Origin of the sequence: Burkholderia sp. Tr-862 (genome assembly GCF_011753085.1) — a bacterium.
Classification (GTDB): Bacteria; Pseudomonadota; Gammaproteobacteria; order Burkholderiales; family Burkholderiaceae; genus Burkholderia; species Burkholderia ambifaria.
The window spans coordinates 1-55,904 of sequence record NZ_VWWG01000022.1 but is presented as its reverse complement, the minus strand read 5'-3'; the positions used below and the strand labels follow the sequence as shown (position 1 = coordinate 55,904).

Annotated in this window: 54 protein-coding genes and 1 other RNA gene (1 of these 55 running past the window's edge); 18 read left to right on the top strand and 37 right to left on the bottom strand. The window is 66.2% G+C overall.

Annotated features, from left to right (window positions below; all coding sequences use genetic code 11):
* Both rsgA and F3J14_RS09910 read left to right on the top strand, forming a co-directional pair.
* On the top strand, window positions 1–466 hold the end of the coding sequence (gene rsgA, locus F3J14_RS09915; RefSeq protein ID WP_012363367.1) for a ribosome small subunit-dependent GTPase A. 476 nt of this gene lie to the left of the window's left edge; the window shows 466 of its 942 coding nt (coding positions 477–942); its start codon lies beyond the left edge, outside the window; its stop codon occupies window positions 464–466.
* A 52-nt stretch (window positions 467–518) separates the two neighbouring features.
* Window positions 519–836, top strand: coding sequence for a hypothetical protein (locus F3J14_RS09910; protein WP_006761291.1), 318 nt, complete (start codon window positions 519–521; stop codon window positions 834–836).
* A 77-nt stretch (window positions 837–913) separates the two neighbouring features.
* Here the strand turns inward: F3J14_RS09910 and F3J14_RS09905 are convergent, their stop codons facing one another.
* From F3J14_RS09905 to rpsP, 6 genes are all read right to left on the bottom strand, one after another.
* Window positions 914–1,852: a CobD/CbiB family protein gene (locus F3J14_RS09905; RefSeq protein ID WP_166722820.1), complete on the bottom strand. Its 939-nt coding sequence runs from the start codon at window positions 1,850–1,852 to the stop codon at window positions 914–916.
* Window positions 1,853–1,972: 120 nt separating this feature from the next.
* The gene (locus F3J14_RS09900) at window positions 1,973–2,659 is read right to left on the bottom strand and encodes a CoA pyrophosphatase (protein ID WP_105787444.1); all 687 of its coding nucleotides are present in this window, start codon (window positions 2,657–2,659) and stop codon (window positions 1,973–1,975) included.
* Between the two features lie 86 nt (window positions 2,660–2,745).
* Complete coding sequence (gene rplS / locus F3J14_RS09895) at window positions 2,746–3,138, bottom strand: 50S ribosomal protein L19 (RefSeq protein ID WP_011883860.1); 393 nt, start codon at window positions 3,136–3,138, stop codon at window positions 2,746–2,748.
* A 133-nt stretch (window positions 3,139–3,271) separates the two neighbouring features.
* Window positions 3,272–4,066: a tRNA (guanosine(37)-N1)-methyltransferase TrmD gene (gene trmD / locus F3J14_RS09890; protein ID WP_006761287.1), complete on the bottom strand. Its 795-nt coding sequence runs from the start codon at window positions 4,064–4,066 to the stop codon at window positions 3,272–3,274.
* Entirely contained in the window at window positions 4,066–4,743 is a 678-nt protein-coding gene (rimM, locus tag F3J14_RS09885) for a ribosome maturation factor RimM (RefSeq protein WP_166722819.1), read from the bottom strand. Before rimM ends, trmD begins: the two co-directional genes overlap by 1 nt.
* Window positions 4,744–4,785: 42 nt before the next feature.
* Window positions 4,786–5,040: a 30S ribosomal protein S16 gene (gene rpsP / locus F3J14_RS09880; RefSeq protein ID WP_006476550.1), complete on the bottom strand. Its 255-nt coding sequence runs from the start codon at window positions 5,038–5,040 to the stop codon at window positions 4,786–4,788.
* A 153-nt stretch (window positions 5,041–5,193) separates the two neighbouring features.
* On the opposite strand from rpsP, the gene F3J14_RS09875 reads away from it, so the two are divergent.
* Complete coding sequence (locus F3J14_RS09875; RefSeq protein ID WP_166722818.1) at window positions 5,194–6,333, top strand: PQQ-dependent sugar dehydrogenase; 1,140 nt, start codon at window positions 5,194–5,196, stop codon at window positions 6,331–6,333.
* Window positions 6,334–6,442: 109 nt separating this feature from the next.
* Window positions 6,443–6,910: an NINE protein gene (locus F3J14_RS09870; protein WP_166722817.1), complete on the top strand. Its 468-nt coding sequence runs from the start codon at window positions 6,443–6,445 to the stop codon at window positions 6,908–6,910.
* Window positions 6,911–6,927: 17 nt separating this feature from the next.
* On the opposite strand, the gene F3J14_RS09865 is transcribed toward F3J14_RS09870, so the two are convergent.
* Together F3J14_RS09865 and F3J14_RS09860 are read right to left on the bottom strand one after the other, a co-directional pair.
* Entirely contained in the window at window positions 6,928–8,106 is a 1,179-nt protein-coding gene (locus F3J14_RS09865; RefSeq protein WP_166722816.1) for a PA0069 family radical SAM protein, read from the bottom strand.
* A 103-nt stretch (window positions 8,107–8,209) separates the two neighbouring features.
* A complete protein-coding gene (locus F3J14_RS09860) occupies window positions 8,210–8,698 on the bottom strand; it encodes an Lrp/AsnC ligand binding domain-containing protein (RefSeq protein WP_006753168.1) in 489 nt (162 codons plus the stop codon).
* A gap of 145 nt (window positions 8,699–8,843) precedes the next feature.
* On the opposite strand from F3J14_RS09860, the gene F3J14_RS09855 reads away from it, so the two are divergent.
* Window positions 8,844–10,130 (top strand): D-amino acid dehydrogenase, encoded by a 1,287-nt coding sequence (locus tag F3J14_RS09855; RefSeq protein WP_166722815.1) that lies wholly within the window; start codon window positions 8,844–8,846, stop codon window positions 10,128–10,130.
* Between the two features lie 316 nt (window positions 10,131–10,446).
* Here the strand turns inward: F3J14_RS09855 and F3J14_RS09850 are convergent, their stop codons facing one another.
* From F3J14_RS09850 to F3J14_RS09830, 5 genes are all read right to left on the bottom strand, one after another.
* A complete protein-coding gene (locus F3J14_RS09850) occupies window positions 10,447–11,382 on the bottom strand; it encodes an electron transfer flavoprotein subunit alpha/FixB family protein (protein WP_166722814.1) in 936 nt (311 codons plus the stop codon).
* Between the two features lie 16 nt (window positions 11,383–11,398).
* Window positions 11,399–12,148 (bottom strand): electron transfer flavoprotein subunit beta/FixA family protein, encoded by a 750-nt coding sequence (locus F3J14_RS09845; RefSeq protein ID WP_014897713.1) that lies wholly within the window; start codon window positions 12,146–12,148, stop codon window positions 11,399–11,401.
* A 229-nt stretch (window positions 12,149–12,377) separates the two neighbouring features.
* Window positions 12,378–13,172, bottom strand: a complete 795-nt coding sequence (locus F3J14_RS09840) for a MetQ/NlpA family ABC transporter substrate-binding protein (RefSeq protein ID WP_166722813.1) — start codon at window positions 13,170–13,172, stop codon at window positions 12,378–12,380.
* A 28-nt stretch (window positions 13,173–13,200) separates the two neighbouring features.
* On the bottom strand, window positions 13,201–13,854 hold the full coding sequence (locus tag F3J14_RS09835; RefSeq protein ID WP_011656289.1) for a methionine ABC transporter permease: 654 nt from the start codon (window positions 13,852–13,854) through the stop codon (window positions 13,201–13,203).
* Window positions 13,844–14,878, bottom strand: a complete 1,035-nt coding sequence (locus F3J14_RS09830; protein ID WP_006750741.1) for a methionine ABC transporter ATP-binding protein — start codon at window positions 14,876–14,878, stop codon at window positions 13,844–13,846. Before F3J14_RS09830 ends, F3J14_RS09835 begins: the two co-directional genes overlap by 11 nt.
* A 215-nt stretch (window positions 14,879–15,093) precedes the next feature.
* Between F3J14_RS09830 and F3J14_RS09825 the strand changes: the two genes are divergently transcribed.
* The gene (locus F3J14_RS09825) at window positions 15,094–16,014 is read left to right on the top strand and encodes an alpha/beta hydrolase (RefSeq protein ID WP_166722812.1); all 921 of its coding nucleotides are present in this window, start codon (window positions 15,094–15,096) and stop codon (window positions 16,012–16,014) included.
* A 22-nt stretch (window positions 16,015–16,036) separates the two neighbouring features.
* Here F3J14_RS09825 and F3J14_RS09820 read toward each other — a convergent pair whose 3' ends face one another.
* Window positions 16,037–16,960 (bottom strand): histone deacetylase family protein, encoded by a 924-nt coding sequence (locus tag F3J14_RS09820; RefSeq protein ID WP_166722811.1) that lies wholly within the window; start codon window positions 16,958–16,960, stop codon window positions 16,037–16,039.
* A gap of 43 nt (window positions 16,961–17,003) precedes the next feature.
* Here F3J14_RS09820 and mltB point away from each other — a divergent pair, with 43 nt between their 5' ends.
* Window positions 17,004–18,353: a lytic murein transglycosylase B gene (mltB, locus tag F3J14_RS09815; RefSeq protein WP_166722810.1), complete on the top strand. Its 1,350-nt coding sequence runs from the start codon at window positions 17,004–17,006 to the stop codon at window positions 18,351–18,353.
* Between the two features lie 75 nt (window positions 18,354–18,428).
* On the opposite strand, the gene cysM is transcribed toward mltB, so the two are convergent.
* From cysM to gyrA, 16 genes are all read right to left on the bottom strand, one after another.
* Window positions 18,429–19,331 carry a cysteine synthase CysM gene (cysM, locus tag F3J14_RS09810; RefSeq protein WP_166722809.1) on the bottom strand — a complete coding sequence of 301 codons (903 nt, stop codon included), beginning with the start codon at window positions 19,329–19,331 and terminating at the stop codon, window positions 18,429–18,431.
* A 185-nt stretch (window positions 19,332–19,516) separates the two neighbouring features.
* Window positions 19,517–19,861: a helix-hairpin-helix domain-containing protein gene (locus tag F3J14_RS09805; RefSeq protein ID WP_166722808.1), complete on the bottom strand. Its 345-nt coding sequence runs from the start codon at window positions 19,859–19,861 to the stop codon at window positions 19,517–19,519.
* A gap of 73 nt (window positions 19,862–19,934) precedes the next feature.
* Window positions 19,935–20,927: an ADP-glyceromanno-heptose 6-epimerase gene (gene rfaD, locus F3J14_RS09800; protein WP_166722807.1), complete on the bottom strand. Its 993-nt coding sequence runs from the start codon at window positions 20,925–20,927 to the stop codon at window positions 19,935–19,937.
* Between the two features lie 55 nt (window positions 20,928–20,982).
* Window positions 20,983–21,933, bottom strand: a complete 951-nt coding sequence (gene rfaE1 / locus F3J14_RS09795; RefSeq protein ID WP_166722806.1) for a D-glycero-beta-D-manno-heptose-7-phosphate kinase — start codon at window positions 21,931–21,933, stop codon at window positions 20,983–20,985.
* 7 nt (window positions 21,934–21,940) lie between these two features.
* A complete protein-coding gene (locus F3J14_RS09790) occupies window positions 21,941–23,341 on the bottom strand; it encodes a UDP-glucose/GDP-mannose dehydrogenase family protein (RefSeq protein WP_166722805.1) in 1,401 nt (466 codons plus the stop codon).
* A gap of 90 nt (window positions 23,342–23,431) precedes the next feature.
* Window positions 23,432–24,604: a lipopolysaccharide assembly protein LapB gene (gene lapB / locus F3J14_RS09785; protein WP_166722804.1), complete on the bottom strand. Its 1,173-nt coding sequence runs from the start codon at window positions 24,602–24,604 to the stop codon at window positions 23,432–23,434.
* Window positions 24,605–24,657: 53 nt separating this feature from the next.
* The gene (locus F3J14_RS09780) at window positions 24,658–24,951 is read right to left on the bottom strand and encodes a LapA family protein (RefSeq protein WP_006756794.1); all 294 of its coding nucleotides are present in this window, start codon (window positions 24,949–24,951) and stop codon (window positions 24,658–24,660) included.
* Window positions 24,952–25,161: 210 nt separating this feature from the next.
* Window positions 25,162–25,485 carry an integration host factor subunit beta gene (locus F3J14_RS09775; protein ID WP_006750752.1) on the bottom strand — a complete coding sequence of 108 codons (324 nt, stop codon included), beginning with the start codon at window positions 25,483–25,485 and terminating at the stop codon, window positions 25,162–25,164.
* A gap of 22 nt (window positions 25,486–25,507) precedes the next feature.
* A complete protein-coding gene (rpsA, locus tag F3J14_RS09770; RefSeq protein ID WP_324251283.1) occupies window positions 25,508–27,238 on the bottom strand; it encodes a 30S ribosomal protein S1 in 1,731 nt (576 codons plus the stop codon).
* A gap of 123 nt (window positions 27,239–27,361) precedes the next feature.
* Entirely contained in the window at window positions 27,362–28,048 is a 687-nt protein-coding gene (cmk, locus tag F3J14_RS09765) for a (d)CMP kinase (protein ID WP_006756792.1), read from the bottom strand.
* A gap of 13 nt (window positions 28,049–28,061) precedes the next feature.
* The gene (gene aroA, locus F3J14_RS09760) at window positions 28,062–29,366 is read right to left on the bottom strand and encodes a 3-phosphoshikimate 1-carboxyvinyltransferase (protein ID WP_166722802.1); all 1,305 of its coding nucleotides are present in this window, start codon (window positions 29,364–29,366) and stop codon (window positions 28,062–28,064) included.
* Between the two features lie 13 nt (window positions 29,367–29,379).
* The gene (locus tag F3J14_RS09755) at window positions 29,380–30,306 is read right to left on the bottom strand and encodes a prephenate dehydrogenase/arogenate dehydrogenase family protein (RefSeq protein ID WP_166722801.1); all 927 of its coding nucleotides are present in this window, start codon (window positions 30,304–30,306) and stop codon (window positions 29,380–29,382) included.
* A 187-nt stretch (window positions 30,307–30,493) separates the two neighbouring features.
* Window positions 30,494–31,576 carry a prephenate dehydratase gene (gene pheA / locus F3J14_RS09750; RefSeq protein ID WP_166722800.1) on the bottom strand — a complete coding sequence of 361 codons (1,083 nt, stop codon included), beginning with the start codon at window positions 31,574–31,576 and terminating at the stop codon, window positions 30,494–30,496.
* A gap of 34 nt (window positions 31,577–31,610) precedes the next feature.
* Entirely contained in the window at window positions 31,611–32,693 is a 1,083-nt protein-coding gene (gene serC, locus F3J14_RS09745) for a 3-phosphoserine/phosphohydroxythreonine transaminase (protein ID WP_166722799.1), read from the bottom strand.
* A gap of 161 nt (window positions 32,694–32,854) precedes the next feature.
* Window positions 32,855–33,454, bottom strand: coding sequence for a DUF2059 domain-containing protein (locus F3J14_RS09740; protein WP_006750759.1), 600 nt, complete (start codon window positions 33,452–33,454; stop codon window positions 32,855–32,857).
* A gap of 83 nt (window positions 33,455–33,537) precedes the next feature.
* The gene (gyrA, locus tag F3J14_RS09735; protein ID WP_166722798.1) at window positions 33,538–36,141 is read right to left on the bottom strand and encodes a DNA gyrase subunit A; all 2,604 of its coding nucleotides are present in this window, start codon (window positions 36,139–36,141) and stop codon (window positions 33,538–33,540) included.
* A 537-nt stretch (window positions 36,142–36,678) separates the two neighbouring features.
* Between gyrA and ompA the strand changes: the two genes are divergently transcribed.
* From ompA to ssrA, 4 genes are all read left to right on the top strand, one after another.
* Entirely contained in the window at window positions 36,679–37,347 is a 669-nt protein-coding gene (ompA, locus tag F3J14_RS09730) for an outer membrane protein OmpA (RefSeq protein ID WP_006400736.1), read from the top strand.
* 154 nt (window positions 37,348–37,501) lie between these two features.
* Entirely contained in the window at window positions 37,502–38,200 is a 699-nt protein-coding gene (ubiG, locus tag F3J14_RS09725; protein ID WP_166722797.1) for a bifunctional 2-polyprenyl-6-hydroxyphenol methylase/3-demethylubiquinol 3-O-methyltransferase UbiG, read from the top strand.
* 13 nt (window positions 38,201–38,213) lie between these two features.
* Complete coding sequence (gene gph, locus F3J14_RS09720; protein ID WP_166722796.1) at window positions 38,214–38,930, top strand: phosphoglycolate phosphatase; 717 nt, start codon at window positions 38,214–38,216, stop codon at window positions 38,928–38,930.
* A gap of 17 nt (window positions 38,931–38,947) precedes the next feature.
* Window positions 38,948–39,317, top strand: a transfer-messenger RNA (tmRNA) gene (ssrA, locus tag F3J14_RS09715).
* A gap of 237 nt (window positions 39,318–39,554) precedes the next feature.
* Here the strand turns inward: ssrA and F3J14_RS09710 are convergent.
* The 3 genes from F3J14_RS09710 to F3J14_RS09700 all read right to left on the bottom strand — a co-directional run bounded on the left by F3J14_RS09710 (window position 39,555) and on the right by F3J14_RS09700 (window position 41,706).
* Window positions 39,555–39,908 (bottom strand): DUF4148 domain-containing protein, encoded by a 354-nt coding sequence (locus F3J14_RS09710; RefSeq protein ID WP_166722795.1) that lies wholly within the window; start codon window positions 39,906–39,908, stop codon window positions 39,555–39,557.
* 321 nt (window positions 39,909–40,229) lie between these two features.
* A complete protein-coding gene (locus tag F3J14_RS09705; RefSeq protein ID WP_166722794.1) occupies window positions 40,230–40,499 on the bottom strand; it encodes a hypothetical protein in 270 nt (89 codons plus the stop codon).
* A 100-nt stretch (window positions 40,500–40,599) separates the two neighbouring features.
* On the bottom strand, window positions 40,600–41,706 hold the full coding sequence (locus tag F3J14_RS09700) for a substrate-binding domain-containing protein (RefSeq protein WP_166722793.1): 1,107 nt from the start codon (window positions 41,704–41,706) through the stop codon (window positions 40,600–40,602).
* Window positions 41,707–41,837: 131 nt separating this feature from the next.
* On the opposite strand from F3J14_RS09700, the gene F3J14_RS09695 reads away from it, so the two are divergent.
* Genes F3J14_RS09695 through F3J14_RS09680 form a run of 4 tightly spaced genes read left to right on the top strand, consistent with a single transcriptional unit; the run spans window position 41,838 to window position 47,140 of the window.
* On the top strand, window positions 41,838–42,338 hold the full coding sequence (locus F3J14_RS09695) for an NAD(P)H-dependent oxidoreductase subunit E (protein ID WP_166722792.1): 501 nt from the start codon (window positions 41,838–41,840) through the stop codon (window positions 42,336–42,338).
* Window positions 42,335–43,912 (top strand): formate dehydrogenase beta subunit, encoded by a 1,578-nt coding sequence (locus F3J14_RS09690; RefSeq protein ID WP_166722791.1) that lies wholly within the window; start codon window positions 42,335–42,337, stop codon window positions 43,910–43,912. Before F3J14_RS09695 ends, F3J14_RS09690 begins: the two co-directional genes overlap by 4 nt.
* A 17-nt stretch (window positions 43,913–43,929) precedes the next feature.
* On the top strand, window positions 43,930–46,881 hold the full coding sequence (gene fdhF, locus F3J14_RS09685) for a formate dehydrogenase subunit alpha (RefSeq protein WP_166722790.1): 2,952 nt from the start codon (window positions 43,930–43,932) through the stop codon (window positions 46,879–46,881).
* Between the two features lie 7 nt (window positions 46,882–46,888).
* The gene (locus tag F3J14_RS09680; RefSeq protein WP_166722789.1) at window positions 46,889–47,140 is read left to right on the top strand and encodes a formate dehydrogenase subunit delta; all 252 of its coding nucleotides are present in this window, start codon (window positions 46,889–46,891) and stop codon (window positions 47,138–47,140) included.
* Window positions 47,141–47,148: 8 nt separating this feature from the next.
* Here the strand turns inward: F3J14_RS09680 and F3J14_RS09675 are convergent, their stop codons facing one another.
* Window positions 47,149–48,801: an FAD-dependent monooxygenase gene (locus F3J14_RS09675; protein ID WP_166722788.1), complete on the bottom strand. Its 1,653-nt coding sequence runs from the start codon at window positions 48,799–48,801 to the stop codon at window positions 47,149–47,151.
* A gap of 58 nt (window positions 48,802–48,859) precedes the next feature.
* Here F3J14_RS09675 and F3J14_RS09670 point away from each other — a divergent pair, with 58 nt between their 5' ends.
* Window positions 48,860–50,770 carry a tetratricopeptide repeat protein gene (locus F3J14_RS09670; protein WP_166722787.1) on the top strand — a complete coding sequence of 637 codons (1,911 nt, stop codon included), beginning with the start codon at window positions 48,860–48,862 and terminating at the stop codon, window positions 50,768–50,770.
* Window positions 50,771–50,846: 76 nt separating this feature from the next.
* Here the strand turns inward: F3J14_RS09670 and F3J14_RS09665 are convergent, their stop codons facing one another.
* The 3 genes from F3J14_RS09665 to F3J14_RS09655 form a co-directional block, all read right to left on the bottom strand.
* A complete protein-coding gene (locus F3J14_RS09665; RefSeq protein ID WP_166722786.1) occupies window positions 50,847–52,142 on the bottom strand; it encodes an MFS transporter in 1,296 nt (431 codons plus the stop codon).
* Between the two features lie 456 nt (window positions 52,143–52,598).
* Complete coding sequence (locus F3J14_RS09660) at window positions 52,599–53,303, bottom strand: DUF2968 domain-containing protein (protein WP_166722785.1); 705 nt, start codon at window positions 53,301–53,303, stop codon at window positions 52,599–52,601.
* Window positions 53,304–53,416: 113 nt separating this feature from the next.
* A complete protein-coding gene (locus F3J14_RS09655) occupies window positions 53,417–54,616 on the bottom strand; it encodes a type 1 glutamine amidotransferase (protein ID WP_166722784.1) in 1,200 nt (399 codons plus the stop codon).
* 280 nt (window positions 54,617–54,896) lie between these two features.
* On the opposite strand from F3J14_RS09655, the gene F3J14_RS09650 reads away from it, so the two are divergent.
* Window positions 54,897–55,577, top strand: a complete 681-nt coding sequence (locus tag F3J14_RS09650; protein WP_166722783.1) for a GntR family transcriptional regulator — start codon at window positions 54,897–54,899, stop codon at window positions 55,575–55,577.
* Window positions 55,578–55,584: 7 nt separating this feature from the next.
* The coding region (locus F3J14_RS09645; RefSeq protein WP_247682180.1) for an amidase family protein at window positions 55,585–55,904 on the top strand (320 nt) is incomplete at its 3' end.

The following is a 55,904-nucleotide window of genomic DNA, read 5'->3' as shown; positions in this document are numbered from 1 at the left end:
CGAACTGTCGGTGAAGGGCTCGCCCGACGATGCGCGCGCGCAGCTGATGCCCCATCTGGCCGGGCACTCGACGATCCTGCTCGGTCAGTCCGGGATGGGCAAGTCGACGCTCGTGAACCTGCTCGTGCCCGATGCCGAGGCCGCGACCCGCGAAATCTCGGCCGCGCTCAACAGCGGCCGCCACACGACGACGTTCACGCGCCTCTACCCGCTCGAAGGCGGCGGCGCGCTGATCGATTCGCCGGGTTTCCAGGAATTCGGCCTGTATCACCTGACGGAAGGGCGCCTCGAGCGCGCGTTTCCGGAATTCCGCCCGCTGCTCGCGGACTGCCGTTTCTATAATTGTCATCATCTGCACGAGCCCGGCTGCGCGATTCTCGAAGCCGTGGCCGACGGCCGCATTGCGCCGTCGCGGCATGCGCTTTACGCGCAGCTCGTGCACGAGGCCAGCCAGATCGTCCGCTGACCGCACGGCGGGCAGAAGGCGGCCGGGCCGGCCTTCACCGACAGGAGCCGCGATGCGTTTCAAGGCCCCCGATCTCGCCACTGCGCAGCATTGGGCGAACGTGCTGCAGGTGGCCGGCATCGGTTGCGAGCTGCACAACTGCTACGCGCCCGGTGCGCTCGGCGGCCTGCCCGCTGACGCATGCGCGCCCGAGCTGTGGCTCGACGACGAGCGCGACGATGCGCTCGCGCGGCGGCTTCTCGATGCGGCGTCACACGGCCCATCGGCCGGCGCCGCGCCGTGGCGCTGCCGGCAGTGCGGCGAGGCGCTCGAGGCCCAGTTCACCGCCTGTTGGCAATGCGGCGCCGTGCGCGATCCGCTCGACGACTGACCGGATTGACCTGACGCACAGCAAAAAGGCCGGCATCGAGCCGGCCTTTTCATTTCATCGGGCGCCGGGCGAGCGCGTCACGATACCCAGACCGCCAGCGTCAGCATCAACAGCAGGATCATCCACAGGATCACGGCGCGCCACACCAGGCCGACCGCCGACTGTAGCGTGCGCGGCGTGCAATCGTCACCCACCGTCAACGGCCCACTGTCGCCGACCGCCAGCGCGTCGAGGCTCGATGGCTCCGCGAGCGGCCCTGCGAGGCGCGCGCCGAGCGCGCCGCTACCGGCCGCGAGCAGCACGCCGTCGTTCGGGTCGGGCCACTGGCGCGTGTGATTGCGCCACGCGTAGATTGCATCCTCGAAGTTGCCGACGATCGCGAAGCCGAGCGCGGTCAACCGCGACGGAATCCAGTCGATCACGAAGAACGCCCGCTGCGCGAACGTCGAGAACGCGGCCGTGCGATCGTCGCCCGGCGTCGACCAGCTGCGCGCGAGATATTCGGAGATGCGATACAGCACGGCGCCTGCCGGACCGATCGGCAGCACATACCAGAAGAACACGCCGAACACGTGGCGATGCGACGCAACGACCGCATGAATCAGCGTATGGCGGACGATTTCACCGACCGGCATGTCGACCGTGTCGAGGCCCGTCCATTCGCGCAGGATTTCGCGGGCGCGCGGCACGTCGTCGTTGTTGAGCGCGAGATGGATATCGGTGAAGTAGTGGCTGAACTGGCGGAAGCCGAGCGTGAAATACACGACGACGACGTTCCAGATGAACGCGAGCACGAAGCTCACCTTGTACAGCAGGAAGTAGATCAGCGCGACGATCAGCACCCACGGCAGCACGACTGCGAGCCATGCGAGCACGCCATGCTTTTGCTTGCCGGCGTCGAGGCCATGCGCAACGGTTTCCGCATGAAACTGGAACAGCGCGAACACCGGATTGCTTGGCGACAACGCGCGGACCTGTTCGATGATGAGAGCGAGGAGAACCGAAAAGAAAGTCATGCGTGGCGCCGTCTTCCGAGTTATGTCATTTTTTGCATAACGATAGCACAGCGTAAGCAACGCATGGCTGCTGGCGCGACGGGCCGCGAGCCGGTCGCGTGGGCACGATCGGGCGGGATGCTATCCGGCTGCCAAGAAGCGGTACAGATTGCGCAACATGCCGGCAGTTGCGCCCCAGATGAAGTAATGCCCGGCCGATTCTCCATTCGGATAGGGCATCGCAAAAAAACGACGCTCGCCGCCTTCCCAGCGGAACACGCGCACCTGGTGGTTCGCGGGACTCATCAGGAACGCGAGCGGCACCTCGAAAATCTCGGCGACTTCGAACGCGTCGGCCTGCACGGTGAACGGCGGATGCACGAGCCCCACGACGGGTGTCACACAGAAGCCGGTACCCGTCAGGTAGTCGGGCAGCGCACCGAGAATCTCCACCCGTTCGGCCGTCAGTCCGATTTCTTCCTTCGCCTCGCGCAACGCGGTCGCCGTCGCATCGCGATCGTACGACTCGCGACGGCCGCCGGGGAAGCTGATCTGTCCGGCATGGTCGTTCAGGTGATCGGCGCGCTGGGTCAGCAGCACTGTGAGGCCGCTCTCGCGAACCACGAGCGGTATGAGGACGGCGGCGCTGCGCGGATCGACGCCCTCCACCAGGCGAGCCTCGCCGGGCTCGACGTTCCATTCGAGCGTGCGCGCGAAACGTTCGCGCAGCCCGGGCGGCGTCATCAGGCGTGCATCGATGGACGGCAGGCCGGCGCCGGTGCCTTCGACCGGCAGCACTTCGGGATCAACGATGGGGCGGCGATTCAATGGGACTCTCGGTTCGTGACGTATCGAGCATATTGTCGCGCCAGAATGAAAAAAGCACCCGGGAGGGTGCTTTTTCCTTACAGCTCTTACTCTTGGGAAGCTGCTGCGGTGCGATCCTTCGACACCAGCTTTTCCTTGATTCGAGCCGACTTGCCCGAACGCTCGCGCAGGTAGTACAGCTTCGCACGACGCACATCACCGCGACGCTTGACGACGATGCTCGCCAGCAGCGGCGAGTAGGTCTGGAACGTACGCTCGACGCCTTCGCCCGACGAAATCTTGCGGACGATGAAGTTCGAGTTCAGGCCACGGTTGCGAATCGCGATCACGACGCCTTCGTAAGCCTGAACGCGCTTGCGGTTACCTTCAACCACGTTCACGTTCACGATCACCGTGTCGCCCGGGGCGAATTCGGGGATCGTCTTGCCGGCGAGCGCGCGCTCGATCTCTTCCTGCTCAAGTTTTGCAATCAGATTCATCACTGACTCCTAAAGCCATCTTGTCGGCGTTTGCGCCCGCCTGCTTCCAGGCCTGGCCCCGACAGAGGATGGATTCACATCAGGCGCCGCGCACGCATGCACGGCACCGCCATTTCCCGCCCGCGACGCCGCCTCAGGAGGCGTTCTTCGCTTCGCGTGCGAGGTTCGCAAGCCACGCCTCGTCGGCCCGGCTCAACAACTTCTCGCGGCGCGCCCGGACGATCAGATCCGGCCGCTTCCGCAACGTATTCTTCAATGCTTCCTGGCGACGCCACCGCTCGATCTCGGCATGATGCCCGCCGAGCAGCACGTCCGGCACGCGCATTCCCTCGTATTCCTCGGGGCGCGTGTAATGCGGACAATCGAGCAGCCCGTCGACGAAGCTGTCCTGCACGGCTGACTGCGCATCGTTCAACACGCCAGGCAGCAGGCGCACGACGGCATCCATCATCGCCATCGCCGGCAGTTCGCCACCGGACAGAACGAAATCGCCGAGGCTGATTTCCTCGTCTACACAACGGTCGAGCAGACGTTGATCGATCGCCTCGTAGCGGCCGCACAGCACGATGACACCAGGCTCCTGCGCCATCCGCACCGCACGTTCGTGCGTGAACGGCGCACCTTGCGGCGACATCATCACCACACGCGTGCTCGCGACGCCCTGCTCCGCCTGCGCTGCCTTCGCAGCGCCGATCGCGGCCTCGAGCGGCTTGGCCAGCATCACCATGCCCGGACCGCCACCGTACGGACGATCGTCGACCGTGCGGTAGTTGTCCGTCGTGAAATCACGCGGGTTCCAGGTGCGCAACCCGAAGCGCTCCTGCTTCACGGCCCGGCTGGTAATCCCCCAGTCGGTCAGCGCGCGGAACATTTCGGGAAAGAGCGTGACGACGTCGAACTGCACCGCGCTCTCCGTAACCTGGTTCATTAGTAATCGGCTTCCCAGTCGACGACGATGCGACGTGCCGCCTGATCCACCGTCTTGACGAATACGCCGACGAACGGAATCAGCCGTTCGTCGGTGGTCGGCTGACCATCCTTGCCGACTGCCGGATACTCGACGCGCATGATCGAATGCACGCCGTTATCGATCATCCCGCTCACTGTCCCAAGCGCCACCGATTGCTCGTTGACGACCTCGAGACCGATCAGGTCGACCCAATAGAATTCGTCCGCGGCCAATGCCGGGAAATCTTCCCGGCGCACGAACACGCGAAAGCCGCGCAAAGCCAATGCGGCATCGCGGTCGCTGACACCCGCGGCATGCGCGACGACTGTGTCGCCGTGCGTTTTCGACTGCAGGATGCGGGCGGACAACCGCTCCCCACCCCGTTCCAGCCACCAGCGGCGCGCGTCGAGCAGCGCATCGCCGCCGCGACCGGCGTCGGCATGCGTCGCCACCTTGATCCAGCCTTTCAGGCCATAGGCGTCGACCACTGCCCCGACCTCGACAGCATCGTCGGGCCAGGTTTGCACCGCTTCGAGACTGCCCTGCTCGGCAGCCGCACCGGCGCTCGCGACAACGTCGCGCTCGACCGGCTTGCGGACGAATGCGCCAAACGACGCTCGCCCGCGCTTTGCGTTACCGGAATCGTGACCGGACATCAATGCTCCTTGCAGCCGGCACGACCGGCACACCGCGCCATGTTAGGCGGCCGGTTGCGCCTTTTGCGCTTCCTTCACGAGACGCTGGACGGTCGGCGACAGTTGCGCGCCAACACCTTGCCAGTACGTCAGGCGATCCTGAGCGATACGCAGCGATTCGCCCTTCGTGGCGACCGGGTTGTAGAAGCCGACGCGTTCGATGAAGCGGCCGTCACGACGGTTGCGCGAATCGGTAGCAACGATGTTGTAGAACGGGCGCTTCTTCGAGCCGCCGCGAGCCAGACGGATGATAACCATATGAAATCCTTCGGGGAAACCGGGTTCGAAACTACTGAAACGTGCGATTATAGCCGGAAACCAAAGCCACAACAAACACTTACGCGCAAAAATTCCGCGGACGCCGTATTCGCCGGGCATACAATCGACGTGTTCACGACGCTCCCCGCCGCCATGTCGCTATTTCGCGTCGCCCCGGTGTGCCGCGCGCAGCATCGCCTCACGGGCCTGCTGACCGGTTTCGTCCTCTGCCTCGCAGCCACTGCGGCTTGCGCCGCACCGCCGGTGGGCGAACTCGTCGTGCCGCCCGGCTTCCACGTCGACATACTGACCGACGCCGTGCCGACCGCCCGCGAAATGGCGTGGTCGCCGCGCGGGATCCTGTATGTCGGCTCGCGGGAAGGCCGCGTGCATGCCTTCGTGATGCAGGAGGGCCGGATCACTGCCCGCTACGTGATCGCATCGGGGCTCGACATGCCCGTCGGTGTCGCGTATCGCGACGGCGCGCTCTATATCTCCGCCGTGTCGCGCATCCTGCGCCTCGACCACATCGACGACCGGCTCGCCAGGCCGCCCGCGCCGGCGGTCGTAACGGACGCGCTGCCGACCGATCATCATCACGGCTGGAAATTCATCGCGTTCGGCCCCGACGGCAAGCTCTACGTGCCGACCGGCGCGCCGTGCAACGTGTGCCTCGCCGATCGCAGCCGCTACGCGATCATCGCACGCATGAACGCCGACGGCAGCGGCCGCGAGGTATTTGCCCGCGGCGTGCGCAATACCGTCGGCTTCGCATGGCACCCCGACTCGGGCGAGCTGTGGTTCACCGACAACGGGCGCGACCTGATGGGCGACGACGTACCCGACGACAAGCTCAACCGCGCGCCGCGCGCAGGCCTCGACTTCGGCTTTCCTTACTGTCATGGCGGCGACACGCCCGACCCCGAATTCGGGAGCGTCGACGTGTGCCGCCGCCATGTGCCGCCCGTGCTGAAACTCGGCGCGCACGTGGCGGCACTCGGCATGCGCTTCTATACGGGACCGATGTTCCCGGCGTCGTATCGCAACAACGTCTTCATTGCCGAGCACGGTTCGTGGAATCGCAGCACGAAGGTCGGCTATCGCGTGATGCGCGCGGTCGTGTCGGCCGACGGCAGCCACGCGCGCCAGACACCGTTCATCACGGGCTGGCTGCGCGCGGACGGCACCGTGTGGGGACGCCCGGCCGACGTGCTGCCGCTGCCGGACGGCTCGCTGCTCGTCAGCGACGACTATGCAGGCGCCATCTACCGCGTCACCTATGCGGCACCTTGACGCAGGCGAGGGGTGACCGGGCCCGACGGGGCATCGTAGAATGCGTGCCGGGCCGAGCGCCCCGCGCCGGCCTGCCGGCCGCCACGCCAACGATAATCCGCCGCCAGCCATGTCCAGCAGCACCGCACCGTCCCGCCGCTTCCGCTCCAAGACGCTCACCGCCGCCCTCGCGTTCCTGCTCGGTTCGCTCGGCGCGCACCGCTTCTACCTGTACGGCCTGCGCGACGTGTACGGCTGGGCGCACCTGCTCGCGACGCTCGTCGGGATTCCGGGTTTCATGCTGCTCGCCGCGACCCAGCGCAGCGCCAGCCTCGGCTGGTGGCTCGCCGTGCCGGGTGCGATCTCGCTGCTTGCCGCGTTCCTCGCCGCGCTCGTCTACGGCCTGCGCCCCGACGAGAAATGGGACGCGCAATTCAATGCCGATACGGGCAAGCACAGCCGGTCGGGCTGGACGGTGATCTTCATCGTGATCTTCTCGCTGCTGATCGGCGCGTTCCTGCTGATGACCGCGCTCGCGCTGTCGTTCCAGACGTATTTCGAATCGCAAGTCGAAGCGGCGAAGCAGATTTCGCAGTAAGCGCCGACGCGCACCGGTCAGAACAGGCTCAACTGCATGTCGTCACGCGACTTCGCGCTGGTTGCGCCCACCACGGTGCGCCGAGTGGCCACCGCGGCCGCCGGCGCGCCGCGAAACTGCGACAGATCCAGAATGCCGTTCGTGCGCTCGTTCAACCCGAGCCGCTTGACGGCCTGACGGAAACGCTGCCGCAACAGGTCGGCCCAGATCCCCTCGCCCTTCATCCGTTTCGAGAAATCCGAGTCGTAGTCCTTCCCGCCGCGCATGTCGCGCACACGGTTCATCACGCGCTCCGCGCGATCGGGGAAATGCGCGGTGAGCCAGTTCCTGAACAGCGGCGCGACCTCCCACGGCAGCCGCAGGACGATATAGCTCGCATGCGTCGCGCCTGCTTCCGCGCAGGCTTCCAGCACGCGCTCCATGTCCGGCTCGGTGACGAACGGGATCATCGGTGCAATGCTGACACCCACCGGCACACCCGCGTCGCGTAATGCGCGGATCGTACGCAGCCGGCGCGCCGGCGTCGCCGCACGCGGCTCGAGCGTGCGTGCGAGATCGGCATCGAGCGTCGTGATCGTGACCGCCGCCATCACCTGCCCGCGCTCGGCCATCGGGACAAGCAGGTCGAGATCGCGCTCGATCAGCGACGATTTCGTGATCGCGGCGAACGGCAACCCGCGATCGTGCATCACCTGGATCACGCTGCGCGTGATGCGCAGGTCGCGCTCGACCGGCTGGTATGCGTCGGTGTTGACGCCGAGCGCGATCGGCTCCGGCACGTAACGCTTGCGCGAAATCTCGCGCTCGAGCAGTTCGGCCGCATTGACCTTCGCATAGATGCGACTCTCGAAATCGAGCCCCGGCGACAGGCCGAGATAGCTGTGGGTCGGCCGTGCAAAGCAGTAGATGCACCCGTGCTCGCAGCCGCGATACGGATTGAGCGACACGCTGAACGGAATGTCCGGCGACTGGTTGTGCGTCAGGATGCTCTTCGCACGTTCCTCGAACACCTGGGTGCGCAGCGGCGCGGGCAGATCGGCGTCGTCCGATTCGTGCGCCCAGCCGTCGTCGACCGCTTCGCGCAGCGCCGTTTCGTACCGCCCCTGGAGGTTGTCGACCGCACCGCGCCCCTTGCGGGGCGCCGGCGGCGCTATCGGAAATTCGTTGTCGGACCGGCCGTCCATGCGCTCACCCATTCGCCTGCACCCAATACTGTATATTTATACAGTATTGGGTGCAGCATGCCAAGGGCGAGATAAGGGGTCTGACAGCGGGGCCGGCAAGCTGCCGCCGCTGCGGTCATTGGCCGACCGAAATCGTCAGCGTTTCCTTGATTTCCTCCATCACGACATAGCTCTTCGACTGCACCGCGCCGGGCAGTTGCAGCAGGATGTCGCCGAGCAGCTTGCGATAGTCGGCCATTTCACCGATCCGCGCCTTGATCAGGTAGTCGAAGTCGCCGGACACGAGATGGCATTCGAGCACCTCGTCGATCTTCATCACTTCGCGACGGAACTGCTCGAACATGTTGCCGCCCTTGTGGCCGAGCGTGATCTCGACGAATACCAGCAACGCGGCGCCGAGCTGGCCCGGATCGACGCGTGCGTGATAGCCGGTGATGACGCCGTCGCGCTCCATGCGCCGCACGCGTTCGATGCACGGCGTCACGGTCAGCCCGACCTGTTCCGCGAGGTCCTTCATCGCCATCCGGCCGTCGTCCTGCAGCAGTTTGAGGATGCGGCGGTCGAGCTTGTCGAGCGAGCGTACTGGCTGGCGTTGCGTTCTCATTTATTTATTCTGAAAACCTGAAAAATACGATAACAAAACCTACACATTCGACAATACCATAGCTCAAAAAACTAGATCAGCTAGAGGTTACACGGAGACGCAGGTGCGCCCGGCCTCGACCTGATCCCTTCCATCTGGAGCAGCTATGCGAGTCGTCATTCTGGGCAGCGGTGTGGTGGGCGTGGCAAGCGCGTATTACCTCGCGCGCGCCGGTCATGAAGTCACGGTGATCGACCGCGAGGCCGGCCCGGCGCTGGAGACGAGCTTCGCGAACGCCGGCCAGATCTCGCCCGGCTATGCGGCTCCGTGGGCCGCGCCCGGCGTGCCGCTGAAGGCCGTCAAGTGGATGTTCGAGAAGCACGCGCCGCTCGCGATCCGCCTCGACGGCACGCGCTTCCAGCTCCAGTGGATGTGGCAGATGCTGCGCAACTGCACGGCCGACCGCTATGCAGTCAACAAGGGCCGCATGGTCCGCCTCGCCGAATACAGTCGCGATTGCCTGCAGGCGCTGCGCGCCGATACCGGCATCCAGTACGAAGGGCGCACGGGCGGCACGCTGCAACTGTTCCGCACGCAACAGCAACTCGACGGCGCGGCGAAGGACATCGCGGTGCTGCAGGAAGCAAACGTGCCGTTCGAACTGCTGTCGCCGACCGAGTTGAAGAACGCCGAACCGGCCCTCGCCGCCGTGTCGCACAAGCTGACGGGCGGCCTGCGCCTGCCGGGCGACGAAACGGGTGACTGCCAGTTGTTCACGACGCGCCTCGCGGCGCTCGCGGAATCGCTCGGCGTGAAGTTCCGCTACAACACGCCGATCGACGCGCTCGCGATCGCGGGCGGCAGGATCGCCGGCGTGCAGTGCGGCAGCGAGACGGTGCGCGCGGATGCGTATGTCGTGGCACTTGGCTCGTACTCGACCAGCTTCATCTCGAACCTGATGAAGATCCCCGTCTATCCGCTGAAGGGCTATTCGATCACCGCGCCGATCGTCAACGAGACGGCCGCCCCCGTATCGACGGTGCTCGACGAGACCTACAAGATCGCCATCACGCGTTTCGATCAGCGCATCCGCGTCGGCGGCATGGCCGAGATCGTCGGCTTCGACAAGAACCTGCGCGCCGCGCGCCGCGAAACGCTCGAAATGTGCGTGAACGACCTGTTCCCTGGCGGCGGCGATACGTCGAAGGCAACGTTCTGGACGGGCCTGCGCCCGATGACGCCGGACGGCACGCCGATCGTCGGCCGCACGCCGGTCTCGAACCTGTTCCTGAACACCGGCCACGGCACGCTCGGCTGGACGATGTCGTGCGGGTCGGGCCAGTTGCTCGCCGACCTGATCTCGGGCAAGAAGCCGGCGATTCAGGCCGACGACCTGTCGGTGCATCGCTACCTGAAGGACGTGGCCGGCCAGACGCGCCCGGCATACGCATAAGTCGGAACGGCCCGCGGCGACGCAGGACGGTCGGCATCGATGGAAAGGCGCCCCTTGGGGCGCCTTTTTCGTTGCAGCGAACGCGTTGCCGGCGCGCAACGGGGCTGGCGTCAGCGCGCGCAAATTCGTTGCCCTTCTCGCCGACGATCGACGCTGCGGGCCCACTTGCCTGCACGAGGGCATGCTCCGCGCAGCGTTGCGCAATCGCGACTCTGTGTATTGCAGCCCCCCGCCCTCGTCTGCATGCCACAAAAAAAGGGGCGCTCATCGCGCCCCTTGTCTTGCTGCGTGCTTGCCGCCGAAGCGGCCTGCCGCGTCAGCCGAGCTCGCTCACGAGCTCCGGCACGAGCGCGAACAGATCGCCGACGAGGCCGTAGTCGGCCACGCTGAAGATCGGCGCTTCGGGATCCTTGTTGATCGCGACGATCACCTTCGAATCCTTCATGCCGGCCAGGTGCTGGATCGCACCCGAGATGCCGACCGCGATATACAGCTGCGGTGCGACGATCTTGCCGGTCTGGCCGACCTGGTAGTCGTTCGGCACGAAACCCGCATCGACTGCCGCGCGCGAAGCGCCGAGTGCCGCCGACAGCTTGTCGGCCAGCGGCTCCAGCACCTTCGTGTAGTTCTCGCCGCTGCCCAGACCGCGGCCGCCCGACACGATGATCTTCGCGCTGGTGAGCTCCGGACGGTCCAGCTTCGTCACTTCACGGCTCACGAACTGCGACTTGCCTGCGTCGGCTGCCGCTTCGATCTTCTCGACCGATGCGCTGCCGCCTTCGGCTGCAACCGGATCGAAACCCGTCGCACGCACCGTGATCACCTTGATCGGGTCGCTCGACTGCACCGTCGCGATCGCGTTACCTGCGTAGATCGGGCGCTCGAACGTGTCGGCCGAATCGACCGCCGTGATGTCCGAGATCTGCGCGACATCAAGCTTCGCGGCGATGCGCGGCGCGATGTTCTTGCCGTAGGCCGTCGCCGGCGCGAGGATGTGCGAATAGTCCTTCGCGATGTTCAGCGCGGTCGCTTCGACGTTTTCCGCGAGGCCCGCTTCGAGCTGCGGCGCGTCGGCCAGCAGCACCTTGCTGACGCCTGCAATCTTCGCCGCTGCGTCTGCAGCCGCCTGCGCGTTGTGGCCCGCGACCAGCACGTGGATGTCGCCGCCAATCTTCGCTGCCGCCGCCACCGTATTCAGCGTCGCGGCCTTGATCGACGCGTTGTCGTGTTCTGCAATCACCAGAATCGTCATTTCTTTCCGCTCCCTCTTACAGCACCTTGGCTTCGGTCTTCAGCTTCTCGACCAGCGTCTTCACGTCCGGCACCTTCACGCCGGCTGCGCGCTTCGGCGGCTCGACCACCTTCAGCGTCTTCAGACGCGGCGCGACGTCCACGCCCAGGTCTTCCGGCTTCACGGTTTCCAGCGGCTTCTTCTTCGCCTTCATGATGTTCGGCAGCGTCACGTAGCGCGGCTCGTTCAGGCGCAGGTCGGTCGTGACCACCGCCGGCAGCGTCAGCGACAGCGTTTCCGCGCCGCCGTCGACTTCACGCGCAACCGTGGCCTTGCCGTCGGCGATCGTCACCTTTGACGCGAACGTCGCTTGCGGCAGACCGGCCAGCGCGGCCAGCATCTGGCCCGTCTGGTTCGAATCGTCGTCGATTGCCTGCTTGCCGAGGATCACCAGCTGCGGCTGCTCCTTGTCGACCAGCGCCTTCAGAATCTTCGCGACGGCCAGCGGCTCGACGCTGTCGTTCGATTCGACCAGGATTGCTCGATCCGCGCCAATCGCCAGCGCCGTGCGCAGCGTTTCCTGCGCTTGCGTGACACCGACCGACACCGCAATCACTTCGGTCGCGACGCCCGCTTCCTTCAGGCGCACGGCTTCTTCCACCGCGATTTCGTCGAACGGGTTCATCGACATCTTCACGTTCGCGATGTCGACGCCCGTGTTGTCCGACTTCACGCGGACCTTCACGTTGTAATCGACCACTCTTTTCACTGGCACCAGGATTTTCATGCACACGCTCCAAAGTTACGAATACGACCAGAGGCCATTCTATAGCGAGGCCTCATGACTGCGCGGCCCAGCGGACCCATCCATCGCGGCTATCGAGGATAGCGCTCCTCTTCGGCGCGCCGGCAATAGCGAACGGTCGTTCTATTTTAAAAGAGAAAAAACCCGGACGCAAAGCCCGGGTTTTCGATCATCGCCTCTAATCGTCGCCGGGCGCGCCCTATACATCGTGTTACCAGGCGGCGATGACCGCCCCGCCGAACTTCTGTTCGATGAACTGCTTCACTTCCGCGGAATGGTAGGCCGCGACCAGTTTCGCGACCCACGGCTTGCTCCGGTCGGCCTCGCGAATCGCGAGAACGTTCGCGTACGGGCCGTTCGGGCCCTCGATCGCGATCGCGTCCTGCTTCGGTTTCAACCCCGCTTCCATCGCGTAGTTGGTGTTGATCGCGGCCGCGTCGACGTCGCCGAGCGAGCGCGGAATCTGCGCCGCATCGAGCTCGACGATCTTCAGCTTGCGCGGATTGTCGACGATGTCGAGCGGCGTCGCCTTGAGGCCAGCGTCCGCGCGCAGCTTCAGCAGCCCCTGCTTCTGCAGCAACAGCAGCGCGCGGCCGCCGTTGGTCGGGTCGTTCGGCACCGCGACGCGCGCGCCGGGCTTGAGCTCGGCCAGCGACTTCACGCGCTTCGAATAGATACCCATCGGGAACGTGACAGTCTCGGCAACCTTGATCAGCTTGTAGCCGCGATCCTTCACCTGCGCCTGCAGATACGGATCGTGCTGGTAGCTGTTCGCGTCCAGATCGCCCGACGCGAGCGCCGCGTTCGGCTGCACGTAATCGGAGAATTCGACGACGCGGATGTCGAGGCCGCTCTTGGCCGCGACCTTCTTCACCACGTCCATGATCTGCGCGTGCGGGCCGCCCGTCACGCCCACCTTGATGGTTTCGGCCTGGGCATGTGCACTCGCGAACAGCGCGGCCGCGCCGAGTGCGGCCGCGAACTTCAGCATGAAACGTCGTTGCATCGTCTCCCCCAATGGTTGGATGTCGTTTTTACTTGTGGCTCAGCCGGCGCACGAGCCAGTCGCCGAACGATTGCACGATCTGCACGAACACGATCAGGATCGCGACGACCGTCCACATCACTTCCGGCAGATAGCGCTGGTAACCGTAGCGGATCCCCAGATCGCCGAGCCCGCCGCCGCCGATCGCACCGGCCATCGCCGAATAGCCGACGAGCGACACGAACGTGATCGTCAGGCCCGCGACGATGCCCGGCAGCGATTCGGGCAGCAGCACCTTGAACACGATCTGCGACGTCGTCGCGCCCATCGACTGCGCGGCCTCGATCAACCCGCGGTCGACCTCGCGCAGCGCGGTCTCGACCAGCCGCGCGACGAACGGCGCGGCCGCGAGCGTCAACGGTACGACCGCCGCGGCCGTGCCGATCGACGACCCCGTGACGAGCCGCGTAAGCGGAATGACCGCGACCAGCAGGATGATGAACGGCGTCGAGCGCACCGCGTTCACGATGCCGCCGAGCACGCGATTCAAGCCGAGGTTCTGCAGCACGCCCTGGCGGTCGGTCAGGTACAGCAGCACGCCGAGCGGCAGCCCGACGAGCGCGCCGACCGCTCCCGAGATGCCGACCATGATCAGCGTCTCCCAGAACGACTGCACGAACATATCGAACATCTCACTCAACATACGAAAGCTCCTCTACCACCACACCTTGCTCGCGCAGGAACGCGAGCGCCTGCCCGACCTTGCCCGGTTCGCCGCCAGCGAGCACCGCGAGCGACCCGAACGCCTGACCCTGGATCTCGTCGATCTGGCCGTGCAGGATGTTGAAATCGAGTTCGTACCGGCGGATCGTCTCCGACAGGATCGGCTGGTCGACACCCGAGCCGGTGAACGCAAGCCGCAGCAAATGCCCGCTGCCCGTCTTCAGCCGCTCGGCCACCCGTGCCTTCAGCGCCGGCGGCAGCTCCTGCGCGATCACGTCGCCGATCAGCGCGCGCGTCACTTCGTGATGCGGCTGCAGGAACACGTCGATCACGCGGCCTTCTTCGACCACGCGGCCCGCGTCGAGCACCGCCACGCGATCGCACACCTGCTTGATCACTTCCATCTGGTGGGTGATCAGCACGATCGTCAGGCCGAGTTCGCGGTTGATGCGCTTCAGCAGATCGAGGATCGAGCGCGTGGTCTCGGGGTCGAGCGCCGACGTCGCTTCGTCCGACAGCAGCACCTTCGGCTTGCTCGCGAGCGCGCGGGCGATGCCGACGCGCTGCTTCTGGCCGCCGCTGATCTGGGCCGGATAGCGGTCCTTCTGCGCGGACAGCCCGACGAGGTCGAGCAGCGGCAGCACGGCCGCCTCGATGTCGGCTCGGCTTGCACCGGCCAGCTCGAGCGGCAGCGCGACGTTGTCGAACACCGTGCGTGACGACAGCAGGTTGAAGTGCTGGAAGATCATGCCGATTTCGCGGCGCGCTTCGCGCAGCGCGCCCGCCGGCAGCAGCGTGAGATCGCGTCCGCCGACGACGACGTTGCCTTCGGTCGGCCGCGTAAGCAGGTTGATGGTGCGCACGAGCGTGCTCTTGCCGGCGCCGCTTCGGCCGATGATGCCGAATACCTCGCCCTGCGGGATCGTCAGATTGACGTTGTGCAACGCGTCGACCCAGCCGGTCGGCCCGGGGAAACGCTGAGACAGATTGCGTAATTCGATCATGTAAACAAAACGGCGGCCGGCTGGCGAAGCCCGCCAGTCGGCCGCCGATGCATCTGGAATAGCCGGCGATTTTACCGCAAACGCCTCATTCCCCTTAATAATCGATTTCGATCTTTTCATAACCAGACGAAATTAGAGGGGCACTGCTGGCCCGCCTCGGGAATGCGGCGACTATGATCCGGAACACCGATGCCAACGAACAGGGGACCCGCCAGATGAACGCCACCACCACGCCGGCCGCCGCACCCGTCACCGCAGCACCGGAGCCGGCGTCGCCGCCCGCTCCGCGCATGGGCCGGCTGCGCACCATGGACGGACTCGAACTGGCGTCGTACCGCTGGCCGGCCGGCGACGGCACGGTGCCGCCGCGCGCGAGGATCGCGCTGGTGCACGGCCTCGCCGAGCATGCGGGCCGTTATGCGGCGCTGGCGGCCAGACTCAACGCGGCCGGCATCGACGTGCTGGCGATCGATCTGCGCGGGCACGGCCAGTCGCCCGGCAAACGCGCATGGGTCGAGCGTTTCGACGGTTACCTGAACGATGCGGATGCGCTCGTTGCCGAAGCCGCCTGCGGCGATACGCCGCTCTTCCTGATGGGGCACAGCATGGGCGGCGCCGTCGCGGCGCTGTATGCGATCGAACGCGTGCCCGCCCGCGGCCACGCGCTGGCCGGTCTCGTGCTGTCGAGCCCGGCGCTCGCGCCGGGGCGCGACGTGCCGCGCTGGATGCTTGCGATGAGCCGCTTCATCAGCCGCGCATGGCCGACCTTCCCCGCAATCCGGATTGATGCGGCGCTGCTGTCGCGCGATCCGGCCGTCGTCGCGGCCAATCGTGCCGATCCGCTTGTTCACCACGGCGCGGTGCCAGCGCGCACGGGTGCCGAAATCCTCGACGCGATGGCGCGCATCGAGCGCGGCCGCGGTGCGCTGCGCGTGCCGGTGCTCGTCTATCACGGCACCGAGGACAAGCTGACCGAGCCCGACGGGAGCCGCGCATTCGGCGCCCACGTCGGCTCGCCCGATCGCACGCTGACGCTATACGAAGGCGGGTTCCACGAGACGATGAACGATCTCGAGCGCGATCGCGTGATCGATGCGCTGATCGCGTGGATTCACGCGCGCGTGCCGGCGCGCTGAACGCGCGCGGCCGCGCTGCTGGTCAAATGCCGGCCAGCACGCGCAGGTGCGCGACGACGCTGCGGCCGAGCGCGGACAGGTTGTAGCCGCCCTCGAGACAGCTCACGATGCGGCCCTGCGCATGCCGGCGCGCGACGTCGACGACCTGCGCGGTCAGCCATTCGAAATCAGCCTCGACGAGACCGAGGTTGCCGATGTCGTCCTCGCGATGCGCATCGAAACCGGCCGACACGAACAGCATCTGCGGCTTGAACGCGTCGAGACGCGGCAGCCAGAACATGTCGACCGCTTCGCGGATCGCCATCCCCTTACTGCGTGCTGGCATCGGCAGGTTGACCATGTTCGGCGCTTGATGATCGGCGCCCGAGAACGGGTACAGCGGATGCTGGAAGAAGCTGCACATCAGCACGCGCTCGTCGTTCGCGAACGCGGCTTCGGTGCCGTTGCCGTGGTGCACGTCGAAATCGATGATCGCGACGCGCTCGATACCGTGGACGTCGAGCGCATGCCGCGCGGCGATCGCCACGTTGTTGAAGAAGCAGAAGCCCATCGCACGCGCGGGTTCCGCGTGATGGCCGGGCGGCCGAACGCTGCAGAACGCATTCGCGTAGCGGCCTTCGATCACCGCGTCGGTCGCCGCGATCGCGGCGCCGGCCGCGCGCAGTGCGGCACGCCACGTGTCGCGGTTCATCAGCGTGTCGGGATCGATCTCGACGTAGCCGTCGACGGGCGTCATGCTGCGGATGTAATCGATATGGGCCTGCGTATGCACGCGGCCCAGCGCCACCTCGCTCGCGAACGGGGCGGTTTCATGCACGATCAGGTCGTCGATGCGGCTCGCGATCAGTTGATCCTGGATCGCCGACAGTCGGGCCGGGCATTCCGGATGCCATTCCCCCATCTCGTGCAGCATGCAATCGGGGTGCGTATAGAAGGCGGTTGCCATAAGCTGTCATCCGCGACGCAAGGTGCGCCACGAGTCTCCATCAATGATGTTCATCGTCTGCCGCGAATTCGCCGCTAACTTACCACAACGGTGCGCTGCTTCGCCCCGGCACGCAGGATGCGTCGGGTATACTGCGCCGAAACCCATCGCCCTGTCCGCCCGCTTCGACATGAATTCCAGCAAGCCTGCCGCCCTTCTCTCCGCACTGTTGCGCGTTCGCGTTTCGCTCGTTGCCGCTGCCGTCGCCGCTACGCTGGCCGCCGCGCCCGCCGTCGCGCAGACGCAGCCTGCGAAGTCCTCCGGCACGCGCGTCGCGCAGGCGCAACCAGAGCAGCCGGCGCCGCAAGGCCAGACCTTCGAAGAGGAAATCGTTCCGCAGCGTTATGCGAACAACGCGAAGGTCGATGCGTTCATCGACGAGATGGTGAGCCGCAACGGCTTCGATTCCGCGAGCCTGCATGCGCTGTTCTCGCGCATCAGCTACTCGGCCACCGCCGTGAAGCTCGTGAAGCCGGCGCCGACGCCTTCGGTGAAGAACTGGAGCGTCTATCGTTCGCGCTTCATCGAACCGATCCGCATCAACGCGGGCGTGAAATTCTGGAAGGCGAACCAGGCGACGCTGCAGCGCGCGTCCCGGGAATTCGGCGTGCCGCCCGAAGTGATCGTCGGCATCATCGGTGTCGAAACGATCTACGGCCGCTACATGGGCAACTTCCGCGTGCTCGATACGCTGACCACGCTCACGTTCGACTATCCGGACACGCCGAATCGCGACAGCCGCCAGGCAACGTTCCGCAAGAACCTCGAGGACTTCCTGGTCTGGACCCGCGACAACCAGCTCGACCCGACCACCGTGCTCGGCTCGTACACGGGCGCGATCGGCATCCCGCAGTTCCTGCCGAGCAGCATCCGTGAATATGCGGTCGACTACGACGGCGGCGGCCACGTCGATCTGCGCAGCAGTCCTGCCGATGCGATCGGCAGCGTCGCGAACTACCTGAAACAGCATGGCTGGGAGACCGACCGCCCGGTGGTCTGGCGCATCACGCCCGACACGGGCAGCCTCGGCATCGCGCAGGCAGCCGCGGACGGTCAGCCCGAGCCGCACTGGGCGCTGTCGCAACTGCTGCGCGCCGGCATGACCCTCAACGAACCGATGGTCAACATCACGACCGAAGCCGGCACGCCGGTCACCGTGGTCGACCTGCCGTCGCCGGGACGCGCGACCGAATACATGCTCGGCCTGAAGAATTTCTACGTGCTGACGCGCTACAACCGGAGTTTCTTCTATGCGCTCACCGTGTACCAGCTCGGCGAAGCCGTGAAGGCTCAGATGGAAGCGAACGGCGCGCTGCCGCTGCCTGCCGCGGATACGGAAACGCCGGCGCAGTAAGCACGGCCACGCAAAGAAAAAACGCCGCTGATGCGGCGTTTTTTTATCGCTAGACCCTGCGGATGCCGATCAGGCTCAGGCAGGAAACACGCCGGTCGACAGATAGCGGTCGCCGCGGTCGCAGACGATGAACACGATCGTCGCGTTCTCGACCTGGCGGGCGATGCGCATCGCGACTTCGCATGCGCCGCCCGACGAGATGCCGGCAAAGATGCCTTCGACGGCCGCGAGCCGACGCGCCATCGTTTCCGACGCGGCCTGGCTCACGCTCTCGACCCGATCGACGCGGCTGCGATCGAAGATCGTCGGCATGTAGGCTTCCGGCCATTTGCGAATGCCTGGAATGCGCGACCCTTCTTCCGGCTGCGCGCCGACGATCTCGATCGCCGGATTCTGTTCCTTCAGATAGCGCGACGTGCCCATGATCGTGCCCGTCGTGCCCATCGCCGACACGAAGTGCGTGATGCGCCCTTCGGTATCGCGCCAGATCTCCGGGCCCGTTCCTTCGTAGTGCGAGACCGGATTGTCGGGGTTCCCGAACTGATCGAGGATCACGCCCTTGCCTTCGCGCTGCATCTGCTCCGCGAGGTCGCGCGCCAGTTCCATCCCGCCCTTTACCGGCGTCAGGATGATTTCGGCGCCGTAAGCGGCCATGCTCTGGCGACGCTCGACCGACAGGTCCTCCGGCATGACCAGCACCATCTTGTAGCCACGGATCGCCGCGGCCATCGCGAGCGCGATGCCCGTGTTGCCGCTCGTCGCCTCGATCAGCGTATCGCCCGGCTTGATGCGACCGCGCGCCTCGGCCTTGCTGATCATCGACAGCGCCGGGCGATCCTTCACGGAACCAGCCGGATTGTTGCCTTCCAGCTTGGCGAGCACCACGTTGTTGCGTGCGCGAATCTCGTCGTCCGGCAGGCGGACCAGTTGCACGAGCGGCGTGTTGCCGATCGTGTCTTCGATAGTTTTGTAAGCCATGGAGATACCGTGAGTGCGAGGCCGATCAATCAATTGATTGTAAACCAGCGCGGAGGCTCGCGCCGGCAACCCCTTTGCGACGATGGAATAGGTCTGCCGCACGCGGCATGACGCAAAAAACCCGCGGCATGCCGCGGGAAGCCGTCGCAACACGGCGACTGAAGGAGCCTTTCGTCTCGTATGCGTTACTTCTGCGCAGTGCGGGCAGGCGCCGCGGCAGGTCTCGCCGCAGCCGGCTTGCCCGCGGCCGATGCCGTCGCAACCGAACCGGCCGCGCCGATCGTCAACCCTTCCTGCTGAAGGCGCTCGACCGTATGGCCGCCCATGCCTTTCACGCGCGACGCGAGATCTTCTGCATTCCTGAACGGGCCGCGTGCGCCGCGCTCGTCGAGAATCGCCTTTGCCCGCGCGGGACCGATGCCCTTGATGCCGACGAGTGCATCTTCGTTCGCGGTGTTGACGTCGACGGCCGCCCATGCCGACGCGATCGCGCCGAGCATCGCGGCCGCGGCAAACCATTTTTTGATCATGTGCTGGATCTCCGATGAAAACGATCGGCGGCTGCCGACCGTGAGACCCAGTCTAGCGATGCGGCGCGTGCGTTTAAACCTGGCCGGACAGCCAACGCACGTAGCGGTCGACACCTTCCTGCACCGTCAGGAACGGCGCATCGTAACCGGCACCACGCAGCTTCGTCTGGTCGGCCTGCGTGAAGCACTGGTACTTGCCGCGCAGCGCGTCGGGGAACGCCACATATTCGATCAGCCCTTGCTCGACCTGCTGCGCGAGCGTCAGCGGCGGCAGGTTGTCGAGCGCGCGCAACGTGTTCACGACCGTCGATGCGACGTCGTTGAACGGTTGCGCACGGCCGGTGCCGAGGTTGAAGATGCCCGACTTCTCCGGATGATCGAAGAAGAACAGATTCACTTTCGCGACGTCCTCGACCGACACGAAGTCGCGCGTCTGCTCGCCCGGCGCATAACCGTTGTATTCGCCGAACAGCTTGACCTTGCCTTCCGCGCGGAACTGGTTGAAGTTGTGGAACGCGACCGATGCCATGCGGCCCTTGTGCGTCTCGCGCGGGCCGTACACGTTGAAGTAGCGGAACCCGGCGATCTGGCTCTTCGCGCTCGGCAGCACGCGGCGGATCACCTGGTCGAACAGGAACTTCGAATAGCCGTAGACGTTCAGCGGCGCCTCGACCTCGCGCTCCTCGACGAACCGCGTCGAGCCGCCGTAGGTCGCGGCCGACGACGCGTACAGGAACTGCGCGCCCTGCGCGAGGCACGCATCGAGCACCGCGCGGCTGTAGCGGAAGTTGTTGTCCATCATGTAGCGGCCGTCGGTTTCCATCGTGTCCGAACAGGCGCCTTCGTGGAACACCGCGCGTACCTTGCCGAAATCGCCGCGCGTGAAGCGCTCGACGAATTCCGTCTTGTCGAGATAGTCGTCGATCTCGCAATCGACGAGGTTGCGGAACTTGTCCGCGCGCGTCAGATTGTCGACTGCGATGATGCGCGACTCGCCGCGCTCGTTGAGCGCCTTGACGATGTTCGCGCCGATAAAACCGGCTGCGCCGGTGACGATGATGGTCATGATCGTTCTGCCTGAAAAATTACGAGACATCCGTGCGGCGCGCCGCCGAATGCGCTCAGTGAAACAGTTCGTCGTAGTCTACCGTGGCCGTACCGAGCTTGCCGACGACGATGCCTGCCGCACGGTTCGCGAGCACGACGGCATCGACGAGCGGCACGCCAGCACCGAGCATCGTCGCGACCGTCGCGATCACGGTATCGCCCGCGCCGGACACGTCATACACCTCGCGCGCGAGCGCCGGGGCATGCAGTTCGCCCGCTGCGGAAAAAAGCGTCATCCCCTCTTCCGAACGCGTGAGCAGTAGCGCGTCGAGATCGAGATCCGCACGCAGCCTGGCGACACGCTCGCGCAAGTCGTCTTCCGATTGCCACTGACCGACGACTTCGCGCAACTCGGCGCGGTTCGGCGTGATCAGCGATGCGCCGCGATAGCGCGCCCAGTCGCCGCCCTTCGGATCGACGAGCACCGGCTTGCCGGCCGCGCGGGCCTTTTCGATCATCGTCGTCACGTGCGTCAGGCCGCCTTTCGCGTAATCCGACATCAGCACGACGTCATGCTGCGGCAGCAGTGCATCGAAACGCGCGAGCCCGGCGAGCAATACCTCGTGCGTGGGCACCGCCTCGAAGTCGACCCGCAATAATTGCTGCTGACGCGCGAGCACGCGCAGCTTGATCGTCGTCGGCAGCGACGCATCGCGCTCGAGATGAGGCGTCACGCCGCTGCTGTCGAGCAACTCGACAATCCGCTCGCCCGGTTCGTCGCAGCCGACCACGCACAGCAACCCGGCCTGACCGCCAAGCGTCACGGCGTTGCGCGCGACGTTGGCCGCGCCGCCGAGGCGCTCCTCCTGACGCTGCACATGCACGACGGGAACCGGCGCTTCCGGCGAAATGCGGTCGACGTTGCCGAACCAGTAGCGGTCGAGCATCACGTCCCCGACGACGAGCACGCGCGAACCCGCGAGCTGCGCACGCGGTACCGGCACCACTTCTCGAAGGGTAGTCATCGTGCGTTCATCCACGGGAGAGGGACTGGGGAGCGACATGCGGACGCCCGATCGCATGGTAGTCGATGCCAAGTTCGGCCATCGCGTCCGGCTCGTACAGGTTGCGCCCGTCGAAGATCACCGGCGCCTTCAGTTCGGCCTTCAGGCGCGTGAAATCCGGGCTCCTGAATTCCTTCCACTCGGTGACGATCACGAGCGCATCCGCGGCGGTCACGGCTGCGTCCTGGGTATCGACGAAATGGAGGCGCGCAAGCGCGTCGGAAGCCTCGCCAAGATCGAGCGCGAACACACGGCGCGCTTCTTCGATCGCGACCGGATCGTACGCCCGCACGGTCGCGCCGCGCTCGAGCAGCGCGGCGATCAGCCGGCGGCTCGGCGCCTCGCGCATGTCGTCCGTATTCGGCTTGAACGCGAGGCCCCAGACCGCGAATTCGCGACCGGTCAGGTCCGCGCCGAAGCGCTGTTCGATCTTGCCGATCAGCACATCCTTCTGCGCGGAGTTGGCGGCCTCGACGGCCTCCAGGATGCGCAGCGGCTGGCCGTTTTCGCCCGCGGTGCGGATCAGTGCCTGCACGTCCTTCGGGAAGCACGAGCCGCCGTAACCGACGCCCGCGTACAGGAAGTGATAGCCGATGCGCGGATCGGAGCCGATCCCACGGCGCACGGCTTCGATGTCGGCGCCGACCTTGTCGGCGAGATTCGACATCTCGTTCATGAACGAGATGCGCGTCGCGAGCATCGCATTCGCCGCATACTTGGCGAATTCCGCCGAACGCACGTCCATGTAGATCGTGCGCTCGTGGTTGCGGTTGAACGGCGCATACAGCTTCTTCATCTTCTCGCGCGCCACCGTGCCCGTCTCGTCGTCGTCGACGCCGATGATGATTCGGTCCGGGCGCATGAAGTCCTCGACTGCCGCGCCTTCCTTCAGGAATTCCGGATTCGATACGACCGAGAACTGGTGCGCGACGCTGCCCGCGAGCCCGCGAGCGCCGAGCGCCTCGTCGACCACGGCATGCACGCGCTGCGCGGTGCCGACCGGCACCGTCGACTTGTCGACGATCACCTTGAAACTCGTCATGTGACGGCCGATGTTGCGCGCGGCCTCGAGCACGTATTGCAGGTCGGCCGACCCGTCCTCGTCAGGCGGCGTGCCGACCGCGATGAACTGGATCTCGCCGTGCGCGACGCTCGCCGCGATGTCGGTCGAGAAACGCAGACGTCCTGCCGCGCGGTTGCGCGCAATGATGTCCAGCAAGCCCGGTTCGTGAATCGGCATCCCGCCGTTGTTCAGGATGTCGATCTTGCGCTGATCGACATCCAGGCAAAAGACGTCGTGGCCGATCTCGGCGAGACAGGAGCCCGTGACAAGACCGACATAGCCGGTGCCGATGATGGTGATTTTCATAGATGTTCCGGTACGTCCCGGTAATTGACTAACTTGGCCGCCGGGCCGGACCCGGCGGCAACCGCAGCGCGTCGGCGCCGCACGCCGGGATCAGCCCGGCATCGCAGGTTCGACGCGGCGCGGTGCATAGGTTTCCCAGCCGCTGCATCCGGGACACTGCCAGTAGAAGAGCCGTGCCCGGAAACCGCAATTCTGGCACGTATAGCGTGGCAGATTTTTGGTGCGCTGCTTGATCAGCGCGCGCATCATTTCAAGTTCCTTACGGCGCGGCTCGTCGGCGGCCGCGATTTGCGCGTCCAGCAGGTGCAGCATGCCGGACAGGTTCGGCGACTTCTCCATCTGCGTGCGTGCGAGCGTATGCGCGGCCTCCTGGCCGCGCAACCCGGCGATGTGCTGATACGCGATTTCGAGCAGGTCGTTCGACGGATAACGCTCGACATAGCCCATCAGCAGCTCGGCACCCTCGACCGGTTTGCCGAGCGCGACATAGGCCTTCATCAGCTTGTCGGCGACGAGCGGCAGATAAGCCGGATTCTGCGCTTCGACGCGCTTCCAGTGCTCGATCGCGGCAGCGTGATCGGCCGCCGCCGAAGCTGCATCGCCGGACAGTATCGTCGCGCGCACGTTCTGCGGGTTCGCGGCAAGCGCGAGCTTCAGCTGTTCGGCCGCTGCCGCGGCGTTCTTGCGTTGCAGTGCGTCCTGCGCGAGTTCGCAATGGAACTGCGCGATTTCGATACCGAGCGGCTTGTCGCTCATCGACTCGATCCGCTTCGCGGTATCGATCGACTTGTTCCAGTCCTTCTCGATCTCGTAGATCGTCAGCAGCGCCCGCTGTGCACCCAGCGCGTAGTCGCCGTCGGCGAGCCGGTGGAAGGCCTCTTCGGCACGATCGAGCAGGCCGGCTTTCAGAAAATCCTGGCCGAGTTCATACAGCGCGTGGTCGCGCTCGTTCACCGGCAGGTCCGTGCGACTCAGCAGATTCTGGTGCACGCGGATCGCACGGTCCGTTTCACCGCGGCGGCGAAACAGGTTGCCGAGCGCGAAGTGCAGTTCGACCGTCTCGGGGTCGAGCTTCGCGACCTCGATGAACGCGTCGATCGCCTTGTCCGGTTGTTCGTTCAACAGAAAGTTCAGGCCGCGGAAATACGATCGCGGCAGGTTGGCGCTCTCCGACAGGAGGTTCTTCAGGTCATAGCGTGACGCCGCCCAGCCGAGCGCGAACGCCACCGGAATTGCGAGCAACCACCAGAAATCCAGATCCATGCGAAATATCGAAGCAGAGACGAAAACCGCGCGAGATTCGCGCGGCGTCCGTATTAAATGACGGGCGGCATCGGCGGCTGATCGACGACGACCGGGGTTTCGCGCGCAGCGCGCAGGTCGCGCTTCAGGCGTCCGTTCTCGAGGCGCAGACGGAAGATCGCCGGCAGCGCGGACAGCAGGCCGGCCAGCAGACCCACGACGAAGAACGCGAGGCCGATCAGGATCAGCGGCGCTTGCCATGCATAGCCGGCAAGGAAATTCAGCGTCGCGGTTTGCGTATTGGCCAGTGCGAGCACCAGCAGCAGCACGAACACCAATACCCGGATCAGCCAGACGATAAACTTCATGTAGCCCTCTCTTTGTTGAGGTTTGCCGTGACGCGCGACTCCCCTTCGCGACGCCGAATCGACCCGTATTGTAAAGGAAGCGTTTCCGCGTCACCGCACATCCTGTGGATGCGCGTTGCCACGCGGCCGCCGAAAACGAAAAAAGCGCCCGCAAGGGGCGCTTTTTTCTTCAGCCTTCGCCGGACAGATTCCGGGCAAACCGAACGACGCTCAACGCTCGTCGTCCGGATCATCAGCTTTCAGCGGCTCGCCGGCGCGGCCGTCGACGCGTTCGCGCAATTCCTTGCCGGGCTTGAAGTGAGGCACGAACTTCTCGGGCACCTGCACTTTCTCCCCCGACTTCGGGTTGCGTCCGACGCGCGCCGGGCGACGGTTGAGGCCGAAGCTGCCGAAACCCCGAATTTCGATGCGATGCCCTTTCGACAGGGCGTCGGACATCGCATCGAGCATCGTTTTCACCGCGAAATCCGCATCCTTGAGGACAAGTTGCGGAAATCGCAGTGCCAGCTGCGCGACCAACTCGGATTTGGTCATACTTCAGCAGACCTCGTGAGGCTTACTGGTTCTGGCCGTCGAGCTTCGCCTTCAGCAGCGCGCCGAGGTTGGTCGTACCGGTCGCGGCAGCGCTCGAGTCGGACTGCAGGCCGCGGATCGCTTCCTGTTGTTCAGCCGAATCCTTCGCCTTGATCGACAGGTTGATGCCACGCGACTTGCGATCGATGTTGATCACCATCGCGTTGACCTTGTCGCCTTCCTTCAGCACGTTGCGTGCGTCTTCGACGCGATCCTGCGCAATTTCCGATGCGCGCAGGTAGCCTTCGATGTCGCCCGTCAGCGAGATGACCGCGCCCTTCGCATCGACCGTCTTCACCACGCCGTCGACGATCGAGCCCTTGTCGTTCATTGCAACGTAGTTGCTGAACGGGTCGCCTTCGAGCTGCTTGATGCCGAGCGAAATACGCTCCTTCTCGACGTCGATACCGAGCACGATTGCTTCGACTTCGTCGCCCTTCTTGTACTTGCGAACGGCTTCCTCGCCGGTTTCGCTCCACGACAGGTCCGACAGGTGGACCAGGCCGTCGATGCCGCCCGGCAGACCGATGAACACGCCGAAGTCGGTGATCGACTTGATTGCGCCCGTGATCTTGTCGCCCTTCTTGAAGTTGCGGCTGAAGTCATCCCACGGATTCGGCTTGCACTGCTTCATGCCGAGGCTGATACGACGACGATCTTCGTCGATCTCGAGGACCATGACTTCGACTTCGTCGCCCAGCTGGACAACCTTCGACGGCGCAACGTTCTTGTTGGTCCAGTCCATTTCCGACACGTGGACGAGGCCTTCGATGCCCGATTCCACTTCGACGAATGCGCCGTAGTCGGTGATGTTCGTGACCTTGCCGAACAGGCGCGTGCCCGACGGGTAACGGCGCGAGATGCCTTCCCACGGATCGTCGCCCAGTTGCTTGATGCCCAGCGAGACGCGGTTCTTCTCTTGGTCGAACTTGAGGATCTTCGCGGTGACTTCCTGGCCAACCGACAGGACTTCGCTCGGGTGACGCACACGACGCCATGCGATGTCGGTGATGTGCAGCAGGCCGTCGATGCCGCCGAGGTCGACGAACGCGCCGTAGTCGGTGATGTTCTTGACCACGCCGTTGACGATCGCGCCTTCCTTCAGCGTCTCGAGCAGCTTCGCGCGCTCTTCGCCTTGGGTTGCTTCGATCACTGCACGACGCGACAGCACGACGTTGTTACGCTTGCGATCGAGCTTGATCACGCGGAACTCGAGCGTCTTGCCTTCGTACGGGGTCGTGTCCTTGACCGGACGCGTGTCGACCAGCGAACCCGGCAGGAACGCGCGGATGCCGTTGACCATCACGGTCATGCCGCCCTTCACCTTGCCGGTGATCGTGCCGGTGACGAGTTCGTTGTTGTCGAGGGCCTTTTCCAGCGACAGCCACGATGCAAGGCGCTTCGCCTTGTCGCGCGACAGGATCGTGTCGCCGTAGCCGTTTTCGAGTGCGTCGATCGCGACGGACACGAAATCGCCCGACTGCACCTCAACCTCGCCCTGATCGTTCAGGAATTCCTCGATCGGAATGTAAGCCTCGGACTTCAGGCCTGCATTGACGACCACGAAGTTGTGGTCGACGCGCACGACTTCGGCGGAAATCACTTCGCCGGCGCGCATGTCTTGGCGGGTCAGCGACTCTTCGAACAGAGCCGCAAAGGATTCGGTATTCGGGGTGGAGGTTTGCAGGTCGGACATAAAAATCTGATTGTGCATGGATCGCTGTGCCACGCCGGCCGAAATGGCAGGCTGAAAGGGCCAGATCGAATTCCACACGGGGTTAAGGGTTCGAAACACGCTTCGCGCTCAAGCGCGAAGCACCTACAACCACCCGCCTTCTCAGGCGGGCTGGCCGAGCGCCCGGTACCACTGCAGCACCTGGTCGACAGCTTCATCGACCGAAAGCGCCGACGTATCGAGCAGCTCGGCATCTGCCGCAGGCTTCAGTGGCGCCGCTGCGCGATTGCTGTCGCGCGCGTCACGTTCACGAAGATCCCGGAGCAAGTCATCTATATTAGCAGAAAAACCTTTTTGCATCAATTGCTTATGCCGTCTGGTCGCGCGCGCCTCGGCGCTGGCCGTCAGGAACACCTTCAGCACGGCGTCCGGGAAGATCACGGTGCCCATGTCGCGCCCGTCGGCGACGAGGCCCGGCGTCTTGCGAAACGCGCGCTGGCGCGCGACGAGCGCGGAACGCACCGGCCCGTGCACGGCAATCGCCGACGCGCGGTTGCCGACCGCTTCGGCGCGGATGTCGTTCGACACGTCGACGCCGTCGAGCTGCGCGCAGCCCTCGCGGAACGTGATGTGAAGATCGTCGATCAGCTTCACGAGCGCATCGATGTCCTCCGCCGCGATGCCGTAGCGCACGCTCGCGAGCGCCGCGAGACGGTACAGCGCGCCGCTGTCGAGCAGGTGGAAGCCAAGATGCGCGGCGACGAGCGCCGCGACGGTCCCCTTGCCGGAAGCAGTCGGGCCGTCGATCGTGATGACGGGGGTCGGGTGAAAGGGTCGGGTCGATTTCATCGGGTGAGTCGGGTCAGGCTTTGGCGAGCGCGGCGAAGCGGTCGAAATAGTCGGGGAACGTCTTGCCGACGCACTTCGGATCGTTGATCCGCACGGGCACGCCGCCCAGGCTGACGAGCGAGAAGCACATCGCCATGCGGTGATCGTCATACGTATCGATCGCGGCATTCGGCGTGAGCCGTTGCGGCGGCGTGACGACCAGATAGTCGGCACCTTCCTCGACGATCGCGCCGACCTTGCGCAGCTCGGTCGCCATCGCCGCGATGCGGTCGGTTTCCTTCACGCGCCAGCTCGCGATATTGCGCAGCGTGCTCGTGCCGCTCGCGAACAGCGCCGCGACCGCGATGGTCATCGCCGCATCGGGAATCAGGTTGAAGTCCATGTCGATCGGATCGAGCTTGCCGTGGTCGTGACCGATGCCGCGCACCTCGATCCAGTCGTCGCCCATCGAGACGTTCGCCCCCATCTGCATCAGCGCATTCGCGAAGCCGACGTCGCCCTGGATGCTCGCGCGCCCCACGCCCTCGACGCGCAGCGGACCGCCGCCGAGCGCGCCGGCCGCGAGGAAGTACGATGCCGACGACGCATCGCCCTCGACCATGATGCGCCCCGGCGACCGGTAGCGGACGCCGGCCGGCACGACGAAGCGCTGCCAGCCGTCGCGCTCGACGGTCACGCCGAAGCGCTCCATCAGCCGGATCGTGATGTCGATGTACGGCTTCGAGATCAGCTCACCGTCGATTTCGACGACGGTCCTGCCATCCTTCGCCTTCACGAGCGGCAGCGTCATCAGCAGCGCGGTGAGGAACTGGCTCGACACGTCGCCGCGCACGCGGATCGGCGCGTCGACCGCGATCACCGCGGGCTTGATCCGCAGCGGCGGAAAGCCTTCGTTCTGCTCGTAGTCGATCTGCGCGCCGATCTGGCGCAGGCCGTCGACGAGGTCGCCGATCGGCCGCTCGTGCATGCGCGGCACGCCGTGCACGCGATAGTCGCCGCCGTTGATCGCGAGCGCCGCCGTCAACGGTCGCACCGCCGTGCCCGCATTGCCGAGGAACAGGTCGGCAGTCTTCGCGGTGAACGCGCCGCGCGTGCCGGTGACGACACAGGTGTCGCCGTCGCGCGCGAGCTTCACGCCGAGCTTGCCGAGCGCATCGAGCATCACGCGCGTGTCGTCGGAATCCAGCAGGTTGGTGATCGTCGTGTCGCCTTCGGCAAGCGCCGCGAGCAGCAGCACGCGGTTCGAGATGCTCTTCGAGCCGGGCAGGCGCACGGTGCCCGAAGCGCTGGAATACGGGCCGAGATCGAGATAGTCCATGGGAATCGTCCTGTTATTTCTTGACCGGTTCGGCAGCGGGCTGCGCGCCGCGCTCCTGCCATGCCTTGCGTGCGGCGCGCGAGCGCGTGAACACGGCTTCGAGCGCCGCGCCGTCGCCGGCGTCGATCGCAGCGCGCAGCCGTGCGAGCACGCGCGTGTAGCCGTCGAGCTCGTCGAGCAGCGCCGCGCGATTCGCGACGCACACGTCGCGCCACATTTCGGGACTCGACGCCGCGATCCGCGTGAAGTCGCGAAAGCCGCCCGCCGCGTACGAGAATTTCAGTTCGGCATCCGCCTCGCCGAGAATCTGCTCGACGAGCGCGAACGACAGCACGTGCGGCAGATGACTGATCGATGCGAACACGCGATCGTGCTGCTCGGTACTCATCGTGCGCACGTCGGCGCCGGCCGCCCGCCACATCGCGTCGATCCGCGCGACCGACGCGGGCGCGTTCTCCGGCAGCGGGCACAGCACGACGTTGCGGCCGACGTACAGATCCGGCAGCGCGGCTTCGACGCCGCTCGACTCGCGCCCGGCGATCGGATGCCCCGGCACGAACTGCGCGATCCGCGCACCGAGCGCTTCGCGCGCGGCCGCGACGACATCGGACTTGGTGCTGCCCGCGTCGGTGACGATCGTCGCGGCGTCGAGCCACGGCGCGATGCGCGCGAGCAGCGGGCCCGTTTGCGCGACGGGGGCGGCCAGCAGCACGAGATCGGCGCCGGCCAGTGCGTCGCGCAGTTGCGCGTCGTCGTCGAGCGCCGCCGCGCGATCGATCACGCCGAGTGCCAGCGCGCGTTCGACCGACGCACGCGAACGGCCGACGCCGATGACTTCACCCGCGCCGCCCGGCGCGCGCTCGCGCAGTGCGCGCGCCAGCGATCCGCCGATCAGGCCGACGCCGAAAATGACCAGTTTGTTGAATGCAAAGCCTGACACGACAAGAGCCAAGTGACGCGCGCGGAACGACGCCCCGCGCACGGAAGTCCAGATCCCGGGCAACGGGCCCGCACCCGGCGCGCCCTGCACCGGATACTGCCCGAGCCCGCCTTCGGCAGCGCCACCCGGCCTGCCCTGCCCGCTGCACCACGCCGCCCGCGCGGTGCGGGTGACGGGCCGCTGCGCGTCAGCGCGCGCGCGGATACGAACCGAGTATCTTCAGGAACGCGGCCTTCTGGCCGAGCTCCGCGAGCGCGGCGGCCACGGCCGCCTCGTCCCGGTGCCCTTCGATGTCGATGTAGAAGTAATACTCCCACGTGCCGACGCGCGCCGGACGCGACTCGAAGCGCGTCATCGACACGCCGTGCCGCGCGAGCGGTTCGAGCAGCTTGAACACGGCGCCCGGCTCGTTCTTCACCGACACGATCAGCGACGTCTGGTCATGACCGCTCTGCCCGGCCGGCTCCTTGCCGATGATCACGAAGCGCGTGCGATTGTGCGGATCGTCCTGGATCAGCGAGAACGCGATCTGCAGCCCGTAGTGCGCGGCCGCGCGATCGCCCGCGATTGCCGCGACGCTCGGGTCGGCCGCCGCGAGACGCGCGGCCTCCGCGTTGCTCGACACCGCTTGCCGCTCGAGCTGCGGCGCGTTCGCGGCAAGCCACTGCTGGCATTGCGCGAGCGCCTGCGCATGTGCGCAGACGCGCGTCACGCCGTCGAGCGTGCCGCTCTGCGTGAGCAGGTTGTGATGGATCGGCAGCGCGAGCTCGCCGCTGATCAGCAACTGAGTTTGCAGCAGCAGGTCGAGCGTGCGCGACACCGCGCCTTCGGTCGAATTCTCGACGGGCGCGATGCCGAATGCGGACGCGCCTGCCTCGACCGAGCGGAACACCTCGTCGATCGACGGACACGGCAGCCCTTCGATCGACTGGCCGAAATACTCGAACATCGCCTGTTCGCTGTACGTGCCGACCGGCCCGAGGAATGCGACGTGGATCGTCTGCTCGAGCGCACGGCTCGCGGCCATGATCTCGCGCCAGATGGCGCTGATGTGCTCGCCCGCGAGCGGCCCCGCGCTCATGTCCTGCAGGCGCGCGATCACCTGCAGCTCGCGCTCCGGCCGAAACACCGGCGCGTTGAATTGCTTCTTGACCTCACCTACCTCGAGCGCCACCGCGGCGCGCTGGTTGAGGAGCGCGATCAGCTGCGCGTCGATCGCATCGATGCGGTCGCGCAGCGGTTTCAGGCGGGAATTCAGTTCGTCGTCCATGCGTAGTTGCCGTGCTGTTTGAACAGCGTCGCGCTCAGGCGCCGCGCTGTTCGAAGTCCTTCATGTACTCGACGAGCGCCTTCACGCCCTCGAGCGGCACCGCGTTGTAGATCGACGCCCGCATGCCGCCGACGGACTTGTGGCCCTTCAGCTGCAGCAGCCCGCGCGCCTTTGCGCCGGCAAGGAAGTCTTCATTGCGCGTTTCATCGGCCAGAAAAAAGGGCACGTTCATTCGCGAACGCGCCGCCGGCTCGACCTTGTTCAGGTAGAAGCCGCTCGCATCGATCGTGTCGTAGAGCAGCTTCGCCTTCTCGGTATTGCGGGCCTCGATCGCCTCGAGGCCACCCTGCCGCTTCAGCCACTGGAACACGAGGCCCGCGATGTAGATCGCATAGGTGGGCGGTGTGTTGTACAGCGAGTTGTTCGTGGCGACGGTCTTCCATTCGAATGCGGACGGGCAGATCGACAGTGCGCGATCGAGCAGATCCTCGCGAACGATCACGACCGTCACGCCGGCCATCCCGATGTTCTTCTGCGCGCCGCCGAACAGCACGCCGTACTTCGCGACGTCCATCGGGCGCGACAGGATGTGCGACGACACATCCGCGACGAGGGGGACGTCGCCGAGGTCGGGAATCTCGAACGTCTCGACGCCGTCGATCGTCTCGTTCGTGCACAGATGCACGTACGCCGGATCGTCCGACAGTTGCCACTCGGCGCGGGAAGGCGCGCGCGTGAAACCGTCCGCCGTCTTGCCGGATGCGGCCAGATGCGGCGTGCCGTATTTCTTCGCTTCGTTGAACGACTTCTGCGACCACGAGCCCGTCACGACGAAGTCGGCGGTCTTGCGCGAACCGAGCAGGTTCATCGGCACGATCGCGTTCTCGGCAATGCCGCCGCCCTGCAGGAACAGGATCCGGTGGCTGGCCGGCACATCGAGCAGCTCGCGCAGGTCGGCCAGCGCCGCCTCGTGGATCGACATGAATTCCTTGCCGCGATGGCTCATCTCCATCACGCTCATGCCGCTGCCGTGCCAGTCGAGCATTTCGTCGGCGGCCTGCCGCAGCACTTCCTCGGGCAGCGCCGCAGGACCGGCGGAGAAATTAAAGACGCGCATCGTGAAAACCTCGGGAGGGACGCGACCGGCTTGCCGCCGGCAGAAAGAACCGCGCCAGAAAAGGAATGGCCGCTTGCGCTCACGCGCAAACGGCCATTATCGCACTGTCATCAGGCTCCCGCCAAACCCGCCCGAATGGCCGGGCGGCGTGCCCGGACGGCTTACTTGCCCGGCTTGACTGCCGCGACTTCCTTGTCAGCCTGCGCGCGCGTCGCCTGTATCGCTTGCGGCATGTACTTCTGCATCAGGCCGTTGACCACGTCGCGACCAACCTGATCCTGAACCTGGATGAACTTGCGGCCCGTCGGGCTCTTGTAGAACGTCGTCAGATCCTTGATCTCCGACGTGCTGTAGTACTTCGCGTAGGCGTCGTACTGAGCCGACATCGCGTCGCTCTGGAACTGCTGCGTGCCGAACACCTTGCCCGCGCCGTCAACCAGCTTCGGCACCGCGTTCTTCTGCAGCGACGGCACGGCGGCCTGCTTCTGCTTGTCGTTCAGCGACTTGTTTTCCGACAGCGCGTCCGACAGGATCGCCGGCACGAGCTGCTTTGCCTGCATTTCGGCGCTGTTGCCGATAGCCGACACGAGCTTCGGCGCGTCGATCGCGTCGAGCAGATCCTTGATCGCAGCCTTCTTGTCGGCGTCGATCGGCGCAGCTGCCGCGGTCGCAGCCGGTGCGGAATTCGACAGCGCTTGCGCCATCGCGAACGTCGGCACCAGTGCAGCCAGCAGAACCAGTTGCTTGAATTGCTTTTGCATCATCACTCCCTTTTGGAAATATGAATGGTTGCTCGCCGACCGCGGCGCGTGGCGCCAGCGGCGGCTCGAGTCTCATCCGTTATTCAGGCTTCGCCGTCCGACGCCTCGTCGGCCTCGCCATCGCCCTCTTCGGCTTCCGCGACCTGCTGCAGGCCGGAGAGCTTGGTACCCTCATCGAGACTGATGAGTGTAACACCTTGCGTAGCACGCCCCATCTCGCGTATCTCGGAAACGCGGGTACGAATCAACACGCCAGCGGTCGTGATCAGCATGATCTGATCCTCGGCGTCGACGAGCGTCGCGGCCACGACCTTGCCGTTGCGCTCGGACGTCTGGATCGCGATCATCCCCTTCGTGCCGCGGCCGTGACGCGTGTACTCGGCGATGGGCGTGCGCTTGCCGTAGCCGTTCTCGGTCGCGGTGAGCACGGTCTGCTCTTCGCTGCCGGCGACCAGCAGCGCGATGACTTGCTGCCCGTCCTCGAGCTGCATGCCGCGCACGCCGCGCGCCTCGCGCCCCATCGGGCGCACGTCGTTCTCGTCGAAGCGCACGGCCTTGCCGGAGTCGGAGAACAGCATCACATCGTGCGCGCCGTCGGTGATCGACGCGCCGATCAGGTAGTCGCCCTCGTCGAGGCCGACCGCGATGATGCCCTTCTTCATCGGGCGGCTGAATGCCTCGAGCGGCGTCTTCTTCACGGTGCCGAGCGACGTCGCCATGAACACGAACTTGTCGGCCGAGAACTCCTTGACCGGCAGCACGACGTTGATCTTCTCGCCATCCTGCAGCGGGAACATGTTGACGATCGGGCGGCCGCGCGAGTTGCGCGAGCCCTGCGGCACTTCATAGACCTTGACCCAGTACACGCGGCCGCGGTTCGAGAAGCACAGGATGTAATCGTGCGTGTTCGCGATGAACAGCGTCTCGATCCAGTCGTCTTCCTTCATCTGTGTCGCCTGCTTGCCGCGACCGCCGCGCTTCTGCGCGCGATACTCGGACAGCGGCTGCGACTTCACGTAGCCCGCGTGCGACATCGTGACGACCATGTCCTGCGGCGTGATCAGGTCTTCCGTATTCAGTTCGGTCGCGTTCAGCTCGATCCGCGAGCGGCGTGCGTCGCCGAACTCGGCCTTCACCGACGTCAGCTCGTCGCCGATCATCGTCGTGATCCGCTCGGGGCGCGCGAGGATGTCCAGCAGGTCGGCGATCTGTGCCATCACTTCGCGGTACTCGCCGATGATCTTGTCCTGCTCGAGACCGGTCAGGCGTTGCAGACGCATCTGCAGGATTTCCTGCGCCTGCGTGTCGGACAGACGGTACAGCCCGTCGGTCTGCATCCCGAACGCGGGGTTCAGGCCCTCCGGACGATACGCGGAGCGGCCGCCCGCCGACGCGTTCTCGGTCTCGGCGCGCATGAGCATCTCGCGCACGAGCGACGAATCCCACGGCTTCGCCATCAGTTCCTGCTTCGCGATCGGCGGCGTCGGCGCGGCCTTGATGATCGCGATGAACTCGTCGATGTTCGCGAGCGCGACCGCGAGACCCTCGAGCACGTGGCCGCGTTCGCGGGCCTTGCGCAGTTCGTAGATCGTGCGGCGCGTCAGCACTTCGCGTCGGTGCGACAGGAAGCACTGCAGGATTTCCTTCAGGTTCAGCAGCTTCGGCTGGCCGTCGACCAGCGCGACCATGTTCATGCCGAACGTGTCCTGCAGCTGCGTCGCCTTGTACAGGTTGTTCAGCACGACTTCCGGCACTTCGCCGCGCTTGAGCTCGATCACGACGCGCATGCCGCTCTTGTCGGACTCGTCGCGGATGTCGGAGATGCCCTCGAGCTTCTTCTCGTTGACGAGCTCGGCGATCCGCTCGAGCAGCGAGCGCTTGTTCACCTGGTACGGCAACTCGTCGACGATGATCGCCATCCGCTGGCCGCGGTCGATCTCCTCGAAGTGCGTGGTGGCACGCATCACGACGCGGCCGCGGCCGGTGCGATAGCCGTCGCGCACGCCGGCGACGCCATAGATGATGCCGGCCGTCGGGAAGTCCGGGGCCGGGATGATCTCGATCAGCTCGTCGATCGTCGCTTCGGAGTTATTCAGCAGATGCTGACAAGCGTCGACGACTTCGTTCAGGTTGTGCGGCGGGATGTTGGTCGCCATGCCGACCGCGATGCCCGACGAGCCGTTGATCAGCAGGTTCGGAATGCGTGACGGCAGGACCGCCGGCTGCATCTCGTTGCCGTCGTAGTTCGGCTCGAAGTCGACCGTTTCCTTGTCGATGTCGGCGAGCAGCTCGTGACCGATCTTCGCCATGCGAATTTCGGTGTAACGCATCGCCGCGGCATTGTCGCCGTCGATCGAGCCGAAGTTGCCCTGCCCGTCGATCAGCATGTAGCGCAGCGAGAAGTCCTGCGCCATCCGCACGATCGTGTCGTACACCGCGGTATCGCCGTGCGGGTGATATTTACCGATCACGTCACCGACGATACGCGCCGATTTCTTGTACGCGCGGTTCCAGTCGTTGTTCAGTTCGTGCATCGCGAACAGTACGCGCCGGTGCACGGGCTTCAGGCCATCGCGGACATCCGGAAGGGCACGTCCGACGATCACGCTCATCGCGTAATCGAGATACGAACGGCGCATTTCCTCCTCAAGGGAGGTGGGCAGGGTCTCTTTGGCGAATTGATCCATGTATCCGTATCGTTTCGGAGCGAAGACGGCGACCGCCTTTCGCGTGGGCGCTGCATGCGCAACGCAACGCGAGATTCTAACATGCGCCCATCAGCCGCCAGTTCGCCACCCCCTCTATATGTAAACAGCAAGAAACGTCGCCATGGGCGAGCCGCCCTGTGCCAACCCTGATCGCGCCCCTTCACTGCGCCGCGGGGTCGCACGAATCGGCGTCACGCACGCGAGTAAACATATGCAGCCTTTCGCGCAATTTCGCCGACACGCTCTTGACAATCTCTAAAAGTTACGGCAGGTCGGTGTTGCGCATGCACCACAAACGTTGAGGCGATCTTAGGGTGGGGAGGATTTTTTTTCGTAGGAAGGGAACGATATGGCAAAATGCCAACGCACTGAAAGTTAGACGCTGCTCGAAGTCTACACAGAGCGGTGCCACGTTTTTTGTGCCGCACCAATGTTATACTTCGAGCAATGTATGACTTGTCACCGTCAACAGGCTCGCAGTAAACCTGCGGTAATCTCAATTTCGAGAGGAGAAATATGAATAAACTTTCAAAGCTCGCGTTCATTGCAGCTACCGCAGTTATGGCTGCATCCGCTTCGGCACAGTCGGTGCCGGCGTCGCGTCAAGCCGTCAACGACAACTGGGTGAACGGCACGGGCGAATGGGTGTGGATGAACGGCACGAACGAGCTCTGCTGGCGTGACGCGTTCTGGACGCCGGCCACCGCCAACGCAAAGTGCGATGGCGCACTGGTCGCCCAGGCACCGCAGCCGCCGGTCGCTCCGGTTGCTCCGGCCATCACGAGCCAGAAGATCACGTACCAAGCCGACGCACTGTTCGACTTCGACAAGGCAACGCTCAAGCCGCTGGGCAAGCAAAAGCTGGACGAACTGGCTTCGAAGATCCAGGGCATGAACACGGAAGTGGTCGTCGCAACGGGCTACACGGACCGCATCGGTTCGGACAAGTACAACGACCGTCTGTCGCTGCGCCGTGCGCAAGCAGTCAAGTCGTACCTGGTCAGCAAGGGTGTCCCGGCCAACAAGATCTACACGGAAGGCAAGGGCAAGCGCAACCCGGTCACGACGGGCTGCAACCAGAAGAACCGCAAGCAACTGATCGCCTGCCTCGCACCGGATCGCCGCGTGGAAGTGGAAGTGGTCGGTACGCAAGAAGTCCAGAAGACGACCGTTCCGGCGCAGTAAGCCACGGTTTTCGACTGCTTCAAAGCCCCGCTCCGGCGGGGCTTTTTCGTTGACGCCCGTCCACGCGCTCGTCGCCTCGCCGCTCGCCCGCATCTTATATACTCGGGGCTGACGCACCGTTGCACCGCCCTCCTCCCGTAGCCCGTTTGCCGACATGACCAACGCCGATCCGCACGAACTCCAGAAATTCAGCGACCTCGCCCATCGGTGGTGGGATCCGAATGCCGAATTCAAGCCCTTGCACGAGCTGAACCCGGTCCGGCTCGGCTGGATCGATGCGCACGCGCACCTGGCCGGCAAGCGCGCGCTCGATATCGGTTGCGGCGGCGGCATCCTGTCCGAATCGATGGCCGGGCTCGGCGCGCAGGTCAAAGGCATCGACCTGTCGACCGAGGCGCTCGGCGTCGCGGATCTGCACAGTCTCGAGAGCGGCGTCACGGTCGACTACGAGGCGATCGCCGCCGAAGCGATCGCCGAACGCGAGCCGGGCACCTACGACGTCGTCACGTGCATGGAGATGCTCGAGCACGTGCCGTCGCCGGCCGGCATCGTCTCTGCGTGCGCAACGCTCGTCAAACCGGGCGGCTGGGTGTTCTTCTCGACGCTGAACCGCAACCTGAAGTCGTACCTGTTCGCGGTGATCGGTGCGGAATACATCGCACGAATGCTGCCAAAGGGCACCCACGACTACGCGCGCTTCATCCGCCCGTCGGAACTGGCGAGCTTCGTGCGCGGGACCGATCTGCACATCGTGGAGATCAAGGGCATTACCTATCACCCGATCGGCAAGCGCTTCGCGCTGTCGAACGACACCGACATCAACTATCTCGTCGCGTGCCGCCGCGGCGCGTGACCTTCCGACCGGCATGACGACTCCCCTTTCGACCGAGCGGGCCGCGCTCGACGAGCCGCGCCTGCTGCACTGCGATGCGGTGCTGTTCGACCTCGATGGCACGCTCGCCGATACGGCGCCCGATCTCGCCGCCGCCGTCAACAAGATGCAGCGCGTGCGCGGCCTTCCAGAAACATCGCTCGACGTGCTGCGCCCGCTGGCATCGGCCGGTGCGCGCGGCCTGCTCGGCGGCGCGTTCGGCATCGACCCGCAATCGCCCGGCTACGAAGCGATGCGCGACGAGTTCCTGACCAATTACGCGACGGACATCTGCGTGCATACGACGCTGTTCCCCGGCATCGGCGACGTGCTCGACGAACTCGATGCACGCGGCGTGCGCTGGGGCATCGTCACGAACAAGGCGATGCGCCTCACCGCACCGCTCGCCGACCTGCTCGGCCTGGCGGCGCGCGCGGCCTGCATCGTCGGGGGCGACACAACGCCGCACTCGAAACCGCATCCGGCCCCGCTGCTGCATGCGGCCGAACAAATGACGCTCGCGCCGGAGCGCATCGTCTATGTCGGCGACGATCTTCGCGACATCCAGGCCGGCAGCGCAGCAGGCATGGCGACGGTCGCGGCCGCCTATGGTTATTGCGGCGACGGCGCCGCGCCGGCCGACTGGCAGGCGCAGCATCTCGTCGGCTCGACGCAGGAACTACGCGAACTGCTGCGCGATGTTGGGCTATAATGATTGATCTGATCCGCGGGGGCGACCTGGTTTCGACAGGGGTTGTGAAGCGGCTAGGGCATGTCGAGGACCCGTCACCTCGTTAATCAATGGGAAAATCGTAACTGCAAACGACGATACGTTCGCACTGGCAGCCTAACGGCCGCCGTCCTCTGCCTAGTTCACTGACGGGCTAGTGTCGCAAGACCGGTAGCAATACCGCCAGAGGTCATTTACGTCAGTTAAGCCCTGTCGGCGTCGCGACGCCAGGGTCGAAAATTTAGCGAATCGCCGTAGTGCAGCGTGTTCGTCCGCGTCGCTGCGGTTAAATCAAATGACTGAACTAAACATGTAGAACTAGTCGTGGAGCGCTTCTGGACGCGGGTTCGATTCCCGCCGCCTCCACCAAATTCCGCGCTTGACGCACAAACCCCGCACGACGCAAGTCTGCGGGGTTTTTTGTTGCCGGCGAAACCGTACGTCCCGTGCCTTTTCGAAAAAGCGCCCAGCCCCGGACGGGCCGGGCGGAATGCCGCCGGTATGCCGGCGGCAGGAGGTAACGGATGTTCGGTACAGCCAGGCACCGCGACGGGGGCGCGACGGGTGGTTCCGCCGGCCGCGCAACGTCACCGGGCGATGCGCCGCTTAGCTGCCGCGATACAGCGACTTCATTTCTTCGGCACTGGCCGGGCGCACGCCGATCGCACGCGAGCCCGATGCCGATGCGCCCTGCACTTGTGCGCCATAGCCGCTGGCATCGGCGCCTTGCGCCTGGGCGAATGCGCTGCGCTGCTGCTCGGCGACGCGCGCAGTGGCTGCCTGGATGGCTTCCGGATAGTGCGGATCTTCGCCGCGGGCGGTGTTGTAACCGGCCTGCTGGAGCTGAACCAGTTCGGCGCGGACCTGTGCGCGGGTGAGTGCCGAGCCGGGTTGCGCGAACGACACGACCGGGGCGACGAGAGCAGCAGCAACGACAACGGCTTGAACGAGCGACTTCATGATGACCTACCTCCAGATTTGTCTGATTTCGCGGTGAACACCCCGTTCATCGCTGACAAACCGAAGTTTATGTAGGCGCGTGCTTAAGAATAAGGCGGGTTTCCGGAACACATCCTTCCTGAATTCAGGGTTAACCCTAAATCCATGAATTCGACATGCGGCCGATCCGGCGCCGGGCGCTCGGGCCGAACCACAACGTGCCGCAAAAAACACAGCCCCGCGAAGCAGCAAGCTTCGCGGGGCCCGGAGATAACCGCGCAACCCCGTGCGGTTATCGGCAACGCGCTCGCGGCGGCAGCGATGCCGCGCGCCGGCGCGGGCTTACTGGGTGTCCAGCGGGCACTTCAGGTTGCAACCGTTCGGATCACCCATATCGCCCTTGCGGCGCAACGCCGACTTCTTGCCGTTCTGGTATTTCTGCGACGGCGCTGACGCCGCGAACGGCATCTGCGGATGCTCGGCCAGGCGGAACTGTTCGCTCAGGATCCCGCCGGGCACACCCGGGGAATTCTGCGCAAACGCAAACGGCGAAACAGCGACCAGAAGTCCCGCGGTCAACGCTGCCGCGGAAAGGGGAACGGAAAATTTCATGGCGGGATGACGCCTGAACGGCGTGCTTGTTGGAACGTTGATCAAGCGGCAAGCGTAGCGCAAATCCCCCACTGCTGCAGCGCGCTTCACACGCTTCCCGTTACCGTGCGTTGCCGTCCGGCCCACCGGCCTCGGCCGTGCCGGCGAGCCCCGCCGCGATGCCGGTCAGCGTCCCGCACGCGGCCGGATCGTAGCCGTCGAGATGCGCGACGCGCTCGACGAAGCGCGCATCGCGCAGCAAGGCGAGCACGCCGGCGAGCGGGTGCGAGTCGAGCCGCGCGCGTTCGCACGCAAAGTAATAGTCCTCGTCGACGACCGGGATGAAATCGAGCCCGAAATGATGGGCGGCCGGCTCGACGCCGAAGCCGAGATCGGCCATCCCGCTCGCGACGAACGCGGCGATCGCCGAGTGCGTGAGTTCGGCGGACGCATAGCCGTCGATACGCTCGGGATCGATGCCGATCGCGCGCAGCGCGAGATCGAGCAGCATGCGCGTGCCCGACCCCGGCTGCCGGTTGACGAAGCGGATGTCGTTGCGCGCGAGATCGGCGAGCCCGCGGACCTGCTTCGGGTTGCCGCGCGGCACGAACAGCCCCTGCTGGCGACGCGTCAGATGAATCAGCACGTGACGCGTGTCGTCGAGCCATGGCCGGTAGATCTGCGCGCACTGCTCGCGGAACGCGCCGCGCGGCAGATGGAACCCGGCCAGCTCGCATTCGCCGCGCGCGAGCGCCTGCACGGCCTCGACACTCTCGCGATACTTGATGTCGACGGCTGCCTGCGCATCGACGAGCGCGGAAACGAGTGCCGCGACCGCGTAGCCGTGCGATGCATGGATGCGCACGGCGCCGTCGCGTTGCGCGAGCCGCCGGTTCAGGTCGCTCGCCACCTCGGCCGCCAGCGCGCGCAGGTTCCCGTCGAGACGGCTACGCGCGAGGCGCTGCGCGTCGACGACCGCCCGCCCCAGCTCCGACAGCGTCGATCCCTTGCCGCGCGCGGTTTCGATCAGCTCGCCGCCGACGCACGACTCCAGCGCCCGCAGCATGCCCCACGCATGCCGATACGACAGCCCCTTCGCCTGCGCGGCCTGCGCGATGCTGCCCGTATCGGCCACGAGTTCGAGCAAAGGCGCGACGTCCGACAGGCTCGCGGTGCGGCCCTCCGTGTCGCGTACGGTCAGATACGCGTCGCATTCGATTCGAATCAATTATGCACTCCGATTTCCTATTGCGACTGCGAAATCTTCCGCTTATCGTTGGGCAAAATCAATCAGTACGAAGTCCTGCTGCGCACTATATGCATTCCCAGCGCATATGAGACTTTGGAGGAGCACAAACGATGTCCCCGAATTCCCCTGCGCCCGACGTGCTCGTCGAGCGCCATGCGCGCGCCGGCCGCTCGCTCGTCGCGATCCTGCACGCGATCCAGGACGACGCCGGCTACGTGCCGGCCGGCTGCGTTGCGCCGCTCGCGAAGGCGCTGAACCTGTCGCGCGCGGAAGTGCACGGCGTGCTCACCTACTATCACCACTTCCGCACCGCGCCGCCCGCGCGCGTGACCATCCAGATGTGCCGCGCCGAGGCGTGCCGCAGCATGGGCTGCGAAACACTGGCCGCGCACGCAGAAGCGCGCACGGGTTGCCGGTTCGACGCCGCGCACGGCGACGGCGCCGATGCGCACGCGCCGGGCGACGTCGCGCTCGAATCGGTCTACTGCCTCGGGCTGTGCGCACAATCGCCATCGATGACGGTCAACGGCGTGCTGCACGCGAAGGTCACGCCCGAGAAGTTCGACGCGCTGCTCGCCGACGCGGCCGCCCACATCCCGGAGGCCGCATGACGACCCGCATCTACGTTCCGCGCGATTCGTCCGCACTGGCGCTCGGCGCCGACGCCCTTGCCGCCGCGATCGTCGCGGAAGCCGAGCGGCGCGGCGTCGCGATCGAACTGGTCCGCAACGGTTCGCGCGGATTGCTGTGGCTCGAGCCGCTCGTCGAGATCGGCACGGCCGCCGGGCGCGTCGGCTACGCGAACCTGTCGGCCGCCGACGTGCCCGCCCTGTTCGACGCGAACTGGCTCGACGGCGGCACGCATCCGAGCGGCGTCGGCCTCGTCGATGCCCTGCCCTATCTCGCGCGCCAGCAGCGCCTCACGTTCGCGCGCATCGGCCTGACCGATCCGCTGTCGATCGACGACTACCTGAAGCACGACGGCCTCACCGGCCTGAAGAACGCACTCGCGCTCGACGGCGACGCCGCGTGCGAAACGCTGATCGAATCGGGACTGCGCGGCCGCGGCGGCGCTGCCTTCCCGGCCGGCGTCAAGTGGCGCACGGTCCGGCAGGCGAGCGCGACGCAGAAGTACATCGTCTGCAACGCGGACGAAGGCGATTCGGGCACGTTCTCCGATCGCCTGATCATGGAAAGCGATCCGTACTGCCTGATCGAAGGGATGATCATCGCGGGCATCACGACGGGCGCGACGCTCGGCTACATCTACGTGCGCAGCGAATATCCGCACGCGATCGCGGCACTCGAAACCGCGATCGTGCGCGCCCGTGAAGCCGGCTGGCTCGGAGAACGCGTGCTCGGCACCGCGCATGCGTTCGACCTGCACGTCGCGAAGGGCGCCGGTTCGTACGTGTGCGGCGAGGAAACGGCGCTGCTCGAATCGCTCGAAGGCAAGCGCGGCGTCGTGCGCGCGAAGCCGCCGCTGCCTGCGCTCGCCGGCCTGTTCGGCCAGCCGACCGTGATCAACAACGTGATCACGCTCGCGACCGCGCCGGTGATCTTCGCGCGCGGCGCCGCGTTCTATCGCGACTACGGGATGGGCCGCTCGCGCGGCACGCTGCCGTTCCAGCTCGCGGGCAACATCCGCCACGGCGGCCTCGTCGAGCTCGCGTTCGGCGTCACGCTGCGCGAGCTGCTGTTCGACTACGGCGGCGGCACGGCGAGCGGCCGGCCCGCGCGCGCCGCCCAGGTCGGCGGCCCGCTCGGCACCTATCTACCCGAACACCAGTGGGACGTGCCGCTCGACTACGAGGCCTATACGGCCATCGGCGCAGTCGTCGGCCACGGCGGCATCGTGCTGCACGACGACACGTCGAATCTCGCGGCGCTCGCCGAATACGCGATGAAGTTCTGCGCGATCGAATCGTGCGGCAAATGCACGCCGTGCCGGATCGGATCGACGCGCGGCGTCGAGACGATCGCACGCATTCGCGAAGGCGATACGTCGGAGCGACAGGTCACGCTGCTGCGCGACCTGTGCGACACGATGCTCGCCGGCTCGCTGTGCGCGATGGGCGGGATGACACCGTACCCGGTGCTGTCCGCGCTCGATCATTTCCCCGAAGATTTCGGGCTCGCCGCCGGCAAGCAAGCCGCGTCGGGTCCGGTCAAGGCTGCGGCCTGACCCAGAAGGAGCCCTGCATGTCCCTCGACACGAACAACGTCCGCCAAGGCGGCTGCGGCTCAGGCCAATGCGCGTGCAAGAGCGCCGCACAGGCGCGCGCATTCGATCCGTTCGACGATACCGACTACGGTACGCCGCAACGGCATGCCGATACCGACGTCACGCTCGAAATCGACGGCCAGCCGGTGACGGTGCCGGCCGGCACGTCGGTGATGCGCGCCGCGATCGAAGCCGGCGTCAATGTGCCCAAGCTCTGCGCGACCGATTCGCTCGAACCGTTCGGCTCATGCCGTCTGTGCCTCGTCGAAATCGAAGGCCGGCGCGGCTATCCGGCATCGTGCACGACGCCCGCCGAAGCCGGGATGAAGGTGCGCACGCAGTCGGACCGGCTGCAGTCGCTGCGCCGCAACGTGATGGAGCTGTACATCTCCGACCACCCGCTCGACTGCCTCACCTGCCCGGCCAACGGCGACTGCGAGCTGCAAGACATGGCGGGCGTCGTCGGCTTGCGCGAAGTGCGCTACGGCTTCGACGGCGCGAATCACCTGCGCGAGCAGAAGGACGCATCGAATCCGTACTTCACGTACGATCCGTCGAAGTGCATCGTATGCAACCGCTGCGTGCGCGCGTGCGAGGAAACGCAAGGCACGTTCGCGCTGACGATCGCCGCGCGCGGCTTCGAATCGCGCGTCGCCGCCGGCGAAAGCGAATCGTTCATGGCATCGGAGTGCGTATCGTGCGGCGCGTGCGTCGCCGCCTGCCCGACCGCCACGCTGCAGGAAAAATCCGTCGTCCGGCTCGGCCAGGCCGAGCACTCGGTTGTCACGACCTGCGCGTACTGCGGCGTCGGCTGCTCGTTCAAGGCCGAGATGAAGGGCACGCAGGTCGTGCGCATGACGCCGCACAAGAACGGCCTCGCGAACGAAGGCCACGCGTGCGTGAAGGGGCGCTTCGCGTGGGGCTACGCGACACACAAGGACCGCATCACGAAGCCGATGATCCGCGAGAAGATCACCGACCCGTGGCGCGAAGTCAGCTGGGAAGAGGCGCTCACCTACGCGGCGACGCAATTCCGCAAGCTGCAGCAGAAGTACGGACGCGATTCGATCGGCGGCATCACGTCGTCGCGCTGCACGAACGAGGAAACCTACCTCGTGCAGAAGCTCGTGCGCGCCGCCTTCGGCAACAACAACGTCGACACTTGTGCACGCGTGTGCCATTCGCCGACCGGCTATGGCCTGAAGGCGACGCTCGGCGAATCGGCCGGCACGCAGACCTTCGCGTCGGTCGACCACGCCGACGTGATCGTCGTAATGGGTGCGAACCCGACCGACGGCCACCCGGTGTTCGGCTCGCGCCTGAAGCGGCGCATCCGCGAAGGCGCGAAGCTGATCGTGATCGATCCGCGCCGCATCGACGTGGTCGACGGCCCGCACGTGAAGGCCGCGCACCACCTGCAACTGCGCCCCGGCACCAACGTCGCGATCGTCAACGCGCTCGCGCACGTGATCGTCACCGAAGGGCTCATCGCCGACGCGTTCGTCGCCGAGCGCTGCGAAGCGCGCGCATTCGAGCAATGGCGCGACTTCGTGTCGCGTGCCGAGAACTCGCCCGAAGCGACCGCCGATGTGACGGGCGTGCCGGCCGAGGTGGTACGCGAAGCCGCGCGCCTCTACGCGACTGGCGGCAACGCCGCGATCTACTACGGCCTCGGCGTGACCGAACACGCGCAAGGCTCGACGACGGTGATGGGCATCGCGAACCTCGCGATGGCGACCGGCAACATCGGCCGCGAAGGTGTCGGCGTCAATCCGCTGCGCGGCCAGAACAACGTGCAGGGCTCGTGCGACATGGGCTCGTTCCCGCATGAACTGCCCGGCTACCGCCACATCGGCGACGACCGCGTGCGCACGCTGTTCGAACAGGCATGGTCGGCCACGCTGCAACCGGAACCGGGGCTGCGCATCCCGAACATGTTCGACGCGGCGCTCGACGGCAGCTTCAAGGGGCTCTACTGCCAGGGCGAGGACATCGTCCAGTCGGATCCGAACACGCAGCACGTCGCCGCCGCGCTGTCGTCGATGGAATGCGTCGTCGTGCAGGACATCTTCCTGAACGAGACCGCGAAATACGCGCACGTGCTGCTGCCGGGCTCGACGTTCCTCGAGAAGGACGGCACGTTCACGAACGCGGAGCGCCGCATCTCGCGCGTGCGCAAGGTGATGCCGCCGCTCGCGGGCTACGCCGACTGGGAAGTGACGCTGCTGCTGTCGCAGGCGCTCGGCTACGACATGCACTACACGCATCCGTCGGAAATCATGGACGAGATCGCACGGCTCACGCCGACCTTCTCGGGCGTGTCGTACGCGAAGCTCGATGCGCTGGGCAGTATCCAGTGGCCGTGCAACGAACAGGCACCGGACGGCACGCCGACGATGCACATCGACGCGTTCGTGCGCGGCAAGGGCCGCTTCGTGATCACGCAGTTCATTCCGACGCCGGAAAAGGTCACGCAGCGCTATCCGCTGATTCTGACCACGGGCCGCATCCTGTCGCAATACAACGTCGGTGCGCAGACGCGCCGGACCGAGAACGTCCAGTGGCACGAAGAGGACCGCCTCGAGATCCACCCGCACGACGCGGAAGATCGCGGGATCCGGACCGGCGACTGGGTCGGCATCGAATCGCGGGCGGGCCAGACGGTGTTGCGTGCGCTCGTGTCCGATCGCATGCAGCCGGGTGTCGTGTATACGACGTTCCACTTCCCCGAATCGGGCGCGAACGTGATCACGACGGACAGCTCCGACTGGGCGACGAACTGCCCGGAATACAAGGTCACGGCCGTGCAGGTGATGCCGGTTGCGCAGCCGTCCGACTGGCAGCGTGCGTACGCGCGCTTCAACTCGGAGCAGCTCGACCTGCTCGAGCGCCGTGCAGCCGCGCCGGCCACCGTGACGACGGGCAAGTGAGGACGCGATGGACAAGGGACACCTGATCGACATGGCCAACCAGATCGGCGCTTTCTTCGAATCGATGCCCGATCGCGAAGAAGCGCTGACCGGAATCGCCGAGCATATCCGGCGCTTCTGGGAACCGCGGATGCGTCTTGCGTTGCTCGCCGCGCTCGACGACCCGTCGAGCGCAGCCGCACAACGCGCGGCGCCGATCGTGCTCGCCGCGATCGCCGCGCACCGCGCGTCGCTCGTCCCGGCCGCAGTCTCCGCCTGAGCGCCCCGCTACGCGGGCAGCGACATGCCCGCGAACCAGCTTTCGCAGTGGCGCAGCAGCGCGTTCGCGTCGGTGGCGGTACGGCCGCGCGACGCGATGTAACCATCGGGCCGCAGCAGGTAGAACGACGGCCGCGAGCGGCCGTATGCCTGCGCAAGCCCGTCCGCCCCGTCGCTTTCGGCATCGGCGACGCGCCACGTCCGCACGGCGCCCGGCATGATCCGCTCCAGCCCCTGCGCGAGCGCCCGCGCATCCGCGGGCATCGGCGGCACGTCGTTCGTATCGCCCGCGTCGGCGCCTGCCGGCTCCTCGAGCAGCAGCAGCGTGAAGCTCGCCGGGTCGTGCAGGTCGTATAGCCGCGCGGTTCCGGGTGCCCGTCCGAGCGGCCCGTCGACCACATGTACGAGCGCGTCCGGCGCACGCTCGCCTGCGCGCGGCCCGCCGTCGAGCACGCGCTCGAGCGTGAGCGGGCTTTTCCGGTATTGCACGCCCAACTCGCTGACAGTGCGCCGCACCGCGTCGCGCACCGGCCCGAACGTCGCCAGCAGCGGCACGACATGATCGCGCAGCAGCTTCATCGCGCCGTGATCGGCTTCGACGATCTGCGTGACGAGGCCGGTCTGCCGCAATACGTCACGTTCGATCGGATGGCGCTCCGCGTGATACGTGTCGAGCAGCCGCTCCGGCGTGCCCCCGCCAAGCACGCGCGCGAGCTTCCAGCCGAGATTGAACGCTTCCTGCATGCCCGTGTTCATGCCCTGCGCGCCTGCCGGGCTGTGAACGTGCGCGGCGTCGCCCGCGAAGAACACGCGCCCGTGACGCAGCCGGTCGACCATCCGGCTATGCAGGCGGAAATACGACGACCACGCGAGGTCGCTCGGCGCGATCGACGCACCGACGCGGGCGCGCACGATCGCCTCGCATTCCGCGAGCGACGGTGGCGGCGCATCGGGAGATGCACCGCCAGGCGGCCGGTCGGCGACGAGCCGGTAGCGGCCGCCGCCCATCGGGAACAGGCCCGCGATGCCGTCGGGCGTCGTGAACAGGTGGATCTCCTCTTCCGGCCAGTCGGGTATCGCCGAGAAATCGGCAAGCAGGAAGGTCTGCTCGAACGCTTGTCCGGCGAAGCCGAGGCCAAGCAGATGGCGCACCGTGCTGTGTGCGCCGTCGGCGGCGATCAGGTAGGACGGCGCGAACGATTGTTCACGCCCGTCGGCGTCGCGGATCGTCACGTCGAGCGAGGTCCCGCCCGCGTCGCACGCCGTGAGCGTGACGCCGCGTTCGACCGTCACGCCGAGGCCGGCCAGATGCTCCGCGAGCAGTTGCTCGGTGATGCTCTGGTCGAGAAACAGCAGGTACGGATAGCGCGTTTGCAGCGGATCGAAATCGAGCCGCGCGATCACGCGGCCGCCCGCATGCAGCGCGGCCGCGTGCGCACGATGCCCCAGCACGAGAAACGGTTCGACCGCGCGATGCTGCTCCAGCATTTCGAGGGTGCGCGCCTGGATGCCGATCGCACGCGAATACGGCGCGGGCGTGGTGAGCCGGTCGACGACGCGCACCGGCACGCGGGCACGCGCGAGACTCATCGCGGCGGCAAGGCCGGTCGGGCCTGCGCCGACGATCAGCACGGGCGGGATGTCGAGCAGTGTGTCAGCCATGAGCGCCTCGATGACACGCGATCCTGCAAGTCTACGCCGCTCCGCGTGACGGGGCCATATGCCGACCGGCCAATCTGGGGCAGCTGCGCGCAGTGTGGGAAAATACGCGCTTTCCGTCAGTTTTCGCGTCATGGATTCCGCATTCGACCGAGCGTATGCCGCGCACCGCGCGGGCCGCCTCGCCGAGGCCGAGCACGGCTATCGTGCCGCGCTCGGCACCAATCCCGCCGACGCCGACGCGCTGCATCTGTTCGGCGTGCTGCGGCATCAGCAGGGCCAGCATGCCGAGGCAGCCGATCTCGTCGGGCGTGCGGTCGAATTGCGCCCGGGCGACGCCGCGCTGCAGCTCAATCTCGGCAACGCGCTGAAGGCGCTCGGCCGGCTCGAGGAAGCGATCGAGCGGTTTCGCAACGCGCTGACGCTCGCGCCCGAATTTCCGCTGGCGCACTACAACCTCGGCAACGCGTATGCGGCGCTGCAGCGCCACCAAGATGCCGTCGACGCGTTCGGCCGCGCCCTTCGGCTCACGCCCGACGACGCATCGATCCACAACAATCTCGGCAACGCACTGAATGCGCTCGGCCGTCACGACGATGCGCTCGCCGCGTTCCATCGCGCACTCGAGCTGCGGCCCGGACATGCCGGCGCGCACAACAATCTCGCGATGGCACTGAACGCGATGGGCCGGGCTGACGATGCGATCGCGCACTTCCAGGCGGCGATCGCCGCGCAGCCGCGCTTCGTCGCCGCGCACTTCAATCTCGGCAACACGTTCGAGGCGCTCGGCCGTCACGGCGAAGCCGCGGCGGCGTTCGAAGCCGCGCTCGCGCTGCACCCGCCGTTCCCGCTCGCCCTGTTCGGGCTCGCGAACGCGCTGTGCGCGCTGGGGCGCCAGCGCGAAGCGCTGCCCTACTACGAACGCGCGGTCGGCCTCGATCCGTCGTTCAGTCTCGCGTGGCTGAACCTCGGCAACGCGCATCACGCACTCGGTGCGCACGAAATGGCGCTGCGCGCGTTCGATCAGGCGCTGCGCGTCGCGCCCGACCTGAAGCTCGCGCAACTGCACCGCGCCGTCACGCTGCTGACGCTGGGCGACTTCACACGCGGCCTGCCCGCGTACGAAACGCGCCACGACACGCCGGGCGCGACGCCGCTCGGCACGCTGCCGCGCTGGCACGGCGAGCCGATTGCGTCGCGCACGCTGCTGATCCGCGCTGAACAGGGCTTCGGCGACACGCTGCAGTTCATCCGCTTCGTGCCGCTGGCCCGTGCGCGCTGCGCGCGCGTCGTGCTCGAAGTGCAGCCGGAGCTCGTCGCGCTGCTCGCGCCGGTGGCGACGCGCTGGCGCGTGACGCTCGTCGCACAGGGCGCGGCGAAGCCGCCGGCGGCGGACGTCGCGTGCACGCTGATGAGCCTGCCTTTCCTGCTCGGTCTGCAGCCGTCCGACATCGTCGCGGGCAAGCGCTATCTCGATGCGCCGGACAGCGCGCGCCGACGCTTTCGCGGCTCGCTCGGCGGCCAGTCGAAGCGCAAGTTCGGCCTCGCGTGGTCGGGGCGCCGCCAGGCCCAGGAGAACCGCTCGATGCCGTTCGACGCGCTCGCGCCGCTGCTCGCGCTGCCGGACATCGACTGGGTCGTGCTGCAGCCCGCGCTCGACGAAGACGAACGGGCGCGCGTCGACGCGCATCCGCGCGTGCATCACCTCGACGGGCGGCTGAACGACTTCGCCGACACGGCCGCGCTGATCGAACGGCTCGACGGCGTCGTCACGATCGATACGGCCGTCGCGCATCTGGCGGGCGCGCTCGGCAAGCCGCTGTGGATCATGCTGCCGTTCGCGCCCGACTGGCGCTGGTTCACCGGCGACGACTGTCCGTGGTATCCGCACGCCCGGCTCGCCCGCCAGTCCGCACCGGGACAATGGCTCGACGTGGCGGCGACGGTCGCCGACGCGCTGCGCGCCGCCTGAATGCCCGAAGGCCGATAAGAAAAGGGAGCGCGGCGCGCTCCCTTTTTTCACCCGACGTGGCGCGGTGCAGGCGGCGTCAGGCCGCCTTGTACTGGTTGCGCGACTCGGGCGTGCGATACAGCACGAGCGTCGCGATCAGCCCGCAAAGCGCCGCGACGGTCAGCCACAGCCCCGGTGCCGCCTTGTTGCCGGTCTGGTGGATCAGCAACGTCGAGATCGCGGGCGTGAAGCCGCCGATCGTCGTCGCCAGGCTGTACGCGAGCGAGAAGCCAGCGGTGCGCACATCGGCCGGCATCACTTCGGTCAGCGCGACGACCATCGCGCCGTTGTAAGAGCCGTACAGGAACGACAGCCACAGCTCGACCGCCAGCAGTCGCAGGAACGACGGTTCGGCCACGAGCCACAACACGGCCGGATAGGCCGACAGCAGCGTGAGCACCGTGAACGCGATCAGCACCGGGCGGCGGCCGATGCGATCCGACAGCGCGCCGGACAGCGGCAGCCACACGAGGTTGGACAGGCCGACGCAGACGGTCACGACGAGTGCGTCGAGCGACGACAGGTGCAGCACTTCCTTGCCGAACGTCGGCGTGTATGCGGTGATCATGTAGAACGACACCGTCGTCATGATCACCATCCCCATGCCGGCGATCACGATGCCCCAGTTCTCGAGCATCGAACGCATGATCTCGCCCATCGTCGGACGGTGACGCTTCGCGAGGAACTCGTCGGTTTCCTTCAGCGAACGACGGATCAGGAACAGGAACGGTACGATCAGGCAGCCGATCAGGAACGGAATGCGCCAGCCCCACGCGGTCATGTCCTCGGCCGGCAGCATGCGGTTCAGCAGCACGCCGACAAACGCGGCGAACACGACCGCCACCTGCTGGCTCCCCGATTGCCACGACGTATAGAACCCTTTGTGGCCCTTCGTCGCGATCTCCGACAGATAGACCGACACGCCGCCCAGCTCGACGCCCGCCGAGAAGCCCTGCAGCAACCGGCCGAATAGCACGAGCGCCGGCGCGAGCACGCCGATCGTCGCGTAGCTCGGAACGCCGGCCACCGTCAGCGTGCCGAGTGCCATCAGCCCGAGCGTCAGGATCAGCCCCTTGCGGCGGCCGTGATGGTCGATGTACGCGCCGAGCACGATCGCGCCGACCGGGCGCATCAGGAAGCCTGCGCCGAACACCGACAGCGACAGCATCAACGACGCGAATGCGTTGCCGCTCGGAAAGTAGGTCTTCGCGATGGCCGACGCGTAATACCCGTAGACCATGAAGTCGTACATTTCCAGGAAGTTGCCGCTGACGACCCGGAACACGGTGCGAACTTTCGATTCCTGCGCGACGGCGTGTGTTGCTGTGGACATGTTGTTCTCTCGATTCGGATGGCGCGACATCGCGCCGTGTAGATCCGGCGATGCGTGTCGCACCGGCCGGCGCGCACGGACATCGCCGCCATCCAGCGGCACGTCGCGCGACGATGCGCACGCCGGCATGGCCCGCAAATGATGCCACGCGAAGCCAACGGTTGCCTTGGAGCGGGCCGGCAGTCGCGGTTGCCGTCGCCGCGTCCGGCCCGGAAGGGTCCTATGGATACTCTCGAAAGGCGCATCAAAGTCGGATTGATCCGATCGACCGATAGCCGTGGCACGCCCACGCACCGACGTACTTCAACCACGCGTCGCGACTGTCGCAACTGTCGCAGCGCCGCCCAACCGATCTGCTTCGCACGCTTCCCGGCCGACGGCCACCCAATAAAAAACCCGGCGAAGCAAGCTTTGCCGGGTTGCGTTCTTGCGTCGATCCAGCGGACCGACCTGTCGTCACTTGCGCATGGGCAACCCGGTGTCGGCTTGCCGCTCGAGTTGCCGCACCTGCTCCTGCAGATCGCGCAGTTGCGCCTGCGCGGCTCGCTTCTCGACCTGCAGCGCCTGCGTCTGCTCCTGCGCCGACTGCTGCCGCTGCGCGACCTCGGCCTGCTGACTGCGCGCGACGCTCAGATCCGCCTGCAGTTGCTGCGCGCGATTCGCCTGCAGCGCGATCACGCGTTCGAGGAACGTCTTCTGCGCCTGCAGTTCGGTGCGACGGATCTCGACGTCCGCGAGCTGCACCGTCTGCTGGACGAAGTTCGCGTACACCCTCTCCGCACGGTTCTTGTCCTGCGACTTGATCACGCGCCACAGATGCTTGTTCTGGAACAGCGCGACGTAATAGGTCATCTCGCGCTGATCGAACATCAGGCTCGCGCCGTAGCTGCCGTTGTAGGTGGTGCGCATCTCGACGATCCGCCCGTCGTGCAGCATCTGCGTGAGTTCGGCCACGTTGCCTTGCGCGGTGGCATCCGTCGCGGACGCGGGGGACGCGGGGGACACCGGCGTGGCATCGCCGCTCAGGCTCGTCACCGCGGGGCGCGTACCCGCGACGGGCGCGGTCGCATCGGCGGACCATGCTGCGCCCGCGTGCGCGCAGGCGGCCATCGCAACGATCCACGTTGCGCAGCGTGCGACGGAAAATTTTCGGAAGAACAACGTCAAACTCCGGCGAACGAATCGGGAGTCGCGATTATCGTTCAAAACGAAACGGCCGCATCTCGAATTGACGGGATGCGGCCGGCCTTCCTGCGACGCGATACAAGCGCCGGCTACAGGCGCGTTTCGCGTGCCGCGCGCAAGAATGCGTCGAGCAACGGCGTGCAGTCGAGCAGTTCGGAGCCGCCCGCGCGATGAAACTCGGGGTGCCATTGCACGCCGACGACGAACGGTGCGCGCCGGTAGCGGATGCCTTCGATGATCCCGTCGCCGGCCGACACGGCCTCGATGTTCAGATCGCGGCCGAGATCGCGGATCGCCTGATGGTGGATCGAGTTCACGATCGCTTCGCTGCGCCCGGGAAACATGCTCGCGAGCGTCGACGAGTCGGGGAAGCGGATCGCGTGGCGATGCTGGTCGTAATGCTCGCTCACGTGCGGATGCGCGGTCGGCACGTCGGTCGCGATGTCCTGGTACAGCGAGCCGCCGAATGCGACGTTGATCAGCTGGCAGCCGCGGCACACACCGAGCACCGGCTTGCCGGACTCGACGAACTCGTGAAACAGCTCGAGCTCGTACATGTCGCGCACGCGGTCGCCCGGCCATTCGGGGCGCGCATCCGATGCCGCGTAGGTTTGCGGCGACACGTCGGCGCCGCCTTGCAGCAGCAGGCCGTCGAGATGCTTCGCGTAGTCGCGCAGGCGGATGTTGCTCGGGTGCAGCATGCCCTGGTGACCGACGGTCGGAATCATGAACACGAGCACGTCGCGCGACATCACCCAGTGCGCGATCGATTCCTCGAGATACTGCAGCGTCTTGCCGCGCAACCCCTTCGCACCCGGCTCCGGATGGAAGATCCGCGCCGACACGCCGATGCGCAACGTGCGCTGTGTGATCCGCTGGCCGGCGCGATCGAACAGCCGGCGCGCACGCGCCGCGACGATGCGGCCGAACACCGACCATGGCGTGTCGCTGTTCTTCAGGTAAGCCGGCGGCGCATTCTGCGCGCTCGCGGGCGGCGGCCGCGGCGTGTCGAAATCGGGCTGCGCGCCAAAACCGGGCGGCGCGGCACCGGCTTTTGGCGGCGCGGCAGCGGGTTCAGCAGCGGCCGTCGTACCCGCTGCGCCCGGCTCGGACGCCGCCGTGACCGGCGATGCGCCGTCCGCCGCGACATCCTCGGCCGCGGCAGCCTGCGCGACGGAGGGCTGTGCGGCGGGCACCTCCGGCGCTTGTGCCGGATCGGAACGGTGGGAATGGGGAGACGCGGAAGGGGTGCCGGGCAGACCGGCCGGGGAAGGCGTGATTTCGCTCATGACGATGGTCTGGTGCGTCGCTCGCGCGTATTTGGATTGACGAAGATTCATTATGCTTCAGTGCACGATCCCGCGGTAAACCTGCAACATCCTGTCGATATTGTTGCAAGTCGTCGCATGCAGCGCCGGACACGCCAGCGTACCGTGGCTGGCGGCATCGAAGGTCGCCCCGGTGAACTGGACACCAGTGATATATCACAATAATATTCACGGATTGCCCACCTCACCCGATCGCCCGCGCCATGATCGTGCTCCGCCCGGCCACCGCGCCCCCACCCGCATGAACGCCCTGACCGACGCCCTGCCCGACCGGCGCGCCACCTCGGGGCTCAGCCTGGCCGAGCGCGCGTACGCGCTGATCCAGCGCGACATCATCACGATGCGCCTGAAGCCCGGTGCCGCGCTCAACGAAGCCGACCTCGTCGCACGCACCGGCATCGGCCGCACGCCCGTCCATCAGGCCGTGCACCGGCTGGTGCTCGAAGGGCTGCTGTCCGTGATACCGCGCAAGGGGCTGCTGGTGCAGCCGCTGTCGCTCGACGACATCGTCGCGGTGATCGACGTGCGGCGCGTCAACGAAGCGCACTGCGTCGAACTCGCCGCCCGCCATGCGACGCCCGACGATCTCGCCCGCATCGCCGCGCTGCTCGACGATGGGCAGTCGTGCGTCGACACGCACGACGTCGAGGGCATGATGGAACTCGACCGCGCGTTTCATCAGGCGATCGCCGCGGCGGCACGCAATACGGTGCTCGCGGAGATCCTGCGCGCGCTGCACGAACGCTCGCTGCGCTTCTGGTTCGTCACGCTGTCCGAACCGCACCACCTGTCCGACGTCCAGCGCGAACACCGCGAGCTGTTCGAGCGGCTGTCCGCGCGCGACGCCGCCGGCGCGCGCGCGGCCGTCGAACGCCATATCGATTCGTTTCGCGCCACCCTTGTCCAACATCTTCGCCCCTGAGCCGCCCATGACCACTTTCACGCCCTTCCCCCCGCTCGCCCGACTCGCCGCCGACCTCGCCGCCGGCCGGACCACGAGCCGCGCGCTCGTCGACGTCGCGCTCGAACGGATCGCCGATCCGTCGGGCCAGGGCGCGGCCGTCTTCACCGAAGTCGACACCGACAACGCGCGCGCGGCCGCCGACGCGCACGATCGCCTGCGTGCCGCCGGCACCGTGCTGTCGCCGCTCGCGGGCATCCCCGTGTCGGTGAAGGACTTGTTCGACGTCGCGGGCCAGGTGACGCGCGCTGGTTCGCGCGTGCTCGACGGCGCGCCGCCCGCGCAGGC

What these genes read in the sequence shown, in the direction of transcription:
- F3J14_RS09675 (WP_166722788.1), bottom strand. Translation starts at nt 48,801, where the DNA reads ATGGCTGACACACTGCTCGACATCCCGCCCGTGCTGATCGTCGGCGCA.
- F3J14_RS09850 (WP_166722814.1), bottom strand. Translation starts at nt 11,382, where the DNA reads ATGACGATTCTGGTGATTGCAGAACACGACAACGCGTCGATCAAGGCC.
- F3J14_RS09790 (WP_166722805.1), bottom strand. Translation starts at nt 23,341, where the DNA reads ATGAAAATCACCATCATCGGCACCGGCTATGTCGGTCTTGTCACGGGC.
- cysM (WP_166722809.1), bottom strand. Translation starts at nt 19,331, where the DNA reads ATGGCTTACAAAACTATCGAAGACACGATCGGCAACACGCCGCTCGTG.
- F3J14_RS09845 (WP_014897713.1), bottom strand. Translation starts at nt 12,148, where the DNA reads ATGAAAATCCTGGTGCCAGTGAAAAGAGTGGTCGATTACAACGTGAAG.
- F3J14_RS09875 (WP_166722818.1), top strand. Translation starts at nt 5,194, where the DNA reads ATGTCGCTATTTCGCGTCGCCCCGGTGTGCCGCGCGCAGCATCGCCTC.
- ubiG (WP_166722797.1), top strand. Translation starts at nt 37,502, where the DNA reads ATGACCAACGCCGATCCGCACGAACTCCAGAAATTCAGCGACCTCGCC.
- F3J14_RS09860 (WP_006753168.1), bottom strand. Translation starts at nt 8,698, where the DNA reads ATGAGAACGCAACGCCAGCCAGTACGCTCGCTCGACAAGCTCGACCGC.
- F3J14_RS09655 (WP_166722784.1), bottom strand. Translation starts at nt 54,616, where the DNA reads ATGAGCGAAATCACGCCTTCCCCGGCCGGTCTGCCCGGCACCCCTTCC.
- rplS (WP_011883860.1), bottom strand. Translation starts at nt 3,138, where the DNA reads ATGAATCTGATTGCAAAACTTGAGCAGGAAGAGATCGAGCGCGCGCTC.
- rimM (WP_166722819.1), bottom strand. Translation starts at nt 4,743, where the DNA reads ATGTCCGGTCACGATTCCGGTAACGCAAAGCGCGGGCGAGCGTCGTTT.
- aroA (WP_166722802.1), bottom strand. Translation starts at nt 29,366, where the DNA reads ATGGACTATCTCGATCTCGGCCCGTATTCCAGCGCTTCGGGCACCGTG.
- rpsP (WP_006476550.1), bottom strand. Translation starts at nt 5,040, where the DNA reads ATGGTTATCATCCGTCTGGCTCGCGGCGGCTCGAAGAAGCGCCCGTTC.
- F3J14_RS09695 (WP_166722792.1), top strand. Translation starts at nt 41,838, where the DNA reads ATGTCCCCGAATTCCCCTGCGCCCGACGTGCTCGTCGAGCGCCATGCG.
- F3J14_RS09650 (WP_166722783.1), top strand. Translation starts at nt 54,897, where the DNA reads ATGAACGCCCTGACCGACGCCCTGCCCGACCGGCGCGCCACCTCGGGG.
- F3J14_RS09775 (WP_006750752.1), bottom strand. Translation starts at nt 25,485, where the DNA reads ATGACCAAATCCGAGTTGGTCGCGCAGCTGGCACTGCGATTTCCGCAA.
- pheA (WP_166722800.1), bottom strand. Translation starts at nt 31,576, where the DNA reads ATGGACGACGAACTGAATTCCCGCCTGAAACCGCTGCGCGACCGCATC.
- gph (WP_166722796.1), top strand. Translation starts at nt 38,214, where the DNA reads ATGACGACTCCCCTTTCGACCGAGCGGGCCGCGCTCGACGAGCCGCGC.
- F3J14_RS09680 (WP_166722789.1), top strand. Translation starts at nt 46,889, where the DNA reads ATGGACAAGGGACACCTGATCGACATGGCCAACCAGATCGGCGCTTTC.
- F3J14_RS09865 (WP_166722816.1), bottom strand. Translation starts at nt 8,106, where the DNA reads ATGGGTGAGCGCATGGACGGCCGGTCCGACAACGAATTTCCGATAGCG.
- F3J14_RS09825 (WP_166722812.1), top strand. Translation starts at nt 15,094, where the DNA reads ATGAACGCCACCACCACGCCGGCCGCCGCACCCGTCACCGCAGCACCG.
- F3J14_RS09870 (WP_166722817.1), top strand. Translation starts at nt 6,443, where the DNA reads ATGTCCAGCAGCACCGCACCGTCCCGCCGCTTCCGCTCCAAGACGCTC.
- F3J14_RS09905 (WP_166722820.1), bottom strand. Translation starts at nt 1,852, where the DNA reads ATGACTTTCTTTTCGGTTCTCCTCGCTCTCATCATCGAACAGGTCCGC.
- F3J14_RS09705 (WP_166722794.1), bottom strand. Translation starts at nt 40,499, where the DNA reads ATGAAATTTTCCGTTCCCCTTTCCGCGGCAGCGTTGACCGCGGGACTT.
- trmD (WP_006761287.1), bottom strand. Translation starts at nt 4,066, where the DNA reads ATGAACCAGGTTACGGAGAGCGCGGTGCAGTTCGACGTCGTCACGCTC.
- F3J14_RS09690 (WP_166722791.1), top strand. Translation starts at nt 42,335, where the DNA reads ATGACGACCCGCATCTACGTTCCGCGCGATTCGTCCGCACTGGCGCTC.
- F3J14_RS09855 (WP_166722815.1), top strand. Translation starts at nt 8,844, where the DNA reads ATGCGAGTCGTCATTCTGGGCAGCGGTGTGGTGGGCGTGGCAAGCGCG.
- F3J14_RS09840 (WP_166722813.1), bottom strand. Translation starts at nt 13,172, where the DNA reads ATGCAACGACGTTTCATGCTGAAGTTCGCGGCCGCACTCGGCGCGGCC.
- F3J14_RS09820 (WP_166722811.1), bottom strand. Translation starts at nt 16,960, where the DNA reads ATGGCAACCGCCTTCTATACGCACCCCGATTGCATGCTGCACGAGATG.
- ompA (WP_006400736.1), top strand. Translation starts at nt 36,679, where the DNA reads ATGAATAAACTTTCAAAGCTCGCGTTCATTGCAGCTACCGCAGTTATG.
- serC (WP_166722799.1), bottom strand. Translation starts at nt 32,693, where the DNA reads ATGCGCGTCTTTAATTTCTCCGCCGGTCCTGCGGCGCTGCCCGAGGAA.
- gyrA (WP_166722798.1), bottom strand. Translation starts at nt 36,141, where the DNA reads ATGGATCAATTCGCCAAAGAGACCCTGCCCACCTCCCTTGAGGAGGAA.
- mltB (WP_166722810.1), top strand. Translation starts at nt 17,004, where the DNA reads ATGATGTTCATCGTCTGCCGCGAATTCGCCGCTAACTTACCACAACGG.
- rfaD (WP_166722807.1), bottom strand. Translation starts at nt 20,927, where the DNA reads ATGACCATCATCGTCACCGGCGCAGCCGGTTTTATCGGCGCGAACATC.
- F3J14_RS09740 (WP_006750759.1), bottom strand. Translation starts at nt 33,454, where the DNA reads ATGCAAAAGCAATTCAAGCAACTGGTTCTGCTGGCTGCACTGGTGCCG.
- F3J14_RS09780 (WP_006756794.1), bottom strand. Translation starts at nt 24,951, where the DNA reads ATGAAGTTTATCGTCTGGCTGATCCGGGTATTGGTGTTCGTGCTGCTG.
- F3J14_RS09910 (WP_006761291.1), top strand. Translation starts at nt 519, where the DNA reads ATGCGTTTCAAGGCCCCCGATCTCGCCACTGCGCAGCATTGGGCGAAC.
- F3J14_RS09710 (WP_166722795.1), bottom strand. Translation starts at nt 39,908, where the DNA reads ATGAAGTCGCTCGTTCAAGCCGTTGTCGTTGCTGCTGCTCTCGTCGCC.
- F3J14_RS09805 (WP_166722808.1), bottom strand. Translation starts at nt 19,861, where the DNA reads ATGATCAAAAAATGGTTTGCCGCGGCCGCGATGCTCGGCGCGATCGCG.
- F3J14_RS09835 (WP_011656289.1), bottom strand. Translation starts at nt 13,854, where the DNA reads ATGTTGAGTGAGATGTTCGATATGTTCGTGCAGTCGTTCTGGGAGACG.
- lapB (WP_166722804.1), bottom strand. Translation starts at nt 24,604, where the DNA reads ATGGATCTGGATTTCTGGTGGTTGCTCGCAATTCCGGTGGCGTTCGCG.
- cmk (WP_006756792.1), bottom strand. Translation starts at nt 28,048, where the DNA reads ATGAAATCGACCCGACCCTTTCACCCGACCCCCGTCATCACGATCGAC.
- rpsA (WP_324251283.1), bottom strand. Translation starts at nt 27,238, where the DNA reads ATGCACAATCAGATTTTTATGTCCGACCTGCAAACCTCCACCCCGAAT.
- fdhF (WP_166722790.1), top strand. Translation starts at nt 43,930, where the DNA reads ATGTCCCTCGACACGAACAACGTCCGCCAAGGCGGCTGCGGCTCAGGC.
- F3J14_RS09665 (WP_166722786.1), bottom strand. Translation starts at nt 52,142, where the DNA reads ATGTCCACAGCAACACACGCCGTCGCGCAGGAATCGAAAGTTCGCACC.
- F3J14_RS09830 (WP_006750741.1), bottom strand. Translation starts at nt 14,878, where the DNA reads ATGATCGAATTACGCAATCTGTCTCAGCGTTTCCCCGGGCCGACCGGC.
- rfaE1 (WP_166722806.1), bottom strand. Translation starts at nt 21,933, where the DNA reads ATGACTACCCTTCGAGAAGTGGTGCCGGTACCGCGTGCGCAGCTCGCG.
- F3J14_RS09670 (WP_166722787.1), top strand. Translation starts at nt 48,860, where the DNA reads ATGCCGACCGGCCAATCTGGGGCAGCTGCGCGCAGTGTGGGAAAATAC.